Annotated in this window: 52 protein-coding genes and 1 pseudogene (2 of these 53 cut by a window edge); 13 read left to right on the forward strand and 40 right to left on the reverse strand. The window is 71.3% G+C overall.

Going from position 1 to position 57671, the window contains the following annotated elements; genetic code table 11:
- A protein-coding gene (locus tag BLS56_RS05540; RefSeq protein WP_091448859.1) for a hypothetical protein crosses the window boundary here: on the reverse strand, positions 1-749 show its 5' portion. Its footprint begins 466 nt before the window's first position; 749 of the gene's 1215 nt are visible here — the first part of the coding sequence; it begins with the start codon at positions 747-749; its stop codon lies off the left edge, out of view.
- A gap of 175 nt (positions 750-924) precedes the next feature.
- Here BLS56_RS05540 and BLS56_RS05545 point away from each other — a divergent pair, with 175 nt between their 5' ends.
- Positions 925-1437, forward strand: a complete 513-nt coding sequence (locus BLS56_RS05545) for an ATP-binding protein (protein ID WP_175482687.1) — start codon at positions 925-927, stop codon at positions 1435-1437.
- A gap of 337 nt (positions 1438-1774) precedes the next feature.
- A complete protein-coding gene (locus BLS56_RS05550) occupies positions 1775-2041 on the forward strand; it encodes a hypothetical protein (protein WP_091448861.1) in 267 nt (88 codons plus the stop codon).
- Between the two features lie 167 nt (positions 2042-2208).
- Here BLS56_RS05550 and BLS56_RS05555 read toward each other — a convergent pair whose 3' ends face one another.
- From BLS56_RS05555 to uraD, 9 genes are all read right to left on the reverse strand, one after another.
- The gene (locus tag BLS56_RS05555) at positions 2209-4314 is read right to left on the reverse strand and encodes an EAL domain-containing protein (RefSeq protein ID WP_091448862.1); all 2106 of its coding nucleotides are present in this window, start codon (positions 4312-4314) and stop codon (positions 2209-2211) included.
- Between the two features lie 194 nt (positions 4315-4508).
- Entirely contained in the window at positions 4509-5315 is an 807-nt protein-coding gene (locus BLS56_RS05560; RefSeq protein WP_091448863.1) for an SAM-dependent methyltransferase, read from the reverse strand.
- A 99-nt stretch (positions 5316-5414) separates the two neighbouring features.
- Complete coding sequence (gene pucD / locus BLS56_RS05565; protein WP_091448864.1) at positions 5415-7736, reverse strand: xanthine dehydrogenase subunit D; 2322 nt, start codon at positions 7734-7736, stop codon at positions 5415-5417.
- On the reverse strand, positions 7733-9097 hold the full coding sequence (locus BLS56_RS05570; protein ID WP_091448865.1) for an 8-oxoguanine deaminase: 1365 nt from the start codon (positions 9095-9097) through the stop codon (positions 7733-7735). The genes pucD and BLS56_RS05570 overlap by 4 nt, the downstream gene beginning before the upstream one ends.
- The gene (locus BLS56_RS05575) at positions 9094-9576 is read right to left on the reverse strand and encodes a (2Fe-2S)-binding protein (RefSeq protein WP_091448866.1); all 483 of its coding nucleotides are present in this window, start codon (positions 9574-9576) and stop codon (positions 9094-9096) included. The genes BLS56_RS05570 and BLS56_RS05575 overlap by 4 nt, the downstream gene beginning before the upstream one ends.
- The gene (locus tag BLS56_RS05580; RefSeq protein WP_091448867.1) at positions 9567-10481 is read right to left on the reverse strand and encodes an FAD binding domain-containing protein; all 915 of its coding nucleotides are present in this window, start codon (positions 10479-10481) and stop codon (positions 9567-9569) included. The genes BLS56_RS05575 and BLS56_RS05580 overlap by 10 nt, the downstream gene beginning before the upstream one ends.
- Positions 10482-10532: 51 nt before the next feature.
- The gene (gene pucL, locus BLS56_RS05585) at positions 10533-11396 is read right to left on the reverse strand and encodes a factor-independent urate hydroxylase (protein WP_228771406.1); all 864 of its coding nucleotides are present in this window, start codon (positions 11394-11396) and stop codon (positions 10533-10535) included.
- 1 nt (position 11397) lies between these two features.
- A complete protein-coding gene (uraH, locus tag BLS56_RS05590) occupies positions 11398-11712 on the reverse strand; it encodes a hydroxyisourate hydrolase (protein ID WP_228771407.1) in 315 nt (104 codons plus the stop codon).
- Positions 11709-12203, reverse strand: coding sequence for a 2-oxo-4-hydroxy-4-carboxy-5-ureidoimidazoline decarboxylase (uraD, locus tag BLS56_RS05595; protein WP_091448868.1), 495 nt, complete (start codon positions 12201-12203; stop codon positions 11709-11711). The genes uraH and uraD overlap by 4 nt, the downstream gene beginning before the upstream one ends.
- Before the next feature lie 132 nt (positions 12204-12335).
- On the opposite strand from uraD, the gene BLS56_RS05600 reads away from it, so the two are divergent.
- On the forward strand, positions 12336-13835 hold the full coding sequence (locus BLS56_RS05600; protein WP_091448869.1) for a helix-turn-helix domain-containing protein: 1500 nt from the start codon (positions 12336-12338) through the stop codon (positions 13833-13835).
- Between the two features lie 6 nt (positions 13836-13841).
- On the opposite strand, the gene BLS56_RS05605 is transcribed toward BLS56_RS05600, so the two are convergent.
- The 3 genes from BLS56_RS05605 to BLS56_RS05615 form a co-directional block, all read right to left on the reverse strand.
- Positions 13842-14843, reverse strand: a complete 1002-nt coding sequence (locus tag BLS56_RS05605; RefSeq protein ID WP_091448870.1) for a YVTN family beta-propeller repeat protein — start codon at positions 14841-14843, stop codon at positions 13842-13844.
- A gap of 193 nt (positions 14844-15036) precedes the next feature.
- Positions 15037-17202, reverse strand: coding sequence for a 3-hydroxyacyl-CoA dehydrogenase NAD-binding domain-containing protein (locus BLS56_RS05610; protein WP_091448871.1), 2166 nt, complete (start codon positions 17200-17202; stop codon positions 15037-15039).
- A gap of 19 nt (positions 17203-17221) precedes the next feature.
- On the reverse strand, positions 17222-18436 hold the full coding sequence (locus BLS56_RS05615) for an acetyl-CoA C-acetyltransferase (protein WP_091448872.1): 1215 nt from the start codon (positions 18434-18436) through the stop codon (positions 17222-17224).
- 142 nt (positions 18437-18578) lie between these two features.
- Between BLS56_RS05615 and BLS56_RS05620 the strand changes: the two genes are divergently transcribed.
- On the forward strand, positions 18579-19781 hold the full coding sequence (locus tag BLS56_RS05620; protein ID WP_091448873.1) for a TetR/AcrR family transcriptional regulator: 1203 nt from the start codon (positions 18579-18581) through the stop codon (positions 19779-19781).
- Between the two features lie 30 nt (positions 19782-19811).
- Here the strand turns inward: BLS56_RS05620 and BLS56_RS05625 are convergent, their stop codons facing one another.
- The 16 genes and pseudogenes from BLS56_RS05625 to BLS56_RS05695 form a co-directional block, all read right to left on the reverse strand.
- Positions 19812-20612, reverse strand: coding sequence for a hypothetical protein (locus tag BLS56_RS05625; RefSeq protein WP_091448874.1), 801 nt, complete (start codon positions 20610-20612; stop codon positions 19812-19814).
- 17 nt (positions 20613-20629) lie between these two features.
- Positions 20630-21121, reverse strand: a complete 492-nt coding sequence (locus tag BLS56_RS05630; RefSeq protein ID WP_091448875.1) for a hypothetical protein — start codon at positions 21119-21121, stop codon at positions 20630-20632.
- 1 nt (position 21122) lies between these two features.
- Complete coding sequence (locus BLS56_RS05635) at positions 21123-22043, reverse strand: hypothetical protein (RefSeq protein ID WP_091448876.1); 921 nt, start codon at positions 22041-22043, stop codon at positions 21123-21125.
- Positions 22044-22047: 4 nt separating this feature from the next.
- Positions 22048-22422, reverse strand: a complete 375-nt coding sequence (locus tag BLS56_RS05640; protein ID WP_091448877.1) for a hypothetical protein — start codon at positions 22420-22422, stop codon at positions 22048-22050.
- 103 nt (positions 22423-22525) lie between these two features.
- Positions 22526-22840, reverse strand: coding sequence for a hypothetical protein (locus tag BLS56_RS32090; RefSeq protein ID WP_228771409.1), 315 nt, complete (start codon positions 22838-22840; stop codon positions 22526-22528).
- 100 nt (positions 22841-22940) lie between these two features.
- Positions 22941-24042, reverse strand: a pseudogene (locus BLS56_RS32980) (LLM class flavin-dependent oxidoreductase).
- A gap of 35 nt (positions 24043-24077) precedes the next feature.
- Entirely contained in the window at positions 24078-24257 is a 180-nt protein-coding gene (locus BLS56_RS05650) for an FAD/NAD(P)-binding protein (RefSeq protein WP_091448878.1), read from the reverse strand.
- 144 nt (positions 24258-24401) lie between these two features.
- On the reverse strand, positions 24402-25178 hold the full coding sequence (locus BLS56_RS05655; RefSeq protein WP_175482688.1) for an IclR family transcriptional regulator: 777 nt from the start codon (positions 25176-25178) through the stop codon (positions 24402-24404).
- 26 nt (positions 25179-25204) lie between these two features.
- The gene (locus BLS56_RS05660; RefSeq protein ID WP_091448880.1) at positions 25205-25597 is read right to left on the reverse strand and encodes a rhodanese-like domain-containing protein; all 393 of its coding nucleotides are present in this window, start codon (positions 25595-25597) and stop codon (positions 25205-25207) included.
- A 154-nt stretch (positions 25598-25751) separates the two neighbouring features.
- Positions 25752-26363, reverse strand: a complete 612-nt coding sequence (locus BLS56_RS05665) for a TetR/AcrR family transcriptional regulator (RefSeq protein WP_091448881.1) — start codon at positions 26361-26363, stop codon at positions 25752-25754.
- A 12-nt stretch (positions 26364-26375) separates the two neighbouring features.
- Positions 26376-27545, reverse strand: a complete 1170-nt coding sequence (locus BLS56_RS05670; protein WP_091448882.1) for an acyl-CoA dehydrogenase family protein — start codon at positions 27543-27545, stop codon at positions 26376-26378.
- Positions 27542-29509 carry an acetyl/propionyl/methylcrotonyl-CoA carboxylase subunit alpha gene (locus BLS56_RS05675; protein ID WP_091448883.1) on the reverse strand — a complete coding sequence of 656 codons (1968 nt, stop codon included), beginning with the start codon at positions 29507-29509 and terminating at the stop codon, positions 27542-27544. Before BLS56_RS05675 ends, BLS56_RS05670 begins: the two co-directional genes overlap by 4 nt.
- Positions 29510-29514: 5 nt before the next feature.
- Complete coding sequence (locus BLS56_RS05680; protein WP_175482689.1) at positions 29515-31113, reverse strand: acyl-CoA carboxylase subunit beta; 1599 nt, start codon at positions 31111-31113, stop codon at positions 29515-29517.
- Positions 31114-31126: 13 nt separating this feature from the next.
- Positions 31127-32314: an acyl-CoA dehydrogenase family protein gene (locus tag BLS56_RS05685; RefSeq protein ID WP_091448884.1), complete on the reverse strand. Its 1188-nt coding sequence runs from the start codon at positions 32312-32314 to the stop codon at positions 31127-31129.
- Complete coding sequence (locus tag BLS56_RS05690) at positions 32269-33867, reverse strand: acyclic terpene utilization AtuA family protein (protein ID WP_228771455.1); 1599 nt, start codon at positions 33865-33867, stop codon at positions 32269-32271. The genes BLS56_RS05685 and BLS56_RS05690 overlap by 46 nt, the downstream gene beginning before the upstream one ends.
- A 56-nt stretch (positions 33868-33923) precedes the next feature.
- Positions 33924-34712, reverse strand: coding sequence for a TIGR03084 family metal-binding protein (locus BLS56_RS05695; protein WP_091448886.1), 789 nt, complete (start codon positions 34710-34712; stop codon positions 33924-33926).
- 78 nt (positions 34713-34790) lie between these two features.
- On the opposite strand from BLS56_RS05695, the gene BLS56_RS05700 reads away from it, so the two are divergent.
- Both BLS56_RS05700 and BLS56_RS05705 read left to right on the forward strand, forming a co-directional pair.
- A complete protein-coding gene (locus BLS56_RS05700) occupies positions 34791-35291 on the forward strand; it encodes a GNAT family N-acetyltransferase (protein WP_091448887.1) in 501 nt (166 codons plus the stop codon).
- Positions 35292-35363: 72 nt separating this feature from the next.
- Positions 35364-36599: a hypothetical protein gene (locus tag BLS56_RS05705; protein WP_091448888.1), complete on the forward strand. Its 1236-nt coding sequence runs from the start codon at positions 35364-35366 to the stop codon at positions 36597-36599.
- On the opposite strand, the gene BLS56_RS05710 is transcribed toward BLS56_RS05705, so the two are convergent.
- The 7 genes from BLS56_RS05710 to BLS56_RS05740 all read right to left on the reverse strand — a co-directional run bounded on the left by BLS56_RS05710 (position 36596) and on the right by BLS56_RS05740 (position 46712).
- Entirely contained in the window at positions 36596-37981 is a 1386-nt protein-coding gene (locus tag BLS56_RS05710) for a glutamine synthetase (protein WP_228771411.1), read from the reverse strand. The two genes, BLS56_RS05705 and BLS56_RS05710, sit on opposite strands and share 4 nt — an antisense overlap.
- Positions 37978-39726, reverse strand: a complete 1749-nt coding sequence (locus BLS56_RS05715; RefSeq protein ID WP_091449253.1) for an IucA/IucC family protein — start codon at positions 39724-39726, stop codon at positions 37978-37980. The genes BLS56_RS05710 and BLS56_RS05715 overlap by 4 nt, the downstream gene beginning before the upstream one ends.
- A gap of 41 nt (positions 39727-39767) precedes the next feature.
- Positions 39768-41066 carry a lysine N(6)-hydroxylase/L-ornithine N(5)-oxygenase family protein gene (locus BLS56_RS05720; RefSeq protein WP_091448889.1) on the reverse strand — a complete coding sequence of 433 codons (1299 nt, stop codon included), beginning with the start codon at positions 41064-41066 and terminating at the stop codon, positions 39768-39770.
- Positions 41063-42568 (reverse strand): pyridoxal phosphate-dependent decarboxylase family protein, encoded by a 1506-nt coding sequence (locus tag BLS56_RS05725; protein WP_456049121.1) that lies wholly within the window; start codon positions 42566-42568, stop codon positions 41063-41065. Before BLS56_RS05725 ends, BLS56_RS05720 begins: the two co-directional genes overlap by 4 nt.
- Positions 42569-42661: 93 nt before the next feature.
- Entirely contained in the window at positions 42662-43615 is a 954-nt protein-coding gene (locus tag BLS56_RS05730) for an LLM class F420-dependent oxidoreductase (protein WP_091449254.1), read from the reverse strand.
- Between the two features lie 121 nt (positions 43616-43736).
- Entirely contained in the window at positions 43737-45839 is a 2103-nt protein-coding gene (locus BLS56_RS05735; protein ID WP_091448891.1) for a S9 family peptidase, read from the reverse strand.
- A 108-nt stretch (positions 45840-45947) separates the two neighbouring features.
- A complete protein-coding gene (locus BLS56_RS05740; protein WP_228771412.1) occupies positions 45948-46712 on the reverse strand; it encodes a hypothetical protein in 765 nt (254 codons plus the stop codon).
- 220 nt (positions 46713-46932) lie between these two features.
- Here BLS56_RS05740 and BLS56_RS05745 point away from each other — a divergent pair, with 220 nt between their 5' ends.
- Positions 46933-47775, forward strand: a complete 843-nt coding sequence (locus tag BLS56_RS05745; RefSeq protein WP_091448892.1) for a S1C family serine protease — start codon at positions 46933-46935, stop codon at positions 47773-47775.
- 66 nt (positions 47776-47841) lie between these two features.
- Here BLS56_RS05745 and BLS56_RS05750 read toward each other — a convergent pair whose 3' ends face one another.
- Entirely contained in the window at positions 47842-49323 is a 1482-nt protein-coding gene (locus BLS56_RS05750) for a CoA-acylating methylmalonate-semialdehyde dehydrogenase (protein WP_091448893.1), read from the reverse strand.
- The gene (locus tag BLS56_RS05755) at positions 49320-50618 is read right to left on the reverse strand and encodes an aspartate aminotransferase family protein (protein WP_091448894.1); all 1299 of its coding nucleotides are present in this window, start codon (positions 50616-50618) and stop codon (positions 49320-49322) included. Before BLS56_RS05755 ends, BLS56_RS05750 begins: the two co-directional genes overlap by 4 nt.
- A gap of 96 nt (positions 50619-50714) precedes the next feature.
- On the opposite strand from BLS56_RS05755, the gene BLS56_RS05760 reads away from it, so the two are divergent.
- Both BLS56_RS05760 and BLS56_RS05765 read left to right on the forward strand, forming a co-directional pair.
- The gene (locus tag BLS56_RS05760; RefSeq protein WP_091448895.1) at positions 50715-52319 is read left to right on the forward strand and encodes a PucR family transcriptional regulator; all 1605 of its coding nucleotides are present in this window, start codon (positions 50715-50717) and stop codon (positions 52317-52319) included.
- Positions 52320-52347: 28 nt separating this feature from the next.
- On the forward strand, positions 52348-53271 hold the full coding sequence (locus BLS56_RS05765) for an aldo/keto reductase (protein WP_091448896.1): 924 nt from the start codon (positions 52348-52350) through the stop codon (positions 53269-53271).
- Here BLS56_RS05765 and BLS56_RS05770 read toward each other — a convergent pair.
- Complete coding sequence (locus BLS56_RS05770; RefSeq protein WP_091448897.1) at positions 53268-53879, reverse strand: TetR/AcrR family transcriptional regulator; 612 nt, start codon at positions 53877-53879, stop codon at positions 53268-53270. The genes BLS56_RS05765 and BLS56_RS05770 overlap by 4 nt on opposite strands.
- Positions 53880-54002: 123 nt before the next feature.
- On the opposite strand from BLS56_RS05770, the gene BLS56_RS05775 reads away from it, so the two are divergent.
- The gene (locus tag BLS56_RS05775; protein ID WP_091449255.1) at positions 54003-54611 is read left to right on the forward strand and encodes a flavodoxin family protein; all 609 of its coding nucleotides are present in this window, start codon (positions 54003-54005) and stop codon (positions 54609-54611) included.
- Positions 54608-55633: an NAD(P)H-dependent flavin oxidoreductase gene (locus BLS56_RS05780; RefSeq protein WP_091448898.1), complete on the forward strand. Its 1026-nt coding sequence runs from the start codon at positions 54608-54610 to the stop codon at positions 55631-55633. The genes BLS56_RS05775 and BLS56_RS05780 overlap by 4 nt, the downstream gene beginning before the upstream one ends.
- Before the next feature lie 10 nt (positions 55634-55643).
- Here BLS56_RS05780 and BLS56_RS05785 read toward each other — a convergent pair whose 3' ends face one another.
- The gene (locus BLS56_RS05785; protein WP_091448899.1) at positions 55644-56546 is read right to left on the reverse strand and encodes a DUF3558 domain-containing protein; all 903 of its coding nucleotides are present in this window, start codon (positions 56544-56546) and stop codon (positions 55644-55646) included.
- Positions 56547-56821: 275 nt separating this feature from the next.
- Here BLS56_RS05785 and BLS56_RS30430 point away from each other — a divergent pair, with 275 nt between their 5' ends.
- Both BLS56_RS30430 and BLS56_RS05790 read left to right on the forward strand, forming a co-directional pair.
- Positions 56822-57154, forward strand: coding sequence for a cytosine permease (locus BLS56_RS30430; RefSeq protein WP_139190532.1), 333 nt, complete (start codon positions 56822-56824; stop codon positions 57152-57154).
- Positions 57147-57671: the 5' portion of a nitrilase-related carbon-nitrogen hydrolase gene (locus tag BLS56_RS05790; RefSeq protein WP_091448900.1), read on the forward strand. Its footprint extends 318 nt past the window's final position; 525 of the gene's 843 nt are visible here — the first part of the coding sequence; the start codon lies at positions 57147-57149; its stop codon lies off the right edge, out of view. The genes BLS56_RS30430 and BLS56_RS05790 overlap by 8 nt, the downstream gene beginning before the upstream one ends.

Genomic DNA, 57671 nt, shown 5'->3' on the forward strand with positions numbered 1-57671 from the left:
GTCGGCGGGTCGCCGACCAGCGCCGCATCGGGCAGCTGCGCCAGCACCCGTCCGACAAGCTCCCCGTCGTCCCCCAACTCGGAAAGCGAAACGGACCCCCGCTGCCACAGCCGGTCGATGCCCGCCTGCACCGCCGCGACGAGCACCGGCTCCGCGACCGCTGAATCCTCAGGGGCGATCAGCACCAGCGTGCCGTCGACCTTGAGCATGAGGTCGTTTCCGCCGATGGCCGCCCCACCGTTCGCCACCTCCAACGCAGCGAGAACGTCGCGGGCGTCCGGCCCGACTCGCGGGCTCACCACCGCAGCGGCCAACTCGGCAGCCTCGTGCGCCCCGTAGCCAGGCACCTGCAGCCGAATCCGGATGCGCTTGCGGTTGTTGCTGTCGCCTGTCGCGCCTGCCGATCGCCCGACCCGGCTTTGCGGGCTGGTCAACTGCTTGCGCACGTCCTCGGCATCGGTGGTCGGCGTGAGCTGGATCGGCTCGGTGATCAAGGCGCGCTCGCTCTCGGACAGGCCGGCCCGGTGCACTTGCCGTGAGTCGACCACCGCTGAGGTGATCACCGCTCGCAGCCTGGCGAGGCGACTGATCAGGAGCCGCAGCGTCTCGACGTAGTCCTTGTTGCGCGGGTGCGGGCTTCCTTTGACCTTCCCTCCCGCGCTCTCCAGCACGAGGGCGAGTTGATCGCCTTCCCGTTCAAAGGCAAACTCGGCGATCAGTTCACGGCCGTTGTCGGTGAAAGCGCGCACGAGAGTCAGAACTACACCATCGAGGGACCCTGCGAGACACTTTCGAGGACGCAGAGGGTGACTTGTTCGGTCCGGTCGTATACAAGGAGTAAGAGGGTAGACCTCGGGTGTCACCACTGACGGGTGACATGGCACCATCTGCGCACGCGCGGGCGGCAGCGGGAAGGAAGTACCCATGAACGACCGGACCGAACAGATGGACGACCTCCAGTTGGTCGCCCTGCCTAGCGCGGTGGGGTGCACGGAGATGTTCGTGCGGTTCTCGCTGACCGAGTGGGCGCTGCGGCCGATGCGGGAGGCTGCCTCCGAGGTGGCGCGGGCGATGGCGGAGGCTGTCGTGGCCGCGGCTGACCCGGCGGGGCCGGGGATGATGATCGCGCGGGTGCGGCTGTCCGGGGGCGACCTGATCATGGAGATCGAGTCGCCGCGGGAGGTTCGGGCGCCCGCGGCTCCGCCGGGGGGGCACACGGGTGTGGTGGACCTGGGGGCGGGGCGGTGCCTGTTGTGGGCGAGCCTGCCGCTGCCGGGAGGTATGGAGGCCTCGGCCGTGCCGTTGCCGCGGCGGCAGCGGCGGCCGTCGCAGGCCGCGGCGATCGAGGCGGCGCGGGAGCCGGTGGACACCGACCCCGACGTGATGCAGCGGATTCTGTACGGGCTGGCGAGCAGGCACGACCGGCACCAGCGGTAGCCGAAAGGACCACCCACGCGACACCACCATTCGGGGTGACCCATGGGGGTGAATGCGGCGACGTTCCGGTATCTGAGATGCGGTGTGCCGCCTCTTCCTGGTAGACACCAAGGAGGGGTTCACGGTGGACGGAAGCGGCGTTTCAGCAGGTCATAGCCGGTTCGCCCGGGTGAGCACGCAGCGGGAACCGCTACCCGTCCGGGGGTCGGTAGCGGATTTCAGCGGGGCGTTGGCCGCCCGAAAGTCACGCTTTGTAACGTGCCCGGGGTCGCACTCCGATGGACCCCATGAAGATGAAAAGACTCCACACCAGAAGACACCACCGCAGGGGGGAACCATGAAGGCCACCAGCACACCCTATGAACTGAACTATCGCGTCCTGGCGATGCTCCGCGCCGTCGACGCGGGGCGCGCGCAGATCAGCTGCGGCAGTGAGCCGGACCTCTACATCGACGGCGTGCCGTGCTGCGACCAGTTCGCCGCGCACACCCTCACCCACGACGGTCTGATCACCGGCGACCAGGGCCGGTTCGGCCAGCTGGTGCCCGCGCGGCTCACGGTGGCGGGGGCCGCCGCGCTGGCCTCGTTCGCCGTCGCCGCCTGAGGCGCCCCACATACCCGACGGCCTTCCGGATCAACCGGGGGGCCGTCGAGCTGTCCAGACCGCTTCACCCACGCCACCCGGTTCACGCAGGCCTGTTCACACCACTCGGTTCACGAAGGCCGGTTCACGCCAGCTTGTTCACGCAGTCCGGTTCACACCGCTCGTGTTCACACCGCTGGAAACTCGCCGAACACCGGGCCGGAGGCGCGGTCGGCGCCTGCCTCGGTCCACCACTCGACCTGTGCCGCGGTCTCCATGCCCGCGACCATCACCGAGACCCCGGTGTCCCGCACCATCGGGACCAGGTCCCGGATCGCCCGGGTGAACAGCGCCTCCGGCCGGGGCTCCACAAGCCGGGCCACCACCAGGTCGGCCATCCGCACGGTCTGGATCGGCAGGTCCTCCACGCACGCCAGGTCGCCTCTGGTTCGGCCGAAGCCGGTCAGCACGGACCGGACGCCGAGTTCGACGAGCACGCCGAGGTTGTCCTCGGCCTGGCTGTCCGCCATGCACAGGGAGTCGACCGGCATTCCGATTTCCAGTTCCTCCGCGCTCAGGCCGGATTCCGCCAGCGCCCGCCGGACGGCCGCGATCAGGTCCGGGTCGGCTGACTGCTCGGCGGTCAGCTCCACGTAGAGCCGGGGCGCGGCGCCGGTGCGCTCGCGCAGCGCGACGAGGCGTTCGGCGGCGTGCTGCAGCAGCCAGTGGCCCAGGGGGACGCCGAGGCCGGTGTCGAGCAGCACTTCGTGGCAGCGGCGGTGGTCGATCACGCCCTGCGTGGGGTGCGTCCACCGCAGCAACGCTCGGGCGGCCATCGCTTCCCGGCGGTCGGTCAGCACTACCGGCTCGAACTCCACGTCGAGTTCGCCGTTCTCCCACGCCCCGGGAATCGACGCGGCCAGCCGGTAGTGCTCGCGGAAACGGCGGTTCTGCTCCGGGTCGACCAGGCACCACTGGCGGCGGCCCGCGGCCTTGAGTCTTCGGACCGCGATGTCGGTGGCCCGCAGCAGGTCGCCGGGCTCGGTGTCGGGCGCGGGCAGCCGGACCACCGCGATGGTCGCGGACGCCGCGATGCCGTCGCCGCCGACGTAGGTCGGCTCGGACAGCACCTCGTTGATCGCGGTCGCGACCGCGCCGACGTCGGTGTCGGGCCCGTGGTGCAGCAGGATGGCGAACTCGTCGCCCGCGATCCTGGCGACGACGCCGGGGTGCGCCGCGCCCGCGTGCTCGGCCACGACCATGGACAGGCAGGCGGCGACGTGGCGCAGCAGGTGGTCGCCCGCCTCGCGGCCGATGCCGTCGTTGACGACGGCGAAGTCGTCAAGTCCGAGGTGGAACACCGACAGGTCCGCGCCCGCGCCCAGCGCCTCTTCCAGCCTGGTGACGAACGACTGCCGGTTCCGCAGCCCGGTGAGCGGGTCGTGCGTGCCCTGGTGGCTGATCTGGTGCTCGAGCAGGTGCAGGTCGGAGATGTCCTGGACCATGGTCACGTGGTGGTCGGGCTGGCCGTCGCGGTCGCGCAGCACCGACACCGCGATCCGCACCCACACGGTCTCGCCGTCGGCGCGGACGAGCCGGGTGCGCTCGTGCAGCTGGTCTCGGCCCGGGTGCTTGGCGGTGAGCAGGTCGCTGTATCGGGACCGCAGGTAATCGCGTTCGTCCGGGTGGAACAGGTCGTCGAGGCGTTTGCGGAACAGCGTGCCGGGGTCGTGGCCGAGCATGTCCTCCAGCGCCTTGTTGGCGCGGGCGACGCCGCCGCCGGGATCGCTGATCACCATGCCCAGCGAGGACGTCGCGAACACCTCGCTGAACCGCGCCTCGCTGGCCCGCAGGTCGCGCTCGACGTTCTCCTTGGCGCGCATCAGGGCGCCGCGCAGGTCTTCCTGCTCGAAGAACAGCCGGTCCCGGGTCGCCTCGGCGAATCCGGCCGCGATGGCGGCGAACACCGGCAGCAGCGACGACTCCACCGAACCGTCCACATCGGACTGGTCAGCGCGCTCGGCCAGCCGGGGCAGCTCCGGCGCGAGCAGGTCGATGGAGGCCCGCACGCACACCGGGTTGTGGAAGCCCGCCTCGACAAGCCGTTTGCCCACCGCCGCTGCGGACGCCGGGTCGGCGTCCGCGCGCAGGCACCCGGCCAGGGCGCCGAGCAGGTCGGCGAGGTCGCGTTCGATGGCGTCCCGGGACCGCGGCACGTAGACCACCTGGGTCAGCGCCGCTGCCCATCTTCTGGCCAGGTCGGCCCATCTGTTGGCCAGTTCAGCGCGGTCCACGCGGACCGTCCGGACGGCACGTCATCGAGTGTCCTTGTCGGTGGGATCGGTACCGAGGGGAAGGAGTACCAGGGAGGTACCAGGGAAGTACCAGGGAAGTACCAGGGAAGTACCACTGTGCACCCGCTTCGGCACTGAGCGCTACCCCGATGATCCACCTCTCGCGGAACCCTTCTACTCCGATCAGGTGGGTTTCACGGTTTCCGGGCCACGCCCGCGTAGAGGTTCGACCGTTCGGCGTTGTCGCCGACGTCCTCCGGCCGCTCCGGCCGCCACTGCGGGGTGTAGACGAGGCCGGGCTCGACCAGGTCGAAGCCGTCGAACATCCGCATGATCTCCGCGCGGGCGCGCGGGAAGATCGGGTCCTGGCTGTTCTTGAACACCTCCACCGCCCCGGCCATCCCGGCGGGTGCGTTGTCCCAGGTGAACGCGGACAGCGCGAGGTAGCTGCCGGGTGCCATGGCGTCGCGGTAACTGGCGGCGAGCGCCCACGGGTCGTCCGCGTCGGGGATGAACTGCACGACGCCGACCATGAGCAGCCCCAGCGGCCGGTCCAGGTCGAGCAGGTCGCGCACGCGCGGGGAGTTCAGGATCTTCTCCGGGTCGCGCATGTCGGCTTGCAGGATCGTCGCGTTCGGCTCGTCCGCCAGCATCAACTCGCTGTGCGCCACGGCCACCGGCTCGTAGTCGACGTAGACGACGCGGATGTCCGGGTCGGCCGAGTGGGCGATCTCGTGCACGTTGCCCACGGTGGGGATGCCCGAGCCGAGGTCGAGGAACTGGGTGATGCCCGCGTCGACCAGATGCAGCACCGCGCGCCGGAGGAAGGCGCGGTTGAGCCGGGCCATGTCCCGGGCGGGGACGACGGTCACCAGCTTCTCGGCCAGCGCGCGGTCGCCGGAGAAGTTGTGCCCACCGCCGAGCAGGTAGTCGTAGACGCGGGCGGCGCTCGGCAATGCGGTGTTCACGCCTTCGGGAACCCAACTGGAAGAGTCGGTCACGGGAACGGCACCTCGGAGATCAGCGACGCGGGGACAAGGTGCGCTGAGGCTACTGGCCAACCATGACGTCCAAACGGGTTATATCGCCGGACGGCACTACTACGAAGAGTGACCACCGTCCTCGACAGTGGTGAACACCACGTGCTCCGGGCGTATCGGTATCCGGGTCAGCGCCGCGCCGGTCGCCGCGCGGACGGCGGCGACGATGGCCGGGGTGGCCGAGATCGTCGGCGGCTCCCCCACCCCGCGCAGGCCGTAGGGGGCGTGCGGGTCGGCGAGTTCGAGCACGTCGATCGGCATCGGCGGCATGTCCAGGATGGTGGGGATCAGGTAGTCGGTGAACGACGGGTTCACCACCTTCCCTCCGACGACCTGGATCTCCTCCATCACCGCGAGCCCGAGGCCCTGGGCGGACCCGCCCTGGATCTGCCCGACGACGGCCTGCGGGTTCAGCGCCCGGCCCACGTCCTGCGCGCACGCGAGTTCCACGACCCGCACCAGGCCCAGCTCGGTGTCGACGTCGACCACCGCCCGGTGCGCGGCGAAGGCGTACTGGACGTGCGCGTTGCCCTGCCCGGTCGCCGGGTCGAGCGGCTGGGTCGGCCGGTGCCGCCACTCGACGGTGTGCTCGACCACCCGGTCGCCGAGCAGCGCGGCCACGTCGGCGACGGCCTCGCCGGTGGACGCGATGACCTTTCCGCCGTTCAGGTAAAGCTCGCCGCCTGCGGGGAGCACGTCCGCCGCGATTGCGAGCACCTCAGCGCGGACCGCCTCGCAGGCGGCTTTTACCGCGCCGCCGGTTACATAGCTCTGTCTGGACGCGGAGCTTGATCCGGCGCTGCCGACAGCGGTATCCGCGGGCAGGATGGTCACCTGGTGCACGCCGAGCTCGGTACGCGCGATCTGGGCTTGCAGCGTCACCAGCCCCTGCCCCACCTCGGCGGCGGCGGTGTGCACGGAGACGACTGGCTCGCCGCCGATCACCTCCAGCCGCACCCGGGCGGTGGAGTAGTCGTCGAAGCCCTCGGAGAACGCGACGTTCTTGATGCCCACTCCGTATCCGACGCCGCGCCGCACCCCCTCGCCCCGGGTGGTGTTCGAGACCCCGCCGGGCAGCTCACGCGGGTCCGCGACCCCTTCGGCGTCCCCGACCGGCGCGGGCATCGGCTTGTCGCGCACCAGCCGCAGCAGCTCGGCGACCGGGGCGGCGGAGTCGATGACCTGGCCGGTGGGCATCGTGGAGCCCTCGCGCACGGCGTTGCGGACGCGCAGGTCCACCGGGTCCATGCCGAGCGCGGCGGCGAGCTTGTCCATCTGCGACTCATAGCCGAAGCACGCCTGCACCGCGCCGAACCCGCGCATCGCCCCGCACGGCGGGTTGTTGGTGTAGAGGCCGAACGCGTCGACGTGCGCGTTGGGCACCTCGTACGGGCCGACGCCGAGGGTGGCGGCGTTGCCGACGACCGCGCTGGTGGTGGAGGCGTACGCGCCGCCGTCGAGCAGGATGCGGGCGCGCACGTAGACCAGCCTGCCGTCTTCCGTCGCGCCGTGCTCGTACCGCATCACCGCGGGATGGCGGTGGACGTGGCCGAAGAACGACTCTTCGCGGCCGTAGACGAACTTGACCGGCTTACCGGTGTGCATGGCCAACATGCACGCGTGCACCTGCATCGACAGGTCTTCCCGGGCCCCGAACGCGCCGCCGACGCCCGCCAGCGTGATCCGCACCTTCTCCTGCGGCACCCCCAGGGACTCGGCGATCTGCCGCTGGTCGACGTGCAGCCACTGGGTGGCGACGTAGAGGTCGACCCCGCCGTCCTCGGCAGGCACGGCCATGCCGGACTCCGGGCCGAGGAACGCCTGGTCCTGCATCCCCACGGTGTACTCGCCGGTGACCACGACGGGCGCGGCAGGCTCCGGGTCGCCGCGCCTGATCCGGACGTGGCGCACCAGGTTCCCGTCCGGGTGCAGCGCGGGCGTCCCGTCGGCCAGGGCGGTCTCGGGGTCGGTGACCGGGTCGAGGACGTCGTAGTCGACCTCGATCAGCGCGGCGGCGCGGCGCGCGGTCTCCGGGTGGTCGGCGGCCACGACCGCGACCGGCTCCCCCTGGTAGCGCACGACGTCCTCGGCGAGCACCGGCTGGTCGGCGTGCTCAAGGCCGAACCGGTTGCGGCCGGGCACGTCGTCGTGGGTGAGGACCGCGTGGACGCCGGGCAGCGCGAGGGCCTTCCCGATCCGCACGGCGGTGATCCGGGCGTGCGGGTGCGGGCTGCGCAGGGTCGCGCCCCACAGCATGTCCTCGGCCCACAGGTCCGACGAGTACGCGAACTCGCCTTTGACCTTGAGCGCGCCATCCGGCCGGATCGGGCTGCCGCCGATCCCGGCAGTCGTGTCCGCGCGTTCGGTGGACGACCGTGTCATCGGGTCAGCCCCGCTTTCCTGGCCAAGACAGCGCTAACGGCAGCCAAATCACGCGCCACGTCGGAGTCGGTCACGCGTACCGGCTCGTCGTCCTCGATCACCGCGCGCCCGCCCGCCAGCAGCAGCTTCAGCGGCGGCAGGGAGCCGAACACGAGCGCGGCCACCGGGTCGGCGATCCCGGCGTGCTCGACCCCGGTCAGCCGCCACAGCGCGAGGTCGGCGAGCTTCCCCGGCTCCAGCGACCCCAGTTCGTCCTGCCTGCCCAGGCACGCCGCCCCGCCCATGGTGGCCAGCCGGAGCGCGGCCCGGGCGTCGAGGGCGGCCGCGCCGCCGCGCAGGCGGGCGAGGTAAGTGGCCTGCCGCAGTTCGACGCCGAGGCCGCCGTCCTCGTTGGACGCCGCGCCGTCCGCCCCCAGGCCGACGGGGGCACCCGCGGCCACCAGGTCGGCGACCCGGGCGATGCCCGCGCCGAGGCGGGCGTTGGAGGTCGGGCAGTGCGCGACCCCGGTCCGGGTGGCCCCGAGGGCGCGCACGGCGCCGTCGGACAGGTGCACCGCGTGCGCGAGCCACACGTCCGGCCCGAGCCAGCCCAGTGTCTCGACGTACTCGACGGGGGTGCGGCCGAACTCGGCCACGCACTGCTTTTCCTCGTCCAGGGTCTCCGCGAGGTGGGTGTGCAGCCGGACGCCCGCCGCGCGGGCAAGCTCGGCGGCGCCCGCCATCAATTCGGAGGTCACCGAGAACGGCGAGCACGGCCCCACCGCGACGCGGACGAACGCGGCGCGGTCGGGGTCGTGCCAGCGGTCGATCGCGGCCTGGGTGCCCGCGAGCGCGGAGTCGGTGTCCTCGACCAGCGAGTCCGGCGGCAGCCCGCCAGCGGACTCACCGCGGTCCATCGACCCGCGCACGGCGTGCAGCCGCACCCCCACCGCCTTGGCCGCGTCGATCGTCGCACCGAGCAAGTCGCCGCCGCCCTCGGGGAACACATAGTGATGGTCGGCGGCTGTCGTGCACCCAGTCCGAGCCAGCCGGTAGAGCCCTGCGGTGGCGGCGGCCCGGGTGATGTCCTCGTCCAGCCGCGCCCACACCGGGTACAGCTCGATGAGCCAGTGGAACAGGTCGCACTGCTGCGCCAGGCCGCGCGTGGCCCACTGGTAGAGGTGGTGGTGAGTGTTGACCAGGCCCGGGGTAAGCAGGCAGCCGCGGCCGTCTACCCGTCGATCGGCAAGCAGCCCCGCGGGCGCGGGACCGGCCCCGACCGAGTCGATGAGCCCGTCCGCGACGACCAGGTGCCCCTCGGCGTGCTCGGTGCCCGCGGCGTCCACCGTGGCGATGGCCGCGCCCTCGATGACAGTCCTCATGCGGTGCCTCCCGACGCGCCCATCCGCTCGGCGGCGAGCCGCACGGCGTCGAGGATCTTCTCGTAGCCTGTGCAGCGGCACAGGTTCCCGGCCAGCGACTCGCGGATCTCCAGGTCGGACGGGCGCGGGTTGCGGCGCACCAGGTCGTGCGCGGCGACGATCAGCCCGGGGGTGCAGAAGCCGCACTGCACCGCGCCCGCCTCGACGAACGCCTGCTGCATCGGGTCGAGCCGGTCGCCGTCGGCGAGCCCTTCGACCGTGCGGACAGACCGGCCCTCGGCCTGTCCTGCCGCGACCAGACAGGCGCATACCGCCACGTCGTCCAGATAGACCGTGCACGAGCCGCACTCGCCCTGTTCGCAGGCGTTCTTGGAGCCCGGCAGTCCTAACCGCTCGCGCAGCACGTAGAGCAGGCTTTCGCCTTCCCACACCGTGTCCGCGACCCGCTGCTCGCCGTTGACCTCGATGTTCACGCGCATCGCGACCAGCTTCCCGTCCGGTAGTCGTCCCAGGCCCAGGTGAGCGTGCGGCGGGCGAGCACGGCCAGCGCGTGCCTGCGGTATTCCGCCGTGCCGCGCACGTCGTCAATCGGTTTCGCCGCCGCCGCGACCAGTTCACCGAACCGGCGGAGCACGCTGTCGGGCAGTGGTCCCGGCGCCTCCCACCGGCCCTCCAGTTCGGCGGCGGCGAACAGCTGGGCGTCCTCGGCGCGCAGCGGCGTCGGCCCCGCCGAGCCGATCCCGGTGCCCACCGCCCCGGTCTCCGGGTGCAGCGCCAGGCTGAACGAGCACACCGCGATCACCATCGCGTTGCGCGTGCCCACCTTCGAGAACTGCTGTGGGCCGGTGGCCACCGGCAGGTGGACCGCCACGACCAGTTCGTCCGCCGCGAGGGCGGACCGCTTGGGCCCATGGAAGAACTCGGCCGCCGGAATCCGTCTGCTCCCCCGCGTCGACGCCGCCTCGACAGCCGCGCCCGCAGCCAGCAGCGGCGGATGCGCGTCGCCAGCGGGGGACGCCGAGCCCAGGTTTCCGCCGACCGTGCCCCGGTTGCGGATCTGCGGAGACCCGACCGTGCGCGCGGCCATCGCGAGGCCGGGCAACCGCCCGCCGAGTTCGCCGATGATCCGGCTGTAGGGCACGCAGGCGCCGAGCCGGACGGTGTCGCCTCCTGGGTCGCCTCCTGGGTCGCCGCCAGAGCCGCCGTCGGTGTCCCACTCCGCGAGTTCCGCGACCCCGGTCAGGTCGAGCAGCGCGCTGGGGCGGCGCTTGTCGAAGTTCAACTCCACCATCAGGTCCGTCCCGCCCGCGATCGGCGTGGCGTCCGGATGGGCCGCCTTGGCTTCCAGTGCCTCGGTGAGCGAGGCCGGTCGCAGAAACTCCATAGGTACTCCTACCCCAGTCCTCTTACGCCTAGTCCTCCTACCGTCGCCCTCTTACCACCAAGCAAGGCCGGGATCGGGCGCGTCGGCGCGACATACCGTGCCCTCGATTAGCCCGTACGGTCGGTCCGCGGCGAAAAAGACCTCGCCCGGGTTGTCCAGACCGAAGGGCGCGAGATCCACAAGGAAGTGGTGCTTGTTCGGCAGCGCCAACCGGATCTCCACCAGGTCGTCGTCGCCACTGAGGACGCGCTCGCCCATGGCGTGCAGGGTCTGCTGCAGCGACTTGCTGTAGGTGTCCGCGAACGCGGTGAGCAGCCGCTCCCTGGCCCACTCGAACGAGTCCGCCCAGTCCCGGGGCTCGGCGTCGCGGTGCCGCCACCGCGCGGTGACCGAGGTGCCGAGGATGCGGTCGGCCATCTCGGGCAGTGTGGTGTACCGGTCGCGGGGGAAACCGCGGAACTCGGAGCCGGTGGTGTTGAGGACGGTCACGTCCGCCACCCCGGACACCACGGTCGCGGTCTCGCCGTCGTAGGTGACCGTGACCGTGCGGGTTCCCGCGGCCTGGGCGAAGGAGTGGCCGGTCGCCGGGATTCGGTCCCAGGAGTACTGCTCGATCGCGATCCGCGCCCGGGTGACCGTGGCCGCGGTGTCCACGAAGTGGCGGGCCAGCCGCAGCGCGAAGTCCTCGATCTGCCCGACCCCGTCGCGGGCGAACGCGTAGATGGTGTTCCTCTGCGAGTCGGTCGGCAGGACGCCGCTGTTGTCACCGGTGAGGTGGGTGGCGGCGAAATCACCGGCCAGGGTCGTGGTCACGTTCAGATCGGTGACGACGTGCGTGTCGCCGCCGCGGTCGACCCGCACGAGCCGCGTCTCCGCCTTGCCGTACTGGTTGTCGCCGAGCTGGATCTCCGTCAAGTCAACTCCCCCGGTAAGTGCTGTAGCCGAACGGACTGATCAGCAACGGGACGTGATAGTGCCCGTCAGTGACCCGGAAAGCGACAACGACTTCCGGGTAGAAGGCGTCTTGGCCGAGATAAGAGCCTGTGTCAAAGACGAACCGGTGCTCGCCAGGCTCCGCGGACCATCCCGAGATCCGACCGTCGCCGTCGGTCCGCGCCCGCTCGACCGGGCGCCACTCGCCGTCGCGGCGCTCGTCGTGCCGGACGGCGACGCCCGCGGCAGGCACGCCCCGGCTGGTGTCGAGGATGTGCGTGGACAGGGTCGCGGTCACCGGTCCACCAGCTTTCGCAGCCGCAGCCCGACGATCTTCGCCAGCTCGGCGCGGACGATCTCGCGCTCGACGGCGTCGTCATTGCCGAGCCGCGCCCGCAGCGCGGACAGCACGTCGCCAGCGGACAGCCCGGTCGCGCAAATGAGGAACACGTGCCCGAAGCGCTTCTCGTACCGGACGTTTCCGTCGACCAACTCAGCCCGCACCCGCTCGTCCACAACGGCCGCGGCGGACTGCTCGTCGCGCGACCACGCCGCCTCCCGATCAGCCCCGGTCACGCGCTCGCCGATGCGCGGGTGAGCGTCGATCGCCGCGCGCACGTCCGCCCAGTCCACACCGGCCAAGACCTCGGCGGACACGCGTTCCAGACTGTCGAGAGACGGGAAAGGCCCTTGCGCGGCAACCTCTGTCGCCCACCTCTTGGACGCGCAACAGGACAGCAGATCACCTACCGAGAGGACAACGGGCACGGACACTCCCCCATAAGACACCGGCTAGCACAGGCAGGCCACGGGCGAAAGCCACGAAAGAACAGCCCCGCCCCCGCCTCCCTCTTGTAGTTTCCTCCAACCGGTCTATCACGGTGCTCGCCGCACGGCGCGCACGCCACGGCGGAGGACTCAGTGAACCTGCGGATGCTGCTGGACCACCCGGACCTCGACCTCGACGTCCTGGTCCCGCCGGAGAACCCCGACCGTCCGATCCGGTACGTCTACACCACCGACCTGGTCGACCCCAGCCGCTACCTGTCCGGCGGTGAACTCGTGCTGACCGGGCTGGTGTGGTGGAGCGAGCCGGGACAGGCCGAGCCGTTCGTCGCCGCGCTGGCCGCGGCCGGGGTGGCGGCGCTGGGCGCTGGCGCGGCCGAGCACCACGAGATCCCCGACGACGTGGTGCGGGCGTGCGAGCGGCACGGGGTGCCGCTGTTCGGGGTGCCCGCGCACGTGTCGTTCGCGGCGCTGACGGAGTACGTGGTGCTGGGCGCGGCCCGGGTCCGCGCCCGCGCGGGCGTGGGGGTGCCGGATCTGCGCGCGGCGGTGGCCAACGCGTCGACGGCGCTGGACGCGGGCGTCTGGGTCTTGTCCCCTACCGGGCGGGTGGTAGCGGGCACCACCTCCGTCCCACCAATCGGCGTGCGACAGCTTCTTGCCCGCCGCTTCTTGGACGCGACACGACTACCGGTCACCGTGCGCGGCCCGGGACACCCGCCGCACACGGTCGCCGAGGGCTCGGTCACCGGGACCCGGGCGCTGGACTGGTTCCTCGCCGCGCCGGGCGACCAGGCGCGGTGGTCCTCCCACCAGCGGCACCTGATGGACATCCTGGCGGTCGCGGCGGCCAACGAGCAGTCCGCCACGGTCCCGGCCCGGCCCGACCTGTCCCTGCTCTCTTCTGAGGACCTGCGCGCCGCTGGTCTGGGCGATCCGGACGGCATGTGCGTGGTCAGCGCGTCCGCCGACCGCGCGACCCCGGACGTGGCCGCCGCCGTCCTGGCCGAACTCGCCGCGTCCCTGGGCGTCGTCTCGGTGCTCGGGAAGGCGACCGGCCCAGCCGATTCGGCGGCCTCGGCAGGCTCGGCCGGGGAGGTCCGCGCCGTCTGGGGCGTCGGCCGCAACCGCCGCGACCGGGTGCTGGACGAGCTGGTCGGCCTGGTGCGCCTGCTGGAGCCCGGCTTCGGCGACGTCCGCTTCGCGCTCGGCGTCGGCGGCTCGGTCGGCCCGGCAGGCCTGTCGGCGTCCCTCGACCAGGCCCGCAACGCGCGCCGGGTCGCCGAGCGGCGCGGCTGCCGCGCGGGCGTGCAGGACGGCGCCCGGCTCGGCGCGTTCCACACCCTGCTGGTCATGGTCCCCGACGACCAGCGCGCCGCGTTCCGGCGGTGGGTGCTCGGTCCGGTCACCGACTACGACGCCGAGCACCAGTCCGACCTGCTGCGCACGCTGCGGGTGTTCCTGGCCTGCTCTGGCTCGTGGACCAAGGCTGCCGAGCAGCTGCACGTCCACGTGAACACCCTGCGGTACCGGATCGGCCGGGTCGAGGAGCTGACCGGCCGGGATTTGTCGTCCCTGCCCGCGCAGGTGGACCTGCACCTGGCCCTGGAACTGGGCCCGGCAGCCGACACCTGAGCCTGATCAGTAGGTGATGGCGATGCCCTCGGGGTTCGAGCCGACCGGAACCGTGTTGACCACGGTGTTGGTGGCCGGGTCGATCATCGACATGGTGTTCGACGCGTTGTTGGTCACCAGGACGTAGCTGCCGTCGGGCATCGCGGCCACCCCCTCGGGCTGGTCGCCGACGGGGATGGTGGCCACGACGAAGTGGGTCTTGGTGTCGATGACCGACACCGTGTCGGACATCTGGTTGGCGACGTAGACCAGCCCGGACGGGGCCATCGCCACGCCGAGCGGGGCCTGCCCCACCGGGATCGTCCCGAGCGCCGCGGCCGTGTAGGTGTCGATGACGGTGACCGAGTCGTCGCCGGTGTTGGCCACGTACCCGAGCCCGGTGCTCGGGTTCAGGTCGATTCCGGAGGGGTACAGCCCGGCGGGGATGGTGTTGACCACGGTGTTGGTCCTGGTGTCGATCACCGTGACGCTCTTGCTGCCGTTGTTGGTCACGTACACGCAGATGCCCCCGTGCCCGACCACGGGCGTGTGCGGGAACATGCCGACCGGGATCGCCGTCATCAGGGTGTGCGTCGAAGTGTCGATGACGCTGAGGGTGTCGGAGCCGAAGTCGGCGACGTAGGCCCGGTTCACCACGGGCCGGGAGGCGACGCCGAAGGGGTTCGAGCCGACCGGGATGGTGTCGACGACGGTAAGGCTCCTGGCGTCGATCACCGACAGCGTGTTCGCCGCCTCGTTGGTGACATAGACCCGGTCACCGAAGTTGTTTACCGCAACGCCGACAGGCGTCTCTCCCACCGCCGGGACAATCCTGGACTGTCCCAACCGGGTGTCGTACGCGGTGACGTTGTCCGAGCCGCTGTTGGCCACGAACACCTGGACTCTCGCCGGATAGGGCAGCTCCGCCTGTCCCTGTCCGGCGGGGACGGCCAGTGGCGCAGTCGAGGCGACCAGCAGACCGGCGGCGCGGAACAAGGCGCGCCGGGGCAGCCGTGGTTCTGCGAGCATGACGATTCCTCCTGGTCAGGATTCCGTGAAACGGTAATGTCCTAACCAGACGCCTTCCCTCGGAAGTTCACAAGGAAGAGGCGTGACTCGTCCCCGGTAGGGTGAGGGGTATCCGTCCGCATTGGCCGGTCTGACGCCGAAGACCGCCCGCCGGGCGCGGCGGGCGGTCTCGACCAGCGTTCTCTGCAGGCGGTTACTCGAAGATCTCGCCCTTCTCGGCCTTCTCGACCAGGGACGCGGGCGGGGTGAACCGGTCGCCGTAGCGGGCCGCCAGCTCCTCCGCGCGCGCGACGAAGCCCTTCAGCCCGCCGGGGTAGCCGTTGATGTACTGGATGACGCCGCCGGTCCAGGGCGGGAAGCCGATGCCGAAGATGGAGCCGATGTTGGCGTCCGGCACGGTCCGCAGCACGCCTTCGTCAAAGCACTTGACGGTCTCCAGCGCCTCGGCGAACAGCATCCGCTCCCGCATGTCCACGAACGGGATGTCCGCGGAGCCGGAGCCGAACGCGTCCGTGAGCCCCGGCCACAGCCCGGTCCGCTTGCCCTCGTCGTCGTACTCGTAGAAGCCCGCCCCGGCCGAGCGGCCCTTGCGGTCGAACTCGTCGATGAGCCGGTCGAGCACGCCCTCGGCCGGGTGCGTCGGCCAGACGCCGCCCGCGGCCTCGATGGCGGCCTTGGTCTCGTCGCGGATCTTGCGCGGCAGCGTGAGAGTCAGCTCGTCCAGCAGCTGCAGCGGCGGGGCCGGGTACCCGGCCTGCGCGCCCGCCTGCTCGACCGACGCCGGGTGCGCGCCCTCGCCGACCATCGCCACGGCCTCGTTCATGAAGGTGCCGATGACCCGGCTGGTGAAGAAGCCGCGGCTGTCGTTGACCACGATCGGGGTCTTCTTGATCTGCAGCGCGTAGTCGAACGCCTTGGCCAGCGCCACGTCGCTGGTCTTCTCGCCGACGACGATCTCCAGCAGCGGCATCTTGTCGACCGGGGAGAAGAAGTGCAGGCCGATGAAGTCCTCCTGCCGCTTCACCCCCTCCGAGAGCTGGGTGATCGGCAGCGTCGAGGTGTTCGAGCCGAGCAGGGCGTCCGGGGCGACCAGGTCCTCGATCTCGCCGAAGACCTTCTTCTTCAGCTCCGGGCTCTCGAACACGGCCTCCACGACCAGGTCGACGCCCGCGACGTCGGCGGGGTCCGCGGTCGGGGTGATGCGCGCCAGCACCTCGGCGGCCTTGTCCTGGGTGAGCTTGCCCCGGGAGACGGCCTTGGCGAGGATCTTCTCCGAGTACGCCTTGCCCTTCTCGGCCGCCTCGATGGTGACGTCCTTGAGCACGACGTCGATGCCCGCGCGGGCGCTGGAGTAGGCGATGCCCGCGCCCATCATGCCCGCGCCGAGCACCGCGACCTTGCGGGCGGTGTGCTTCGGCTGGCCCGCGGGGCGGCTGTTGCCCTTGTTGATGGCCTGGAGGTGGAAGAAGAACGCCGTCGTCATGTTCTTCGCGACCTGGCCGACCGCCAGGTTCACGAAGTACTGCGTCTCGATCTTGGTCGCGGTGTCGAAGTCGACCTGCGCGCCCTCGACCGCGGCGGCCAGGATGTTGCGCGGGGCGGGCATCGGCGCGCCCTTGAGCTGCTTGCGCAGGTTCGCCGGGAACGCGGGCAGGTTCGCCGCGAACGCCGGGCTCGACGGGGTGCCGCCGGGGATCTTGTAGCCCTTGGCGTCCCAGGGCTGCTGGGCCGCCGGGTTGGCCTTGATCCACGCCTTCGCCGCCGCCACCAGCTCTTCCGGCGTCGAGACAAGCTCGTCCACCAGGCCCAGTTCCTTGGCCTTGGCAGGCTTGTGCCGCTGGCCCTGGAGCAGCACGTTGAGCAGCGCGCCCTGGATGCCGAGCAGCCGCACGGTGCGGGTCACGCCCCCCGCGCCGGGCAGCAGGCCGAGGGTGACTTCGGGCAGGCCGATCTCGCTGCCCTTGGCGTCGAGGGCGACGCGGTGGTGGCAGGCGAGCGCGATCTCGTAGCCGCCGCCGAGCGCGGCGCCGTTGACGGCCGCGACCACCGGCTTGCCCAGCGTCTCCAGGCGGCGCAGGTTCGCCTTCACGCCGTTGACGGACGCGGTCATGTCCGCCGCGTCGTCCGGGGTGGCCTTGATGAGCTGGTTGAGGTCGCCGCCCGCGAAGAAGGTCTTCTTCGCGGAGGTGATGACGACGCCGGTGATGCTGTCCTTCTCCGCTTCGAGCCGGTCGACGGTGGCCGCCAGCGACTCGCGGAACGTGTCGTTCATCGTGTTGGCGGACTGGCCGGGGTCGTCCATCGTCAGCGTGACGATGCCGTCCGAGTCGCTGTCCCACTTGATCATGTTTTCGGTCATCTCAGATCAGCTCTCCGGCTCAGACTCGCTCGATGATGGTCGCGACGCCCATGCCGCCGCCGATGCACAGGGTGACCAGGCCGCGCCGCGCGCCGCGGCGCTCAAGCTCGTCCACCACGGTCCCGGTGATCATCGCCCCGGTGGCGCCGAGCGGGTGGCCCATCGCGATCGCGCCGCCGTTGACGTTGATCTTCTCGTGCGGGATGTCGAGGTCCTTCATGAACTTCATGACGACCGCGGCGAACGCCTCGTTCAGCTCCCAGACGTCGATGTCGTCCGGGGTCAGGCCCGCCAGCGCGAGCGCCTTCCGCGCGGCCGGGGTCGGCCCGGTCAGCATGATGGTCGGCTCGGCGCCGGTCACCGCGGCCGAGACGATCCGGGCGCGGGGCGTGAGCCCGGCGGCGTTGCCAGCGGCCTCGTTGCCGATGAGGACAAGAGCGGCGCCGTCGACGATGCCGGAGGAGTTCGCGGCGGTGTGGACGTGGTCGATCTTCTCGACCCAGTGGTACTTCTGCAGCGCCACGGCGTCGAAGCCGCCCATCTCGCCGATCCCGGTGAACGACGGGTTGAGCTTGCCCAGTCCCGCCACGGTGGACTCGGGGCGCATGTGCTCGTCGTGGTTGAGCAGGACGACGCCGTTGCGGTCGCGCACCGGCACGACCGACTTGGCGAAGTACCCCGCCGACCAGGCGGCGGCGGCGCGGCGCTGCGACTCGACGGCGTAGGTGTCGACGTCCTCGCGGCTGAAGCCCTCGGTGGTGGCGATCAGGTCGGCGCTGATGCCCTGCGGGACGAAGTAGGAGTCGTAGTTGGTCTCCGGGTCGTTGAACCACGCGCCGCCGTCGGAGCCCATCGGCACCCGCGACATGGACTCGACGCCACCCGCGATCATGAGCTGGTTCCAGCCGGAGCGGACCTTCTCCGCTGCGGTGTTGACCGCCTCCAGCCCCGATGCGCAGAACCGGTCGATCTGCAGGCCCGCCACCGAGTCGGGCAGGCCCGCGGCGATGGCGGCGCTGCGCGGGATGACCGAGCCCTGGTCGCCGACGGGGGACACCACGCCGAGCACGATGTCATCGATCGTGGCCGGATCGAGATCGGGATGCCGGGCGGTGAGCTCGTTGATGAGCCCCACGACGAGCGAGATGGGCTTGACCCCGTGCAGCGAGCCGTTCTTCTTGCCGCGGCCACGCGGCGTGCGGATCGCCTCATAGATGAAGGCTTCGGTACTCACGCTCGTCCGGTCCTCTCCTGGGCTGACTGCTAATCGCCATTAACATCTTGCCCCGGATCCGCTGGTTGTCAACGCCTGGCCTCTCCCATACGGTTGTTATGGCAGTCTCACGGACTGCGAGTGACCGCGAGGAGGCCGCCGGGTGACAACCGAGATCAGCCGCGCCCGCAGGCCACGCAACCGCAAGGCCCAGCTCGCCGAGGCCGCCGCGGAGCTGTTCGGCAGGCGCGGCTACCACTCGGTCGGCGTCAACGACATCGCCGCGGCGGCGGGCATCACCGGCCCCGCCCTCTACCGGCACTTCCAGAACAAGCAGGACGTGCTGGGGTTCGTGCTGCTCACCGGGGTCGACAAGCTCGCGGAACGGGTCCACGACGCGGTCAGCGCGACCGAGGACGCCCCCGAGCGCGGCCTGCGCCCGCTGCTGCTGGCCGCGGCCGAGGTGTCGATCGAGCAGCGCGCGCTGACCGCTTTGTGGCGCTGGCAGGGCCGCCACCTGCACCCCGGCGACCAGAAGGAGATCCGGCGGCGGGCGGGCGCGCTGCTGGGCCAGTGGCTGACCGGCCTGCGCGGGCTGCGCCCGGAGTTGGACGCCGGGGAGGCCGACCTGCTGTGCTTCGCCGCCCTGAGCGTGTTCGGCAGCGTCGGCGACCACCACGCCACCCTCCCCCGCGACGAGTTCGCCCCCCTGCTCGCCCGACTCGGCGAGGCGGTCGTCCGAGCCCCCCTGCCCCCGCCCGAGCCGAGCGCTGCGCCCGCGTGGCGGGCGCGCCCGCAGGCGCAGCCCACCCGCCGCGAGGAACTGCTCTCGGCCGCCACCCGCCTGTTCCGCGAACGCGGCTTCCACGCGGTGAGCATGGAGGACATCGGCGCGGCGACGGGCATCGCGGGCCCGAGCATCTACCGGCACTTCGCCAGCAAGTCGGACATCCTGCTGGCCGCGAGCCGCCGCATGGCCGACAGGCTGACACTGGGCCTGGAAGACTCCCTCGCCGCCGCGTCCGACCCCGAAGACGCCCTGCGGCGCCTGGCCCGGTCCTATGTGGACACCGTGCTGCGCTCGGACGACCTGATCGCCGTGTACGCCAGCGAGCTGGCCAACCTCCCCGAACGCGACGGCAAGGAACTGCGCCGCCTGCAACGCGGCTACGTGGCCGAATGGGTCCGCCTCCTGCGGGAACTCACCCCCGCCCTGTCCGAACCGGCGGCCCGCATAGCGGTGCAGGCAGCGCTTACCGTCGTCAACGACATTCCGCGCACCCGTCGTTTCAGCGCCCGCCCCACTCTTTCGACAGAACTAACCGGACTGGCGGTAGCGGTGATAAGAGAAGCCGCCCGCGGTTAGGCCGCGACAGCCAAGCGCGCCGACAGACGCTCACCGGGAGGTCGGCGCTGGTTCGAAGGTGCGCGGGTTAGGGGGGTCCTGAATGTCGCAGTAGGGGTAAAGCTCGGTACGCGCGTCATCAGCGGCATCGGGGAGAAGCCCGCGCACGGTGACCCACTTTTCCACGCCGGGGCGCGTGCAGCCCGCCGAGAGACCCACGTACGTGTTAGTGCCGCCGATCAGGGTGCCGCTGCCGTCCCGGAACAACGCGATTGGGCTCCACCCCCGCATTGGGCGACAGTTGTCGGTTTTGGTCACGAAATGAAGCTGACTGGTATTCGGCGGTTTGTGGTTGCGGTGAACGGCGCCTCGATATTCTGCCGTTACCGGGGCATAATCGTCTCCGAGCGCATCGGAGGGAAGCCATTGGGCTGTTTCGGTGTTCACCCGGAATCCGGTCACGGTGCTTTCCGCTGCTACCGGAGTGGCCGGATAGACGGTTTCACCGACCCCAATACGCTGGTGCGGCATGATGATCGGAATAAGGTCGTCTTCGGCACCGTACCCGACTATGCCTTGGTTGTCGGCGTCTAGAAGAGTGAAGGTGATTTTGGTGTGGTAGGCGATGCTGTCGCTGGTGTTTTCCAGCATGGCGCCGACGCTGGCCCCTCGCCATTCGTTCGCAGGGTAGGAGAAGCCCTGCTCCACTACCCGGAGGCCGCCTGCTTCCGGTGTCGCCAGCCCCACGTCCGGCGCGATCGACTCCGGAATGTCACATGAACTGAACCAGCCATTCGACCAAGAGACGACAACCGTCGTGCCGACAACAAGCACGACCGCGAGCAGGATCACCCGCCATCTTTTGCGTTTCACGTGAAATACCTGATTTTCAGCTCTCGGATCTTCGTCTGGTAGTCGTCGGCCAAGGCGTGCACGGCCTCGGAAACCCGCCCCGAGAACTCGTGCTCATCCAACTCACGCACCGTGCCGGGGACTATGCGCACCTCGACGTTCTGCATTCCGACGGCCGAGATGGTGACACGGCCGTCCCGGGACGCTCCGCTGGATTCCAACTCGGACCGGGCCGCGAGGAAGTCGTGGTCGTTCTGGGACTCGGCCCCCATCGCGTTCAGGAACGAATCGCTGAGTTCCGCCCGGTACTTTCGGACCCATTGGGCGTAAAGCAGCCTCGCCATGCTGACGAGTTGGCGTTCGAGGTTGCGTTCGGAGGTCCATTCGTAGACGCTCTCGCCGAAGGATACCGACACGTCCTTGCGGTTGCGGAGGTCGGCGTAGATCTCCGAGCCCGGCGCCTGAACCCGCAACCGGAGGCTGTCCAGTCGGTCGGCCAGTGAGTCCATGTCAGCTCACCTCGCCCATTTGGTCCGGCCCGGTCAAGGGCTTGCCCCGCCCATCCGCCAACTCGGGCCGATTGGCGACGAAGGATGCCCGGTACTGGCCGACGAGGTCACCGGCCGCGCGCAGGGCCGGGGCGATGCCAGGCGTGTCTTTGTGACCAATGGTCTCCACTTCTTGAACTGAGTCAGCCAGGGCGCGAAGCGCCTCTTTCATGGCGTTGGTGATCTGGACAGCGGTCTCACCGGCGTACTGCTTGTCGGTCTCCGGAGGCGGGGTCGCGGCGATCACCTGGGCCGTCGCGCCGACCGCGGTGAACGCGAGCGGGGCCGCTGTGCCCCCGCTGACCAGGGTCGCAGCGACCGCCGAGACTGAGGCGACCACAGTGAAGCCGACAGTCCAGGCGTTCTTGTCGCAGCACGCCGCGTTGTCCAGCGCGTCCATCGTCGTGTGCGCGATCTTGTCGACATCGTCGCGGGCCTTGGCCCACATCGACTTGTGCGCCTCCAACGCGGCTTTGAGGACACTCACAAGTATGAACTGGTTTTCGACGATCGGCGGGAAGGTGTCCAGGAAGTTCTGCTTGAACGCCACCGCCGCCTTCCCGGTCCAGTCCTCCAGGTAGTCGCTAGCCGTGGTCATGTTGGCCAGCGCCACGTTCGCGAGGTAGATCTCGCCGTTGGCAGGCTCTTTGACGTGGCCGGTGGACAGCTTCTGCAAGACGACTTGCAGATCGTGGATGAGCGGGTCGTAGGCCGCGGGGTTGGGCATCTCGGCGAACGGACGGAACAGATCAGGAATGTCGCGGTAGTAGCCTTCCACCCCGCCGCGGGCGTATTCCGGGTCGGCCTCCTTGTTCGTGACCGCCCGTTTGACCGCTTTCTGCTGGATGGCGGCGGCGTGGGTCATCAACTCATCGAAGCTCATGTGCTCACCGCTGGTCCGGCACGGGTTCGCCCACCGTCTGGCGCAGCCGGTCCAACTCCACCTTGGCGGCGTGGTCGGTCTCGGCGTACTGGTTCACCGCCTGGGCCAGCGCCTCGCCGGTGTCCGTGAGACTGGATTCGGTGTCGGACAGGAACTTGGCCGCGTCCGCGTGCAACGCGACCCACGCCGCGTGGACCGGGCCCAGCGACCCACCGCCGAACAGGTCCGGCCGCCGCAGCACACCGTCCAAATTGGACAGCACCGCCCCCAGCTTGCTCGCCGCCTCGCGGTACTCCGCTGCCACCGACGGCAGGTTGTCCTTGGCGACGACCAGCAGCTTGTACAGATCCGCTCCGAACTCTTCCCCGTGCTCCCCCATAGATCCCCTCCGCAGTCGGGCGCTCGGCTCGCACTGTGCCAGGTCGGTGGCCTTCGCCGCCCACCGAACAAACAGCGTCACCCGTTTGCACCAGCGCCAGGGGTCAGTGGCGGAGCGTTTCGACGGAATCCAGGCCGAGGTGGTCGCGCATGTCGTGCCGGTGTAGTCCGTGCGGAAAGCGCGCGTTCCTGCAACAACGGGACGACGGTGCCCACGAGATCGTCAAACCTGCCGGGACAATGTGCGGGACCAGGATGAAGCCGTCCGCCGCGTCGCGCTGTACGAGGTCGTCGATGGTGTCGGCGACGGTTTGGGGGGAGCCGACGAAGGTTTGGCGGGCGGTGACCTCGATGGCGAGGTCGCGGATCGACAGGTTTTCCGCCTCGGCGAGTTCCCGCCAGCCGCGCACGGTTTCCACCGGGTTTCCGTACATCCGGACGCTGCCCGGCCACGGGCCACGGTGGGCTCCCCGACGATCGGGTCGACGTCGGGCAGCGGCCCGTCGGGGTCGTAGGCGCTCAGGTCGCGGTTCCAGACCTGTTCCAGACCTGTTCCAGCAGGACCAGCGCGGTCGCGCCGCTGACCTGCTGGCGGCGCACCTCGTAGGCCCGGTCCGCCGCCTCGGCGTCGGTGTCGCCCAGCACGAACGTGGCGGCGGGCATCACCACAAGCTGGTCAGGCCTGCGGCCGTAGCGCGGCAGCCGGGACTTCACGTCGGCGTGGAATGCCTGGCCCGCTTCCAAAGTCGTGTGTCGGCTGAAGATGGCGTCGGCGGTGGCGGCGGCGAACTCCCGGCCCTCGTCGGAGTCGCCCGCCTGGAAGATCACCGGCCTGCCGCGGGACGGCGAACCGTCCGGAGATGTCGAAGTGCTCGTCGTGCACCGAGAACGCGCCCGCGGTGGGGGCGGCCAAGAACCTGCCGCTCTCCTTGTCGGCCAGAACCGCCCCGGCGTCCCAGGAATCGAACAAAGTGCTTGCGGCGTCCAGGAAACTCCGGGCGCGCGAGTAGCGCTGGTCCTCCGTTAGGAATCCGCCGCGCCGGAAGTTCTCGCCGGTGAAGGCGTCCCAGGAGGTGACGACGTTCCCCGCGGCGCGACCGGCCGAAAGGTGGTCGAGGGTGGTGAACCGGCGGGCGACCTCGTAGGGCTCGGTGAAGGTCGAGTTGATGGTGCCCGCGAGGCCGAGCCGGTCGGTGACCGCGGCGAGCGCGGCCGGCACGGTGAAGGTGTCCGGCCTGCCCACGACGTCGAGGTCGTGGAGTCGCCCGTTCTGCTCCCGCAGGCGAAGTCCCTCGGCCAGGAACCGGACGCGGTCGGGGTGACCGGTGAACAGCTCGGTGTAGTAGCCCCAGCCGATGTCCTTGGCCATGAGCGGCCAGACGTCGCGGCGGAAGTCCAACGGCTCAGAACGGGAAACCAGGGCTCTTATCTCGTCTTGCCCGAAGAAGCGCGGGAGTTTGGCGCGTTCCCCGCGCAGCGGATACTCAGGTTTGGCGCGGTAAGGCACGCCTCTACGCGAACCGACAAACAGCCTCGGTTCCTTACCTGAGGGCCGGTAGACGAGCCTTCCGCTCGGACCGGTCTCGTAACGTCCGCCACGGCCCTCGGTAAGCAGGATCATGAGGTCGATGAACGCGAGACCGAAGCCCCGCACGATCACGTCTTCGCCCGGCGCGAGCGCGGACACACCCGGCCCGGCCCCGCCGGGTACGGGTCGATCAGGTGGACTACCAGGTCACCGGGAAACTCGGCGGCGTTGGCCGAGAGGCGTTCGAGGAGCCCGATGCCGGACGGGCCCGCGCCGATCACCGCGAGGGACCGTGCTTCCGCGGCCATGGCGCCCTCCCCAGCAGCCTGCTTTCCGACGTCGCAACTCTCTCTTCGACGTTAGGCAGCCTTGGGCGGCGGCGGTGGCGCGTCCACTCCGCAGGCTCTTATACTGGTCAGTCTGGTTAGGACAGACAAGTAAATCCCGCAGTCTCAACGGTTCTGCAACAAGGGCGCAATCTTGGCCGCGGTAAGCGCCGACAATTCGACCACATGCTCGAAGCGGTCTTCGGTCAGCCGGACGGCTGGCCCTTGCACCGCGATCGCCGCCAAGACCCGCTCACCGGAATCGCGCACCGGAACGGCGACGGCGCGGACACCGGGGACGCGTTCCTCGTCGTTGAGCGCCCAGCCGCGGTCGCGGACGGCGCGGAGTTCGGCGTGCAGCGCGTCCGGGGAGGTGATGGTGTTCCGGGTGAGGCGGGCGAGGTCGCCGAGGTGGTCGATGGTCGCGGCCAGGTCGTCGTCGCCCGCGATCAGGCACTTGCCCATGGCCGAGGTGTGCAGCGGCACCCGGGTGCCGCGGGCCTGGTCGAACCGCAGCGGCTGGCTGGAGGCGACGTCGAGCACCACCTGCACCTCGCGTCCCGCGCGGATGCCGAGGTTTACCGACTCGCCGGTAGCGGCGGCGAGTTCCTGCAACACCGGCAGCACCTGGTCGTAGCCAAGCTGCTCGGCGGCCCGCATCCCCAGCACGAGCAGCGCGGGGCCAAGCTGGTAACGGTCACCCCGGGGCGCCCGCATGAGCAGGCCGCCGTCGGTGAGCGCGCGGGTAAGACGGTGTGTGGTGCTTACCGACAGTCCGGTAAGCCGGGCGATCTCGCTGACGCCCTTGGTGACCTCGCCGGTCTCGAAGCACCGCAGCACGGCCAGCGCGCGCTCGATCGCCTGGGCGCCCGTCCGGCCGTTCTGCTCCCGCAGGTCAGACACCGGCGGATTCTGACACACCTGCCAGCTCAGGTGATGCCGGGCAGGCCGCCGTCGGTGACCGGGAGCCCCTCGGCGTCCCAGGCGCGGAAGCCGCCGATCAGGTCGATCGCGTTGCGCAGGCCCAGGTCGCGCAGGTCGCGCACGGCGAGGCTGGACGCGTAGCCCTCGTTGCAGTAGACGATGACCACGCTGTCCTCGGTGATCTCCTTGATGCGGTCCGGGCATTTCGGGTCGAGCCGCCATTCCAGGACTATCCGCTCGACCGGTAGCGCGCCCAGGATCTCACCCTCGGCCAGCCGGTTGTAGTACGGGCGGATGTCCACCATGAGGGCACCCTCCCGTTGCAGCCGGTAAGCCTTGACCGGATCGACCCGGTCGATCCGCGAACGCGCCTCGGCCAGCACGGCTTCGATGGACATCACACCTCCGGAGCGCCCCGCTGTTGTCGCTGTCATTTGCTGTCGTCACTATCGCCGCTGTCTTGGCTACCTACTGATGGTGGCACGCTCCGCACCGTCACACCGCGCTTTCCACTTTGTGGAATGCCATGCCAACGTTGGATCAGCGCTGGAGTCAGCCGGGGGCGTCGTTCACGATGGCGGCCAGGGTCGACGCCCACTGGTCCAAGACGCGGCGGCGACGCTTGCCGTCGTCGGTCAGCAGGTTGGCCAGGCCAAGGCCACGGGCCATGTCCAGGGTCGCCTGCACCAGTTCCCGCACGCCAGGGCGGGTCTCGTCGACGCCGAGCGCGGCCACCGTGAGCCGGTGGGCCTCCCGGCCGAGCTGCGCCTCCAGCGGGACGACCTGGGCGCGCAGCTGGTCGTCCGACGACGCGGCGACCCAGAGTTGCAGCGCGGCGCGGAACAGCTTGCTGGAGTACATCTCGCCGATGGCGTGCACGACGTACTCGATGCGGTCGCGGCCCGGCGGCAGGTTCGGCAGGCCGTCGCGCATGTGCGCCAGCCGCTCCTCGGTGACGTACTCGATGGCGGCGGTGAACAGGTCCTCGCGGGTCGGGAAGTGGTGCTGCGCCGCGCCCCGGGACACGCCCGCGCGCTCGGCGACCACGGAGACCGTGCTGCCCGACCAGCCGACGTCGGCGAGGCAGTCGACCGCCGCGGCCAGCAGCCGGGCCCGGGTGGCCCGGCTGCGGTCCTGACGGGGCTCGCGGACCGCCTCGCTCACTTCATCTCACCTCTAATACGACTTGGGCAGCCCCAGGCTGAACTGGGCCACGAAGTTCAGGATCATCTCGCGGCTCACCGGGGCGATCCGGGTCAGCCGGGACGCCGCGACGAGGGCACCGAGACCGTACTCGCTCGCCAGGCCGTTGCCGCCATGTGTCTGGACAGCGGCGTCGACGGCCTTGACCACGGCCTCGCCCGCGGCGTACTTGGCCATGTTCGCCGCCTCGCCCGCGGCCATGTCGTCGCCGCCGTCGTAGAGGGCGGCGGCCTTCTGGGTCATCAGCTTGGCCAGCTCCAACTCGATCTTGGCCTGCGCCAGCGGGTGCGCGACGGCCTGGTGCGCGCCGATCGGCTCCTTCCACACCGTGCGGGTCTTGGCGTAGTCGACGGCTTTCTCCAGCGCGAACCGGCCCATGCCCACGGCGAAGGACGCGGCGAGGATGCGCTCGGGGTTCAGGCCCGCGAACAGCTGCATGAGCGCGGCGTCCTCGGAGCCGACGAGCGCGTCGGCGGGCAGCCGCACGTCGTCGATGAACAGGGAGAACTGGTAGTCGGCCGAGACGATGTCCATCTCGATGCGCTGGTAAGCGAAGCCGGGGGCGTCGGTGGGGACGATGAACAGCGCGGGCTTGAGCTTGCCGGTCTTGGCGTCCTCGGTGCGGCTGACGACGAGCACGGCCTGCGACTCGTCCACACAGGAGATGAAGACCTTGCGGCCGTTGAGGACCCAGGTGTCGCCGTCCCCGTCGTTCACGCGCCGTGCGGTGGTGGTCAGCCGGTGCGCGTTGGACCCGGCGTCCGGCTCGGTGATGGCGAAGGCCATCCGGACGGTGCCGTCGGCGAACCCGGGCAGCCAGCGCCGCCGCTGCTCGTCGGTGCCGTAGCGGGCGATGATCGTCGCGCAGATCGCGGGCGAGACGACCATCTGCAGCAGGCCGGTGCCCGCGGCGCCCAGTTCCTCGCAGACCGCGGCGAGGTCGCCGATGCCGCCCCCGCCGCCGCCGAACTCTTCGGGGACGTTCACGCCGAGGTAGCCGAGCCTGCCCGCCTCGTCCCACAGCTCGGTGGTGTGGCCGCCGGACTTCGCGGCCTTGAGCGTGTACTCGTGGCCGTACTTGCGGCCCAGTTCGGCGACGGCCTTGCGCAGCGCCTGGCGCTCTTCGGACTCGGTGAAGCTCATGACTCCTCCTCGGCTTGCACTGCGTGCACGATGGCGAGCACCCGGCCCACATCCACTTGGTCTCCCGCGGCGACCGGCAACCGCGCGACCACGCCGTCGGCGGGCGCGTCGACGCGGTGCTCCATCTTCATGGCCTCCAGCCACAGCAGCGGCTGGCCCGCGGCCACCCGCTCCCCCGCCGCGACCGCGACCCGCACGACCGTGCCGGGCATCGGGGCGAGCAGCGAGCCCGCCGCCACCTGCGCCGCCGGGTCCGGGAACCGTTCAGCGACAGCGAGTTCGACCGTGCCCCACGGTGAGTCCACACAGGACACTCGGGGGTAGCGGGACACCGCGAAGCGGCGCAGCACGCCCTCGACTTCCAGCAGCACCGCGCCCGGGTCGGCCGACACCAGCCGCACCCCGTCGAAACCCTCGGCTTCCAGGCCCGCCCGGCTGACCCGGTAGCGGATCTCGTGGTCGCCGAACGTCTTCACCTGCGGCTGCGACACGACATTGCGCCAGCCGCCGGGAACGCGGCCGAGAACCCGCGCCGAAGCCCGGTTCGCCTCGGCGTCGGCCAAAGCGGCGGCCAACGCGGACAGCGCCTCGGTCTCCTTGTCCACCAGGGGTTCGGCGAGCACGGGCAGGCCGTGCCGGTCGAAGAACGCGGTGTCGGTGTCGCCCGCGCGGAACGCCGGGTGCCGCAGCACCCGGACCAGCAGGTCGCGGTTGGTGCGGACACCGTGGATTCGGGCCCGGGTCAGCGCGCCAGCCAGGGCGCGGGCGGCTGTGGCGCGTTCGGGCGCCCAGGCGATGACCTTGGCCAGCATCGGGTCGTAGTGCACGCCGACGACCGAGCCGGACTCGACGCCGGAGTCCAGCCGCAACCCCGAATCACCAGCGCATCCGAACGTCGCGGTGACGCCGGGGACCTCGAACCGGTGCAGCGTGCCGCTTTGCGGGCGCCAATCGTGCGCGGGGTCCTCGGCGTAGATGCGGACCTCGATGGCGTGGCCCCGGCTCGCGGGCGGCTCGGCGGGCAGCGCCGCGCCCTCTGCGACGGAAAGCTGCGACCGCACCAAATCCAGACCCGTGACGCACTCGGTGACCGGGTGCTCGACTTGCAGGCGGGTGTTCATCTCCAGGAAGTAGAACCGGCCCGACTCGTCGGCCAGGAACTCCACCGTGCCCGCGCCCTCGTAGCCGATCGCGGCGGCGGCCACGCGGGCGGCGGCGAACAGCCGCTCCCGCATCCCTTCGGTGCGCTCGACCAGCGGCGACGGGGCCTCTTCCACGACTTTCTGGTGCCTGCGCTGGATCGAGCACTCCCGCTCGCCGACCGCCCAGACCGTGCCGTGCCGGTCGGCCATGACCTGGACCTCGATGTGCCGCCCGGTCTCCAGATACGGCTCGCAGAACACGGTGGGGTCGCCGAACGCCGACGCCGCCTCGGACCGCGCCGCCGCCAACTCGCCTTCCAGGTCTTCGAGTCCGCGCACCACGCGCATCCCACGTCCGCCGCCGCCCGCCGAGGCCTTGACCAGCACCGGCAGATCAGCCTCGGTCACATTGTCTATTTGGGATAGAACGGGAACACCGGCCTCGGCCATCAGCCGCTTCGACTCGATCTTGGAGCCCATCCGCTCGATCGCCTCGGCTGGCGGGCCGACCCAGGTGAGCCCGGCATCGATCACCGCGCGGGCGAAGTCCGCGTTCTCCGACAGGAAGCCGTAGCCGGGGTGAACGGCGTCGGCACCCGCGTCCAGCGCGGCCCGGATCAGGAGATCCGGCCGTAGATAGGTCTCGGCGGGGGTGTTTCCGGGCAGGCGGACGGCGGTGTCGGCCTCGCGCACGTGCGGGGAGTCCGCGTCGGCGTCGGAGAACACCGCCACGGTGGCGATGCCGAGGTCGCGGGCCGTGCGGAACACCCGCCGGGCGATCTCGGCGCGGTTGGCGACCAGCACGCTCTGGATCTGGCTCATGTCACTCACATCCGGAAGACGCCGAAGCCGGTGGCGCCCTCGATCGGTCCACTGTGGATGGCGGACAGGGAGATGCCGAGCACCGTGCGGGTGTCGCGCGGGTCGATGATGCCGTCGTCGTAGACCATGCCGGACAGGAACATCGGCAGCGACTCGGCTTCGATCTGGCCCTCGACCATCGCGCGCATGGCGGCGTCGTGCTCCTCGTTGTAGACCTGCCCCCGGCTCTGGGCGCCCTGCCGCATGACGATCGAGAGCACCCCGGCGAGCTGGGCCGGGCCCATGACCGCGGATTTCGCGCTGGGCCAGGCGAACAGGAAGCGCGGGTCGTAGGCGCGGCCGCACATGCCGTAGTGGCCCGCGCCGTAGGAGGCGCCCATGAGCACGGAGATGTGCGGGACCGTCGAGTTGGACACCGCGTTGATCATCATCGCGCCGTGCTTGATGATGCCGCCCTGCTCGTACTCCTTGCCCACCATGTAGCCGGTGGTGTTGTGCAGGAACAGCAGCGGCGTGTTCGTCTGGTTGGCGAGCTGGATGAACTGGGTGGCCTTCTGCGACTCCTCACTGAACAGCACGCCGCGCGCGTTGGCGAGAATGCCGACCGGGTAGCCGTGGATCTGCGCCCAGCCGGTGACGAGACTGCTGCCGTAGAGCGGTTTGAACTCGTCGAAGTCGGACCCGTCCACCACCCGGGCGATGACCTCGCGCGGGTCGAACGGGACTTTGAGGTCGCTGGGCACGATCCCGAGCAGGTCCTCTGGGTCGTGCTCCGGCTCGGCGTAATCGGCTTGCGGCGCGGGCCCCTGCTTCTTCCAGTTGAGCCGGGCCACGACGCGCCTGCCTAGCCGGATCGCGTCCCGCTCGTCCACGGCGAGGTAGTCGGCGAGCCCGGACACTCGGGCGTGCATCTCTGCCCCGCCAAGGGATTCGTCGTCGGATTCCTCACCGGTCGCCATCTTCACCAGGGGCGGGCCGCCGAGGAAGACCTTCGCGCGCTCCTTGACCATCACCACGTGGTCGGACATGCCGGGCAGGTACGCGCCGCCCGCCGTGGAGTTGCCGAAGACGACCGCGACCGTGGGCACACCCGCCGCCGAGGCCCGGGTGAGGTCGCGGAACGTGCGCCCGCCGGGGATGAAGATCTCCTTCTGCGTCGGCAGGTCCGCGCCGCCGGACTCGACCAGGTTGATGGTCGGCAGCCGGTTCTGCGCGGCGATGTCGGCGGCGCGGAAGCCCTTCTTCATGCCCCACGGGTTGATCGCCCCGCCCTTGACCGTGGGGTCGCTGGCGTTCACCAGGCACTCGACGCCCTCCACGACGCCGATGCCGGTGACCAGGCTGCCGCCGACCTGGTAGTCGGTGCCCCACGCGGTCAGCGGGGACAGCTCAAGGAACGGCGAGTCCGGGTCGAGCAGCAGTTCGACCCGTTCACGGGCAAGCAGTTTGCCCCGATCGCGGTGCCTGCTGACGTATTTCTCGCCGCCCCCGGCCACCGCCTTGGCGTGCTCGGCGTCCAGCTCGGCGAGCTTGTCGAGCATGGCCTCGCGGTTGGCCTGGAAGTCAGGGCTGCCCGCGTCCACAGCGGACCGAAGGACGGTCATGGCGTCTGTCCGTTCACGAGGTGTACCCCAATCGCTTGGCCGCGAGGCCGGTCATGATCTCGTTCGTGCCGCCGCCTATGCCGAGAATGCGCATGTCGCGGTAGTGCCGCTCCACTTCGGACTCCCGCATGTACCCGAGGCCGCCGTGCAGCTGCACCGCCTGGTGCGCCACCCATTCGCCCGCCTCGACGGCGGTGTTCTTGGCGAAGCAGACCTGGGCGATGACGTCCTCGCCGGCGAGGTGGCGCAGGGCGACGTCACGCGTGTACGCGCGGGCGACGTCGATCTTGCGGGCCATCTCGGTCAGCGTCGTCTGCACGGACTGCCGGGAGATCAGCGGCCGCCCGAAAGTCTCCCGCAGGCGGCACCACGCCAGGGTGAGGTCCAGCGCGCGCTGCGCCGCCGCGTACGCCTGCACGGCCAGGGTCAGCCGCTCGGCGACGAAGTTCATCGCGATCTGGATGAACCCGGTGTTCTCCTGCCCCACCAGGTTCGCCACCGGCACCCGGCAGTCCGCGAAGGAGAGCTCGGCGGTGTCGGAGCAGTGCCAGCCCATCTTCTCCAGCCGCCGGGTCACTGTGAACCCGGGCGTGCCCTTCTCGACGACCAGCAGGGAGATCCCGTGCGCGCCCGCGTCCCCGGTCCGCACGGCCGTGGTGACGAAGTCGGCCCGCACGCCTGAGGTGATGAACGTCTTGGCGCCGTTGACGACGAACTCGTCACCGTCCCGCTTCGCCGTGGCGCGCAGGCCCGCGACGTCCGATCCGCCGTCCGGCTCGGTGATCGCCAGCGCCCCGATCAGCTCGCCAGCCAGGGTCGGCCGCACCCACCGGTCGATCTGCGCGGGATCACCGGCGGCGGCGAGGTGCGGAACCGCGATGCCGCAGGTCATCAGGGACGCGATCAGCCCGCCGGACGCGCCCGCGTAGTGCATTTCCTCCACCACGACCATCGCGTCGACCAGGTCGCCGCCCTCGCCGCCGACGGCCTCGGGGAAGCCGACGCCGAGCAGGCCGAGAGCGGCGGCGGAGCGGTGCAGCGAGCGCGGCAGCTCGCCCGCGCGCTCCCAGTCGTCCAGGTGCGGCAGGACTTCCGCGGCTATGAACGCGCGCACAGTAGCCCGCAACTCGCGGCGCTCGGGGGTGTCGAACGGGCTCACAGGAAGGCCTCCGGGATGTGGGCGTGCCGGGCGCGCAGCCATTCGCCGAGCGCCTTGGCCTGCGGGTCGAACCGGGTCGCCGCCGCGACGCCCTGGCCGAGCAGGCCGCGCACGACGAAGTTGACCGCGTTCAGGTTCGGCAGCGGATGCCGCTCGATGTCGAGGTCTTTCGTCTCGGGCAGCAGTTCGCGCAACCGGTCGACGGTGATTTCGCTTACCAGCCAGTCGAACGCTTCCGGCAGGCGCGCCCAGACGCCGAGGTTCGCGTCGCCGCCCTTGTCCCCGGACCGGGCGCCGAGCACCGCGCCGAGCGGCGCCCACCGCACCGGCCCGGAAACCTGCCGCGGCTCCACCTCGATCCACCGGGGCGGCACCGGGGCCGCGTCCGGCCACGGGATGGCCCGGCGTTCGCCGTCCGGCAGCACGGCGACGTGCTCGACGGCTGACCGTTCGACGTATTCCGGCCTATAGACGCCCACCGGTGTGCCGTCCGCGGGCGGCGCGGTGAGGGTGAACCCGGGGTAGCTGCCGAGCGCGAGTTCCACGGTGGCGCGGGAGAAGGCCTTGGCCCGCGCCGGGTCCGTGGTCTTGACCGTGGCGTGCAGCAGGGCGCTGGCGGCTTCCTCGGTGTCGGCGTCCTCGTGGTCGGTGCGCGCCAGTGTCCAGGTGAGACCATCCGCGCCGATCACGCTTTCCAGTTGGCGGCGGGCAAGAGCCGCCTTGGCGTCGATGTCGAGTCCACACAGGACGAAGGTCGCGCTGTTCCGGAAGCCAGCCAGGGTGTTGACGCACACCTTGACCGTCTCCGGCGGCGGCCCGCCGCGCACGCCGCTGATCCGCACCCGGTCGGCCCCGTCGTCGGCGAGTGCGATCGTGTCGAACCGGGTGGTGACGTCCGGCCCCAGGTAGTCGGGGCCTTGGATCTCGTAGAGCAGTTGCGCCGTCACGGTTTCCCGCGTCACCGCGCCGCCAGTGCCCGCGTGCTTGGTGATCACCGCGGACCCGTCCGCGTGCACTTCGGCGATCGGGAAACCGGGGTGGCCGAGGTCGGCGATCTCGGTGAAGAAGGAGAAGTTGCCGCCCGTGGCCTGCGTCCCGCACTCGATGACGTGGCCCGCGACGGTCGCGCCCGCGAGCGCGTCGTAATCCGTTGTGTGCCAACCAAAGTGCGCCGCGGCAGGCCCGACCACAAGCGAGGCGTCGGTGACCCGCCCGGTCACCACGACATCGGCCCCCGCCCTGAGACATTCCGCGATTCCCCACGCCCCCAGGTAGGCGTTGGCGGTGAGCGCGCCGTCGAACCCGAGCGGCAGCAGGTCGTCCCCCTCGACGTGGGCCACCCGCACATCCAGCCCAAGCCGCTCGGCAAGCCCGCGCACCGCGTCGGCGAGCCCAGCCGGATTGAGCCCACCAGCATTGGCGACGATCTTGACGCCCTTGTCGACAGCGACGCCGAGGGAGTTCTCCAACTGACGCAGGAACGTCTTGGCGTAGCCGCCGCCGGGGTCCTTGAGCCGCTGCCTGCCGAGGATGAGCATGGTCAACTCGGCGAGGTAGTCGCCGGTGAGGACGTCCAGGTCGCCCCCGGTCAGCATCTCGTGGACCGCGCTGAGCCGGTCCCCGTAGAACCCGGAGGCGTTGCCGATGCGGATCACGCCCGCTCCCGCCCGCCGCCGGGCGCCCCGGCAAACGCTTGCGCGATGCCCAGCCACTCCTCCGCGTCCGCGCCATCGGCCACCAGGCCGGTGTCCGCGCGGTGAATCCGCTGGGTGACCAGCAGGCAGAAGTCGAGCGCCGGACCGGCGACCCGCTGCCCGGCGTCCTCGGGCCCCCAGGTCCACAGTCCCCCGTCCGGCGCGGCCAACTCGACCCGGAACGGGTCGACCGGCGGCGTCTTACCGTTGACCAGGAAAGCGAAGTCCCGCGTGCGCACCCCCAGATGGGCGACATGCCGAAGCCGCGCCGTCGCCACCCGCGACACCCCCAGCGCCGCCGCGACGTCCCCCGCGTGCGCCCAGGTCTCCATCAGCCGCGCCGTCGCCATGGACACCGCGCTCATCGGCGGCCCGTACCAGGGCAGCTTCACCCCTGCCGGGACCTCGGCCAGCGCCGCGGCCAACCCGTCCCGCGACCGCCGCCACCGCCCGAGCAGTTCCGCGGGCGGCAGCGCGGCCCCCTCAGCGGCACCGTCATCCACGAACCGCTGCGGATTCCCCGCCGCCAGCGCCCGCGCCATCTCCGCCCGAAACCCCTCGGCGTCGGTCACCGCCAACAGCGCCCGCTCGTCAGTCCAGGCCAGATGCGCGATCTGATGCGCCACCGTCCACCCCACCGCGGGCGTCGGCCTCCCCCACCCCGCGTCGGGGAGATCAGCCACCCACGAGTCCAACTCCGCGCCCTCGGCCCGCAGATCCGCGAGCAGCGCTGTCAGGTCGATCACGGGTCAACCGTCGCACGGGCTGGGCAACTTTTCAAGCATTCGTGCTTGATTGTTTTTCGGCACTGCCACACTTCCCCGGTGAGCATCGATCTGGCACCCGTGCACGAACCGGACAAGCCGGTCCTCGCGAACCTGCTGCAGTTCTACCTGCACGACTTCGCCGAGATCCGGGCAGGCGAGCTGACACCGCACGGCACGTTCGTCTACCGCTACCTCGACAGCTACTTCACCGAACCCGCCCGCGAGGCCTACCTCATCACCGTCGCGGGCGCCCTCGCGGGCTTCGCCATGGCCCGTGGCGATGTCGACCCGGGCTGCTGGAATGTCGCCGAGTTCTTCGTCGCGCGTGGGCGCCGCCGCTCCGGTGTCGGCCGCGGCGCCGCCCGGCGGCTCTTCTCCCGACACCCGGGTGAGTGGACGCTGTCCGTCGACCACGACAACGCCCCGGCCATGCGGTTCTGGCAGCAGACCGTCGCCGGGGTGGCCGAAGGCCCGGTGATCCGGACCGACCAGCACCCGCCCGAGGTCGACCACGCCAGCACCCGGCTCCGGTTTCGGGTGCGCCAACCCCGCGACTAGGGGCAACGGGAAGGCCAGACCACTGCCCTTCCGTCCCTTCCGGTGACCAGCGCGAGTCGGCAGTCTGCCCTCATGTTCAAGCAGGACGGGGCCGAGCACGAGCAGCGAGCGCCGCGTCGCGCGGTGAAGGCAGAGCCCGAGGCGGACCCGGTGTCCCCGACCGCGTTGCTCGGGCTGCAACGCACCGCCGGAAACGCGACGGTGGCGCGGATGCTCGCCGACCAGCCGCAGGTCCAGCGCTATGTCGTCGTGCACCCCGGGGAGGCGGCCTATCCCGTCCAGGGCACCCAGTCGGCGCAGGAGGCGAGTGCGGACTTCTTCCCGGCCCAGGAGCGGATCGGCGACAGCTACGTCGACGCGGGCGGCGAGATCAACCTGCGCTACCGGGGGGCAGTGCCGCTGCGGATCTCGGCCAAGCGAGATCTCGCCATCGAGGACAGCGGGTCGGCTGACACCCAGATCCAGGCGAAGGCGTTCTTCGCCACCGAGCGGCGCATCGCCGAGGCCAACGCCAACCTCAAGGGCCTGGTCACGCTGGCCAAGGCCGCGAGCGGCAACTTCCTGGAACTGCGCAGGACGAGCAGGTTCCTCAAGATCAAAACCGGTGAGGATGAGGTGATCCTCTGGCAGGTGGAGCCGGTGGTCACCCATGACACCTTCCTGGAAGGCCGGGTGGTGGAGCGCGGACTCGACGTCCGCCTGGCCCAGCGGTGCAACGAGATCGCCACCTCGGTCTCGGGCAGGCGCGGGCTTCCCGAGACCGGTGTGGAGCGGTACTTCGCCGCCATCGCCGACGTCCTCGGCGAGTTGACCGACACCTCCAGCCGCGATCGCAAGCGGACGCTGGCGCAGGCGCGGAACGCGGTGCAGAGCACCCGGTGGGATGACCCGGCCCACCGGGACCGCACCGACGAGTACACCGAGGTGCTGGCCGGGATGATCCAGGAGACCATGGCCCTGCGCGACACCCCGGGCTACACCGCCGCGGTCCGCCGCTTCAAGCTCGACGAGTTCACCCCGCCACCGCAGATCGGGGACGTGCTGATGATCAAGGCCCTGCGGGAGGACTCCACCTCCGGGTCACTGGACTTCCACTTCGGCGCGGTGGTGGCCCGCAGCGGCGGCGACTACATCACCATGGAGAACTTCGCCCGCCACGCCGCCAACGACACCCTCAGCAGCGGCGACCCGCAGTGGTACTTCCAGATGTACGGCACCGAGGACCCGGCGCAGAGCTGGCACCGGGAGTGGGACTGGGCGGGCCGGTTCCAGAACCGCCTCGTGCTCAGCATCCTCATCGGCGGCTAACTCCGCAGGTCGCCCCGAGCCCGGTGCCAGGGGGTGACGGTGTCCAGGGCGGTGTCCAGTTCCTCGCCGAGCATGGCCGCGCGGTGTTCGACGGCGGCCTCGCCGAGCAGGGGGACGGCCAGCTTCGACGTGGTCAGCCGGTGCAGGGCTTCCCACGGGGTTCTGGCGAGGTCGCCGACCAGTTTTCCTTCCGCGGGCAGGGAAAGGCGGTCGTCGACGCCGGAGAGGCCAGCGGCCAGCAGGGCGGCGACGACCAGGTGCGGCTGGGCGTCCGCGCCCGCGAAGCGGGCTTCCATGCGCAGGGACGGGCCGTGGCCCGCGAGGCGCACCGCGGCGGTGCGGTCGTCAGTGGCCCAGCGCAGCGTGCGGGGCGAGAACGGGGCCGTGCGCAGGCGCACGTAGGAGTTCCAGGTGGGGGCCCAGAACGCGGTCAGGTCGGGGGCGGCGCGCAGGACGCCCGCGAGGAAGTGGCCGAACAGGGTGGACGGCTCGGTCGGGTGCGCGCCCGCGACCAGCGGGAGGCCCGCGGGGTCGGCCAGGGACAGGTGGATGTGGCAGGAGCTGCCCGCGCCGGACCGCTCGGCGGCGAGGTATCCCGCGCGGACGCCCGCGGCGGCGGCGGCCTGGCGAACGGCGAGTTGGTGCAGCATGGCGTCGTCGCAGGCGGCCAGGGCGTCACGGTGGCGCAGCACGATCTCGTACTGGCCGGGGTGGCATTCGCCGCGGGCGGACTCCAGGCCCAACCCGAGGGTGTCGACGGCGCGGTTGACCTGGTCGAGCACGGCGGTCAGCGGGGACAGGGCGCCGACGGCGTAGTCCAAGCCCGCGGTGGTGAGCGGGGCGCCGTCGGGGGTGGTGAAGGTGACCTCGTGCTCCACCCCGACCGACGGGACCAGGCCGACTTTCTCCGCCGCGGCGAGTTGGTCGCGCAGGGTGGTGCGCGGCGCCTCCGGGACGGGGCGGCCGTCCGGCCACTCGACGTCGCAGACCACCAGCCACGTGGCGGGGTCGGCCGGGGACGGGGCGAGGGTGGCCAGGTCGGGGCGCAGGCGCAGATCGCCGTAGCCGCCGAGGAACTGGTCTATCGCGGGAGCGTTGACCGCCTCCCGCTCCGGACTCCAGCCGAACACATAGGAGCAGAGGCCGTAGCCGGACGAAAGCACAGTGTCCACAAAGAACTCCGCGCTCAACTCGACCGCCGCGAACCGGGCGTGCGGATCAGGCACCAGACAAACGATCCGCCGCACACTGCCCGCGGCGACCGCGGCGCGCAGCGCCCCCGACAGCGCGGTGGCCGCCTGCGCGCGGGCGGCAAGAGTGCGCGCCCCAACCGGGCGGCGATGGTCGATCCCGCCCGACAGCGCCGAGTTCGGCGCGGTCACCAGGCGCCGTCCGGATCCGGGCCTGCCAGTGGGTTGGCTGCGCGGCCGAAGCGGACGTCGAACTCGTCGTCGCGGTCGATCTTGTCGAAGCCCTGGCCTGCGAGGTGTTCCCGGTTGAGGCAGACGCGCTCGACGTCGGGGGCGAACAGGCGGCAGGCGTCGAACCGGGCCGCTGTCTCGGGGTGGGTGTCGCGGTACGCGCCGACGATCTCGCGGACCAGCGCCCACAAGCGGGGGCGCGGGTAGTCGAGTTCGTCTTGCAGGATCTCGGCCAGGAAACGGAGTTGCCCGGCGAACACGGAGCTGAACAGGGACTGGGCGAGCAGGTGCGCGGGCCAGCGCAGCATGTCCGCCTTCGCCGCCGGGCCGAGCAGGTCGTAGGCGGCGACGGGCTCGTCGAGCAGGTCGACGCCCTGGGCGAAGTCCTTGATCGCCACCCGGTGCGGGACGCCGCGGGTGTCGGTGACCAGGATGAGGTTCTGGCCGTGCGGGCAGAATCCGACGCCGTGCGCGAGCAGCCAGTGCAGCAGCGGGGTGAGCAGCAGGTCCAGCGTGCGGCGCAGCCAGTCCTCGGTGTCCATTCCGGACCCGCGGATCAGCCGGGCGATCACCGATTCCCCGTCCGGGCCGCGATAGGGCAGCGCGGCGAAGGAGATCGCCCGCTCCTGCGGCATGACCCGGGTGCGGATCGGCTCCCGCCACAGCGCGCCCAGCGTCTCGTGGAACCGGTACGGCAGCTCTTCGATCGCGCCGAACAGCGGGTGCAGCACGGACACGCTGGCGACCTCGCCGAGCAGGTCGAACCGGTACCGGTCGCGCAGCAGCTCGTCGTCCTCGTGCACCGCCCGCAGCCACGTGGTGACCTCCGGCGCGGCGAGCGTCGCCGCCGACGCCAGGCCCCGGTAGACGAGGGTGTTGCGCACCGACACCGCGGTCTTCACGTCGAACCGGGTCGGGTGCGAGGCGTTGGCCAGCGTCCGCACTGTCTGGTGTGGACGGTAGCGGTCGGTGCTGTAGCCGACCGGGACAACGGTTCCCTTGGCGAGTTCGGCGGCGTAGAGGGTGCCGACGATCTCATCGAGCTGCCACGGGTGCACCGGCATCAGCACGTAACTGTCCGGATCGGACAGATGCGACCGAAACTCGGCGACCTTGGTCGCGCCCAGTTCCTCGGCGAGCAGCCGTTCCTCCGACAGCGTTGCCACACAACGGAACTGCGCGTAGTCCCGGTGCACGGCCAGCCACGGCAGCGCGAATCCCGCACCGGCTTCGGGCGCGTAGCGGGCGCGGTCGCTCGCGGAGAAGCCGACCCGGCCCTTGTTCAGCACCAGGCGGGGATGCCCGGTGAGGCAGCCGTCCGCGGCGTCGTAGTCCACGGCGACCAGTTCGGCCGCGGTCGGCGGGTCCGCCAGCCGCGCCGCCTCGTTGGCCACCGTCGCGGTCAGCTCGGCGAGCACGTCGGCCAGGCGCAGGCCGGTCAGGCCGAGTTCCTTGCGCGCGTCGACCACGAGCGTGCGCGGGTCGTCGGCTGGCTCGCCGTCGCGGGTCGCCGTGCCCGCGCGCACCGCCCACGACTCGAACGCCCCGCGCCGCGCCGCGAACCGGTACACCGCGCCGCCGACCAGCTCCAGCCGCCACGGCTGGTATCCGTCAGCCGCGCCAGCACCGTCGGACTCAGCACCGCTTGAATCAGCACCGTCTGGTTCCGGCCGCAGCAGGCCCTCGTAGCTCAGCTCGCCCAGCATCTTGTGCACCACCAGCGCACCCGCGTCCCGCCACGCAGCCGTCACGTCGCCCTCCGTCCCTGCTCCGCCAAACCGAACGTGGTGAACGCGGTGCGCTCGGCGAGCGGGTGGACCACCCGGCCGCACACCGCGTTGAGGATCGTCGCCGAGCGCCACGCCGCCAGCCCCAGGTCCGGCGCCCCCACGCCGTGGGTGTGCCGTTCGGCGTTCTGGACGAACACCGACCCGGTGATCTCCGGCCGCAGCCGGACCCGGAAGTCCGCGTCGACCGCGGCCCGCCCGGACCCGTCCCGTTCCCCGGCCAGCGGGCCGAGCAGGACGTCGAGGTCGCGCTCGGCGTAGCCGGTCGCGCAGACCACCGCGTCGGTGCGCAGCGCGGCGGTGGCCCCCTGCTGCTCATGCCGGACGGTCAGCTCGACACCGTTTCCCGCCCGCTCGGCCGCGACCACGGCCACCCCAGGGGTGAGAGTCACGTCCGGCCAGCCGCCGCCGACGGTCCGCTGGTAGAGCTCGTCGTGGATCGCGCCGATCGTCTCGGCGCTGATTCCCTTGTACAGCTGCCATTGCGCGGGCACCAGCGCGTCGCGGGTCGCCTCGGGCAGGCCGTGGAAGAACCGGGTGTAGTCGGGGGTGAACTGCTCAAGCCCGAGTTTCGAGTACTCCATCGGCGCGAACGCGGGCGTCCGCGCGATCCACCGCAGCCCACCCGCCCTGCGGCGCAACAGATCCAGGAAGACCTCCGCGCCGGACTGCCCGGACCCGACGACGGTCACATCCGGCAGCGCCAGCAATTCATCCCGCGCGCCAAGGTAATCCGCCGAGTGCAGCACGGTCGCCGACCCGCGTTCCTTGAGCCGCCGCAACGGTTCCGGCAGCACCGGCTCGGTGCCGACGCCGAACACCACGGCCCGGCTGAGCACGGTGCCCGACGGCAGCACGTCCACCTCGAACGCGCCGTGCTCGGCCGACCAGCGCACTTTCTGGACGTCGTGGCCGAACCGGCACGACGGCAGCCGCTCGCTGGCCCAGCGGCAGTAGTCGTCGTACTCCGCGCGCGGGATGTGGAAGCGCTCGGCGAAGTAGAACGGGAACAGCCTGCCGCGCTCGCGCAGGTAGCTCAGGAACGACAGCGGGTGCGTCGGCTCGACCAGCGAGACCAGGTCGGCGAGAAACGGGACTTGCAGGTTCGCGCCGTCGATCAGCAGGCCGGGATGCCAGCGGAACTCCGGCCGCCGTTCGTAGAACCGCGCGCGCAACCCCTCGACCGACGACGCGAGCGCCGCGAGCGAGAGGTTGAACGGGCCGATGCCGACACCGACGAGGTCTAACGGAACGCTCACCGCGCCGCCAGTTCTTGCCGCGCGCGCAAAGCGATCAGGTCCAGCAAGGGCAGGTAGTCGCTTTCCTGGGCGTGCGGGTGCAGCAGGGTCAGCTTGAGCCACAGGCGGTCCCGGCCGTCCCAGCCCTCTTCGCTGAACGGGGCGAGGGTCGCCCGGCCCAGCACCGCCGCGCCGTCGTCGAGCAGGCCGCGGCGGACAGCGGCGACGAGCGCGTCGCCCGCGTCGGGGCCGAGTTCGGCTTCCAGCTCGTCGGCGGCCAGCGGCCGCAGGAGCACGGTCGACAGGGTCGGCTCGGCCCACAGCCGCAGGTCGGGGTGGGCGGTGACGGCGCTCGCGACCCGGGCGGCGGTGTCGCGGCAGCGGTCGACCAGTTCGCCAAGACCGGCGCGGCCGAGCGCGCGGACGGTGACGGCGATCTTGAACGCGTCCGGTCTGCGCGAGGTGCGCAGCGAGCGGCCGAGCAGGTCCGGCAGGCCCGCCTCGGTGTCGTCGTCGGCGTTGAGGTAGTCGGCGCGGACGTCGAGGACCCGCAGCAGATCCGCGTCCCGGCAGGCGAGCACCCCGGCCGCGATCGGCTGCCAGCCCAGCTTGTGCAGGTCCAAGGCGATGGAGTCGGCGCGGTCGAGGCCGGTGAGCGGACTCGGGCGCCGGTCGCTGAGCAGCAGGGCGCCGCCGTAGGCCGCGTCCACGTGCAGCCACGCGCCGACCGCGCGGGCGAGGTCGGCGATCTCCTCCAGCGGGTCGATGGCGCCGCTGTTGGTGGTGCCCGCGGTGGCCACGACGACGGCGGGCGCGGCGAGCCCGGACAGGACCTCGGCCAGCGCGGCGGGGTTCATCCGGTCGCCCACGCAGTCGACCGGGATGGGCGCGGGCAACCCGAGAATCCAGGCGGCGCGGGCGACGCTGTGATGGGAGTTGCGCCCGCAGACCGGCACGACCGGGCCGCGCGCGGCGGCGGCCTGCCGGGCGAGCAGCAGCCCGGACAGGTTGGACTCGGTGCCGCCGGTGGTCACCAGCGCGTCGGGCCGTTCGGCGTTCGGGTAGCAGAGCCGGGCGAGGCCCTCGGTCAGTCCCTGCTCGATGGCGGTGGCCGCGGGCGCCTGGTCCCAGGAGTCCATCGACGGGTTGAGCACGCTGGCCACCAGGTCCGCGGCGGCGGCGACGGCCAGCGGCGGGCAGTGCAGGTGCGCGGCGCACCACGGGTCGACCGGGTCGGCGGAACCGGCGGCGAGGACGGTGCTGAGTTCGGTGATCGCGGTCTCGGCGCCGACCCCGGCCGATGCCCACGGGTCCAGTCGCGCCACCGCCTCCCCGACCGCGGCGGGTCCGCCTGCGGGAACCGGCCCGCCGCGCGCCCGGACGCCTTCGACCAAGGCGTCGAGCGCGATGGACACCAGCTCGCGCACCGCGTTCGCCCCGGCGAGCGCCGCGGGCCCCGGGTCCCCGCCCAGCGCGGCGACCCGCATGGGCGCGTCCTGCGCGGCGCTCTGCGAAAACGTCATTCCCAGCCTTTCTTAGGGTTGCCTTACCTGCCGAGGATAGGCGTCCTCGGGCGCCCGCCCCCACCGGGTGACACCCTGGGGATCTTGCTGGGCCTACCGCTTCGGCGCCAGGGCACGGACCAGGTCGGCGGGGTCCGCGCCGGTGGGCAGGACCGCGATCGCCGGGGTGGTGAGCCCGGCGTCCACATAGGACTGTATCCGCTCGCGGCACGCCTCCGGCGAGCCGTGCACGATCAGGTCGTCCACCACGGTGTCCGGGATGGCGGCGTTCGCGCCCCTGCGGTCGCCCGCCGCCCACGCCTCGTGCATCGGGCGCAGCAGGTCGCCGCGGCCGAGCCAGTCGTGGAAGGCCGCGTAGACCGGCACGGTGAGATAGCTGCTGATCAACAGCCTGCCCAGGCCGCGGGCGGCCTCCGCGTCCTCGGTGGGGCAGACGAAGATCCGGGCGACCAGCTCGGCGTCGGGGCCGATCTCGGCGCGCACCTTGGGCACGTCGGCCGCGGCGAGCCAGTTGGTGATCGCCCCGTCCGCCTCGCGCGCGGCGAGCCGCAGCATCCCGGGGCGCAGCGCGGCGAGCATGATCTCCGGCGGGGCGGCGGGCGGGCGCTCCAGGCGGAACTTCGACACGGTGAAGGTGTCGTAGGTCTCGCTGACCTTCTCCCCGGCCAGCGCGGCACGCAGGAACCGCAGCGTGTCCCGGGTCCGCTTGAACGGCTCGGTGAACTCACCGCCGTTCCACCCCTCCACGATGGCGGGCGAGGACGTCCCGATGCCCAGCGCGAACCGCCCCGGCGCGAGCTCGGCGATCGTCGCGGCGCTCATCGCCAGCAGGCCGGGCCCACGGGTGAACACCGGCACGATCGCGGTGCCCAGCCGCAGCGTCGGCGCCCACTCTGCGACGAGGGCGAGCGGGGTGAAGGCATCCGTGCCCGCGGTCTCCGCCGTCCACACATCGGTGTAGCCGAGATCGGGCAACTCCCGGACCAACTCCCGGTGCGTGGCCAGGGGAACCCCGGTCAGCGGCAATGTGATGCCCCACCTGGACACACCCTGGCTCGACATGCGACCTCCCTGATCTCTGCTCCAGCGACCCTACCTGCGCCCGGACCGCGAAACCGAAGTGCGTTTCATAACTCGTCGGTGGCGCTACTCCTTTGACCGCGCCACATCACCCGTGCAGGCCGAGCGCGGTCTTGAGCCAGCGGACCTGGAGCAGCATGAAGTTCTCGGCCACGTCGTCCGCCTGCGGGGTCATGTGGGTCACGCCGGGCAGCGGGAGCAGGGCGTGCGGGCGGCCCGCCGCCGTCAGCGCGCTGGACAGCCGCAGCGAGTGGGCGACCACGACGTTGTCGTCGGCCAGGCCGTGGATGATCAGCAGCGGCCGGTCGAGCTTGGGCGCGTCGTCGATGAGCGAGTTGCGGTCGTAGACCTCCGGGCGCTCGTCGGGATGCCCGAGATAGCGCTCGGTGTAATGGGTGTCGTAGAGGCGCCAGTCGGTGACCGGGGCGCCCGCGATAGCGGCGTGGAACACCTCGGGGGCGCGGAGCACGGCCAGCGCCGCCAGATAGCCGCCGTAGGACCAGCCGCGGATGGCGACCCGGCCCAGGTCGAGGTCGGGGTGCTCGGCGGCGACCGCGCGCAGGGCGTCCACCTGGTCGGCGAGAGTCACCCCGGCGGGGTCGAACGCGATCTCGCGTTCCCAGTCCGGGCCGCGCCCAGGGGTGCCCCGGCCGTCGGCGATGAGGACCGCGAAGCCCTGGTCGGCGAGCCACTGCGGAAGCAGGTAGGCGTTGCGGGTGGACAGGACGCGCTGGGCGTGCGGGCCGCCGTACGGGTCGAGGAGCACGGGCAGCTTCCCGCTGCCGGGCACGTGCCCGCTCGGGTAGAGCAGCGCGGCCCGCAGGCCCCGCTCCCCCACGGAGAGCAGCCGCACGTCCGGGGTCAGCGGCGGCTCGACGGTCAGGCTCCGGACCTCGCCGACCTGCTCGCCGCCGCGCAGCACCGCGATCTTCGGGCCTGCCCAGTCCAGCGACCAGGACGTCAGCACCGTGATGTCGCCGCCCCGGGTCGCCGAGTGCACACCGTCCACAGTGGATAGCTTCCGGACCCCCGCGTCGTCCGCCGCGTACACGTGGACCTGCGTGGGGTCGTCCGCCGACGCGGTGAACAGCACGTCGTCGCCGACGTCGAGCACCGAGCGGACCTGGAGGCCGCCGCTGACCTCCGCGTCCCCGACGACGAGCCGGTTGGCGCCGTCGCGGGCGGTGATCCGGACCAGCCTGCCGTCCGTGGTCCACGCGGGCACGCCGGGGGCGATCTCGACCCAGGTGTCGTCGGTCTCGGTGTGCAGGACCTCGGTGGCCCCGGTGTCCGGGTCGAACGCGCGGATCTCCACCGTGCGCTGGTCACGCGACTGCACGGCGATCAGCGGCCTGCCGTTGCCGGACCAGTGCGCGGTGACCAGGTACGGCAGGTCGACCCCGTCCCAGTCCAGGTCGACCCGGCCGCCGTCGAGCCCCACCACGGCCAGGCTGACCTTCACATTCGGCGTGCCCGCGGCGGGATAGGCCACCGTGGTGGGCGCGGCGGCCGGGTTGGCCGGGTCGGCGATGTGCCAGCGGTGCACATCGCGGCTGTCGGTGAACGCGACCAGCAGCCGCGTGCCATCCGGCGACCACCAGTACCCGCGCGTGCGCCCCATTTCCTCTGCGGCGATGAACTCGGCCACCCCGCAGGCCCGCCCGTCACCGTCGGGCTCGGCCACCGCCCGGTCCGCCGAGCCGTCGACCCCGACCACCCGCAGCGCGTCCCCTGCCACGTAGGCGACGCGCGCCCCGGTCGGATCAGGCCGCGGATCGACGACCGGCGTCGCCGTGGCCAGCTCCCGCGCCTCCCCCGTCAGCGCGTCGGCCACGAACAACCGCCCCGACAACGCGAACGCCGCCACCCGCACGGCCGCGTCGGTCGCGACGCCCAGCACGCCGCCGCCCTGCTCCCGGGCCCGCTCCCGCCGCGCCCGCTCCTCGGCGGAAAGCTCCTCCGCGCCGCCGAGCAGCACCGCCGGGTCACCCAGCCGCGTCTCCTGCCCGGAGGCCAGATCCTGCTGCCACAGCACATGCGTCCGGTCCTCCCCGGACCCGGAACGCACGAACAACAGATGACTGCCATCCGGCGCGATCCGAAACTCCCGCGGCGAACCGAGGGTGAAGCGCTGGGTCCTGGCCTGCAGGCGCAGGAACGAGGTCTCGCTGGTCGGGGTCTGCGTGGTCACACCGACAACTTATCCGGGATCGCCGACTCCCGGCAGTTCGTGGCGGCGAGCCTGTGGATAACTCCGATCCGCCCAGGTCAACGGCCCCATGTCGGACCTGTCGCCGAGCTATTCCGGGTCCGACTCGGGTGCGGGCTCCAGCACGATCCCCGGGACGACGCCCGGCGGCGGCTCATGCGCGGGCTCCGGCCACGACCGCGGCGCCGGGCCGAACGCGCGCCGGGCGGCCCGGACGGCCAGGGCGGCGACGGTGGCGTTGGCGCCACCGCCGATCACCGCGCCGATGCCGAACGGGACCACCCGGCCGAGCACGACGATCCCTTGCTTGGTGCCGTACTTGGTGACGAAGTTCCGGCCCAGGACGCTGTTGATCTGGCGCAGGGTCGCCGTGGGCACTTTGCCGACGATCTGGCGGCCCCAGTGCTGACCGGTGCGCTCGGCGATCTTGCCGATGATGGTCTCGGAACCGGACTGGCCCAGCAGGATTCCCATGACGAGCGTCCGGCGGCGTTCGATCTCATCGAGCCGGACCCCGTGGACCTCGGCCACCGAGAGCACGAACAGGGTGCTCAACTCCAGCGAGGAAAAGAACTCGCCCGCCGACAGCGCCAGCGCGACTCCCGTGCCGACAGCGGGCGCGGCGGCCGTGGCCCCGACCGCGGCCCCCGTGCCCGCCAGGGCGCTGACATACATCCGCTCCAGCGTGCGGACGACCTCCGCAGGCGACGCCTGCGGGTTGCGCTGGCGGGCGCGGGCGATGTTCTTGCGAACCAGCGGCGCCTGCACGCCGATGGCCTTGTCCAACAGATCAAGGAGCGGCTGGCCCGGTCCGCCCGACGCCGGGACCGGTCCTTCGATGGCGTCAGAGGTCACACCAGGCTCCTTGGCTCGTCACGTCATCGGCCATTCTCGCGCTTGGAGGCCGCCCGGGAGCATAACGATCAAGCTCACCGGCAGCCAGAACCCCAGATTTGCCCCCTGGGTTGCGACAACTCACCTACCCCTGGCCTGCTCAGGAACTCATTAACTGATTCTTGGTCTATCCCAGGCTGCCTCACAGGTGGCTCTCAAGATCGGGTCGCACTCTTGAGGCATGAACTCCTACCCCCCTCCACAGCAGCAGCAAGTTCCCTACCCGCCCTACCCGACGCCGCCGCACAACAAAACCCGCCGCGGCCTGGTGGCGCTGGTGGCCGCTTCGGTGCTCGGCGCCGGGTTGGTCGGGGGCGTGGCAGGCGCGGCGCTCGGGTCCGACGACGCGCCCGCCGTTGGCACACGGAGCGCGTCCGCCGCGCCTGCCTCGGCCGACGCGCCGACCGACGTGAGCGCGATCGCGGCCAAGGTGCTGCCGAGTGTCGTGCAGGTCAACGTGCGGACGGCCACCGCGGAAGGTGTCGGTTCCGGGGTGGTCCTGTCCTCGGACGGCCGTATCCTGACCAACAACCACGTCGTCCAGGGCGCCCGCGAGATCCAGATCGTCTTCTCCGACGGCAAAACCGCCGCCGCCGAGGTCGTGGGCACCGACGCCAGCACGGATCTCGCGGTCGTGCGGGCCGAGGGAGTCCAAGGGCTCACGCCAGCCGAGCTGGGTGACTCGTCGCAGGTCCGGGTGGGTGACGAGGTCATCGCGGTCGGCTCGCCCGCCGGGTTGCAGGGGACGGTGACCACGGGCATCGTCAGCGCTCTCGACCGCGACGTGACGATCCCGTCGGGCCGGGGCTCACGTGGGGTGTCGTACCAGGCGATCCAGACCGACGCGTCGATCAACCAGGGCAACTCCGGCGGGCCGCTGTTCGACACCGCGGGCCGGGTGATCGGCGTCAACTCGGCGATCTACTCGCCGGTGTCCAGCCCGGACGGGGCCGCGGGCAGCGTCGGCATCGGGTTCAGCATCCCGGTCGACGCGGCCAAAGAGGTGATCGATCGCATCAGCTGACCTGTCGAGGGGGAGAGGGGAAGGGCCGTCCCACGCGGGACGGCCCTTTCCTCTTGGGGCACAGGCTCAGGTGTTGCGCGGGAAGCCCAGGTTCACCCCGCCGTGGGACGGGTCGAGCCAGCGGCTGGTGACGACCTTGGTCCGGGTGAAGAAGTGGACGCCGTCGGGACCGTAGGCGTGCGTGTCGCCGAACAGGGAGTCCTTCCAGCCGCCGAACGAGTAGTAGCCCACCGGGACGGGGATCGGGACGTTCACCCCGACCATGCCGACCTCGACCTCGTTCTGGAACCGCCGAGCCGCGCCGCCGTCGTTGGTGAAGATGGCCGTGCCATTGCCATACGCGTTGGTGTTGACCAGATCCAGCGCGTCCGAATAGGACGATGAACGCACGACAGACAGCACGGGCCCGAAGATCTCGTCGGTGTAGAGGGGCATGTCCGGGGTGACGTGATCGAACAGCGTCGGGCCGAGCCAGAACCCGCCCGGGGCGCCGTCGATCTCGTGGTCGCGGCCGTCGACTACCAGCTCAGCCGCCCCACCATGCACATAGGACAACACACGATCTCGGTGCGCCGCGGTGACCAGCGGGCCCATCTCGCAACCGCGACGGCGGCCGTCGCCCACCTTGAGTTTCGCTATGCGGTCGCGAATCCGGGCCACCAGCTCGTCGCCGACCGGGTCGACGGCGACGACCACCGACACCGCCATGCACCGCTCCCCCGCCGAGCCGAACCCGGCCGACACCGCCGCGTCAGCCGCCAGGTCGAGGTCGGCGTCGGGCAGCACGACCATGTGGTTCTTCGCGCCGCCCAGGGCTTGCACGCGCTTGCCGTGCCGCGTCCCGGTTTCGTAGACGTGGCGGGCGATCGGGGTCGAGCCGACGAAGGAGATCGCCCGCACGTCCGGGTGCTCCAACAGGCCGTCGACGGCCACCTTGTCGCCGTGCAGGACGTTGAGCACGCCGTCGGGCAGGCCCGCTTCGGCGAACAGCTCCGCGATGAACACCGACGCCGACGGGTCCTTCTCGCTCGGCTTGAGCACAACGCAGTTGCCGCACGCCACCGCGTTCGGGACGAACCACAGCGGCACCATCGCCGGGAAGTTGAACGGCGAGACCACCCCGACCACGCCGAGCGGCTGCCGGATCGAGTAGACGTCCACCCGGGCGCTGACGTTCTCGCTGTAGCCGCCCTTGAGCAGCGCGGGCACCCCGCAGGCGAACTCCACCGCCTCCAGCGCGCGCTGCACCTCGCCCGCCGCGTCGTCGGTCACCTTGCCGTGCTCGGCGGTGATGATGTCGACCAGGTCCGCCTTGCGGGCGTTGACAAGCTCGCGGAATCCGAACAGGACAGACGACCGCTTGGCCAGTGAGGCGTCGCGCCACGCGGGGAACGCCGCGCGGGCGGCGGCGACGGCCGCTTCGATCTCGGTGGGACCGGCGAAGCCGACCGTGGCCGCGACCTCGCCGGTGGCCGGGTTGAACACCTCGCCGGTCCGGGCGGCGGGCCCGGTCCATGGCTTGCCGTCGATCCAGTGCGTGATGCTCATCGGACCACCTCGATGGCGCGGGCGAGAATGTCGAGCGCCTCGTCGGCCTCGTCCTCGGTCAGCGTCATCGGCGGGGCGAGGCGGATGACGTTGTCGTGCAGCCCGCCTTTCCCGACCAGCAGCCCGAGCTCGCGGGTCTTCTCCAGCACCGTGACCGCCGCCTTCTGGTTGGGTTCCCTGCCGCCGGGCTCGACGAACTCGACGCCGATCATCAGTCCCTTGCCCCGCACATCCCCGATCACCGGGCTCCTGCTCGCGATCTCGCGCAGCCCCGCGACGAGCCGGCCGCCGAGCTTGGCGCAGTTGGCCTGCAAGTCGTTGTCCAGCAGGTAATCCAGCGCGGCGTTGGCCCCGGCGGCGGCCACCGGGTTGCCGCCGAAGGTGGAGATCGAGTTGGCCGTCAGGCAGTCCATGACGTCCCCGCGCGCGACCAGGCCGCCGATCGCCAGGCCGTTGCCCAGCCCCTTGGCGAAGGTCATGATGTCGGCGGTCACCCCGTGCGCGTCCATGCCCCAGAAGTGCTCGCCGGTGCGCCCCCAGCCCGTCTGCACCTCGTCTGACACCAGCAGGATGCCGTAGTCGTCCAACACCTCTTTGAACGCGCGGAAAAGGCCGTCCGGCGGGAAGCAGAAGCCGCCGACGCCCTGGATCGGCTCGGCGATCAGGCACGCCACGTCCCCGGACGTGGTGGTCCGCAGCACATCCCGCAGATCGTCTGCGCACGCGCGGATGTAGTCCACATCGGACAGATGGCCGAACGGGCTGCGGTAGCGGTAGCCGCCGTGCACGTGGCTGACCTTGACCGGCGAGAGTGAACTCGCCGACCAGCCCCGGTTCCCGGTGACGCCGAGCGCGCCGAACGCGCGGCCGTGGTAGGAGTTGCGCAGCGCCAGAACCTGGTTGCTGCGCCGGAACTGGGTGGCCAGCAGCAGCGCGGTCTCGTTGGCCTCGGTGCCGGAGTTGGTGAAGAACACCTTGGCGTCGGGGATGTCCGACAGCTTCGCGATCTTCTCGGCCAGCTCGACCTGCCCGCGGATCAGGTACAGCGTCGAGGTGTGCAGCACCCCGCTGTCGACCTGGCGGCGGATCGCGTCGCTGATCTCGGCGATGTCGTAGCCGATGGCGTTGGTGAGGATGCCCGCGAAGAAGTCCAGGTAAGTCTTTCCGGTCGCGTCGGTGACCCGCCTGGCTTCGGCGCGGACGATCTCGATCGGGTCGGCGTAGTAGAGGGCGAGCCAGGAGGGCAGCACGGCCCGGTGGCGGTCGATCAGCGGTGGGTGCTGGGTGTCGGCCATGGGCCGAGTGTGACCGGCCGGTGACTCGGACGCCATGGACAAGGTGTATCGGTGGAGCAGGTGCCACTTTGCAGTATGTATTCCTACACTGTGTAGATGTATCCGACGGTTTCCGAGGCGCTGGCCCTGCCGGTGGTCCGGCAGGGCGCCCCGCGGGTCGTCGCTGGCGCGGCCGGGCTGGCGAACCGGGTGCGCTGGGTGCACGCGGCCGAGGTCGCCGACATCGCCGCGCTGCTGCGCGGCGGCGAACTCGTGCTCACCACCGGCATCGCGCTGCCCGACGACGCCGAGGCGCTGACCCGGTACGTGGACGAGCTGGCGGGCGTCGGGGCGGCGGGGCTGGTCGTGGAACTGGTGCGGCACTGGAGCGACGCCGTGCCCGCCGCGCTGGCCGCCGCGGCCGAGCGGCAGGGGCTGCCGCTGATCACCTTGGCGCGGGAGACGCGGTTCGTCGCGGTGACCGAGGCCGTGGTGGGGCTGATCGTGGACGCGCAGGTGGCCGAGCTGCGCGCGGCCGAGCGGGTGCACGAGACGTTCACCGCGCTGACCGTGGCCGGGGCCGAGCCCGCCGAGGTGCTGCGGGAGGTGGCGCGGGCGTCCGGGCTGCCGGTCGTGCTGGAGACGCTGGGCCACGACGTGCTCGCCTACGACACCGCGGGAGCCCCCGGCGAGCTGCTGGGTGAGCTGCTGACCGACTGGGCGGCGCGCTCGCGGGCGGTGACCGTGGCCGAGCGGACCGCCTACCACGCCGACGCGGGCTGGCTGGTCACCGTCGTCGGGGCGCGCGGCAACGACTGGGGGCGGCTGGTGCTGCTGTGCCCGGCGCCGCCCGACCACCGGCAGGTGGTGGTCGTCGAGCGGGCCGCGTCGGCGCTGGCCGTGCACCGGCTGGCCGCCCGGGAGCGCGAGGGCCTGGAGCGGCACGCGCACCGGACGCTGCTGACCGAGCTGCTGGCGTCGCCGACCCCGCCCGCCGACCTGGTGGCGCGGGCGACCGGACTCGGTGTGCCGCTGGAGAACCGCAGGCTGGTCGGGGTGTCGCTGCGGCCTGCGGCGCAGGTCGCCGTCGCGCCCGCGATGGCCACCCAGGAGGTGCTGCGCGACCTGGCCGAGGCCACCGCGCTGGCCGCGCGCCGGGCCCGGGTCGCGGCGCTGGTCGGCATCGTGGACGACACCAGCGTCCGCGCGCTGCTGTCGCTGACCCCGCAGGCCGACGTCACCGGCATCCTCAACCGGCTTGCCCGGGAGATCCACCAGCCGGTGGTGCTCGCCATCGGCACCACGGTCGGCGCGGTGTCGCAGGCCCGGCGGAGCCTGGTCGAAGCAGCGCACGTGGCGCAGGCGGCGGCCCGGTCCACCTCGGCGAAGCCCTTTCACCGCCTGGAAGACGTGCGGCTGCGCGGGCTGCTGCACCTGCTGGCCGACGACGACCGGGTGACCGCGTTCGCCGACCGGGAACTGGGCGCGCTCATCGCCCGCGACGCCGCGCACGGCAGCCGGTTGCTCGACACCCTGCGCCACTACTGCGCGCACGGCGGCAACAAGTCGGCGGCAGCGGCGGCGGCGCACATGTCGCGGACGGCGTACTACCAGCGGTTGGCGCGGATCGAGCAGATTCTCCGGATTTCGCTGTCCGACCCCGAATCCGTGCTGTCCCTGCACGTCGCGCTGCTGGCGGTCGACGTGCGGCCACGGGCATAGGATGCGGCTGCAACGACCAAGGGGGACCATGCGCTACCGACTGCTGGGCCGGACCGGGCTGCGGATTTCCGAGCTTTTCCTCGGTGCGATGCGCTTCACCACGGTGGACGAGAGCCGCCGCGTGCTGGACCGGTACGCCGACGCGGGCGGCAATGTCATCGACACCGCGAACGCCTACCGCGACAGCGAAGCCATCGTCGGCGAGATCATCGCGGGCCGCCGCGACCGCTTCGTGCTGGCGACGAAGTACACCATGAGCCGGGACGGCTCCGACCCGAACGCGGCGGGCAACCACCGCAAGAACCTGGTGCTGTCGCTGGAATCCAGCCTCCGGCTGCTGCGCACGGACTACATCGACCTGTACTGGGCGCACATCTGGGACCCGCTCACGCCGATCGAGGAGACCATGCGCGCCCTCGACGACGCCGTGCGGGCCGGGAAGATCCTGCACGTCGGCATCTCCGACGCGCCCGCCTGGGTGACCGCCCGCGCCAACACCCTCGCCGAATGCCGGGACTGGACGCCGTTCGCGGCCGTGCAGGTGCCCTACAACCTCATCCAGCGCGACATCGAGCGCGAGATCCTGCCGATGGCCGAGGGCATGGGGCTGACCGTCGCCACGTGGAACGCGCTCGGCCACGGCTCCCTGACGCGCGAGCCGGGCCCCACCGCCGACGCGCTGCGGGCGGTCGCGGCCGAGCTGGGCGCGACGCCCGCGCAGGTGGCGATGGCGTGGATTCGCACCCGGTCCCGCGCGATACACCCGATCCTGGGCGCGCGGACCGACGAGCAGCTGGCCGACAGCCTGGGTGTCCTCGACCTCGCCCTGCCCGAGGACGCGGCCCGGCGGCTGGAGGCCACCGCCGAGTTCACCCCCGGCTTCCCAGCGGACTTCGTCGGCGCGACGGCGGCGGCCGTGTACGGGGAAGCGGGCGCCCGGGTCGACGCCTAACCGCTCTCCGCGCCGTCGATCCTGAGCAGCAGGGCGGTCTGCGGCCAGAGGTTGTCGAGCACGTCGGGGTCGTTGGCGAGCTTGGCGAACAGGACCATGCCCTCGATCTGGGCGACCACGGAGCGCGCCGTGGCGGGCGTGGCCGCGCCGGGCGGAATCGATCCCTCGGCTTCCGCGTCCCGCAGGGCGGCGGTGAGCAGGGCGATTTGCGCGTCGAACACCTCGGCGACCCGGGCGCGCACCACCTCGTCGGAATTGCTCAGCTCCAAGGCGAGATTGCCGAACAGGCAGCCCTGCACCGCGCCGATGTCGCGCTTGTCGGCCCGCTGACTGTCCACTTGGGCTCGGACGAGCCGCTCGATCCGCCGCACGGCGGGGAGATCGCCGCCGAGGCAGTCCAGCCAGGTCGCGCGCCGCCGCTGCCACTGCGCCTCGACGGCCTCGACCGTGAGCGCCTGCTTGGACTCGAAGAAGTGGTAGAAGCTGCCCTTGCGCACGTCGGCGCGCGCGCAGATCTCCGCGACGCCGAGCGCGGCGTAGCCCCGATCGCCCATCAGCGTGCCCGCCGCGTCGATCAGCCGGTCCCGGGCGGTGCTCGTCCGTCCCACGCGCCCAGTATACGGGCGGTCAACTATTCGGCCTTGCGGGGTAGTTGACCGGTCGTCTAGCGTTCATCGCGGCGGTCGGGTCACGGGCCCGCCGACCGGAGCGAGAGGGGTATTCCCATGTCCATGTCCAGTGAGGTCTCCGTCGCGGTCGCCTTCCACAGCGGGTTCGGGCACACGGCCCGCCAGGCCGCGGCCGTCGCGGCGGGCGTCGAGGCCGTGCCGGGCGCGCGGGCGGTCCTGCTCGACGTCACCGTCATCGACGACGCGCTCTGGGCCGCGTTGGCCGAGGCCGACGCGATCATCTTCGGCTCCCCCACCTACATGGGCAGCCAGTCCGCGGCGTTCCAGACCTTCGCCGAGGCCAGCGGCGGGGTCTGGACCGACCAGGGCTGGCAGGGCAAACTCGCCGCCGGATTCACCAACTCGGCGAGCGTCAACGGCGACAAACTCGCCGTGCTGACCTCGCTGTCGCTGTTCGCCGCCCAGCACGGCATGACCTGGGTGCCGCTGGGCCTGCCGCCGGGCTGGCTGTTCCGCGCCGACGGCTCGGCCGACGACCTCAACCGGCTCGGCTCGTTCCTCGGCGCGATGGCGCAGTCCCCATCGGACCTCGGCCCGGACGCCGCGCCCGCCGACGCCGACCTGCGCACCGCCGAGCACCTGGGCGCGCGGGTCGCGACGGCGGCCCTGGAGGTGGCGCACGGCAGGCGCGCGCTGGCGGGCGCGCGATGAGGGCGCTGTTCGGCATCGAGCACCCGATCGCGCAGGGTCCCTTCGGCGGCGGGCTGTCGTCGGTGGCGCTGGCCGCGGCGGTGTCGGAGGCGGGCGGGCTGGGCTCGTTCGGCGCGCACCTCCTCGGCCCGGAGCGGATCACCGCCCTGGTCGCCGATCTGCGGGCGGCCACGGCGAAGCCGTTCGCGGTGAACCTGTGGGTGCCCCACCCCGGCGAGGACACGGTCCCCGACGCGGCGGAGTTCGCCCGGCACGTCGACCGCGTCCGGCCCTACCTGACGGAGGTCGGCGCACCCGACCCCGACGGCGCAGGCCCGTTCCTGCCCGACTTCGACGCCCAACTCGCCGCCCTGCTGGCCGCGGCGCCCCCGGTGATCAGCTTCGTGATGGGCGTCCCGCCCGAAGCCGCGATCACCGAGGCCCGCGACCGCGGCATCGTCACCGTCGGCACCGCCACCACCGTCGACGAGGCCGTCGCCCTCGCCGCGGCGGGCGTGCACGCGGTCGTCGCCTCCGGCAGCGACGCGGGCGGCCACCGCGGCGCATTCCTGCGCCCGGTAGGGGAATCACTGGTGGGCACCTTCTCCCTGGTGCCCCAGGTCGCCGACGCGGTGCCGATCCCGGTGATCGCCGCGGGCGGCATAGCCGACGCCCGCGGCGTCGCGGCGGCGTTGGCCTTGGGCGCCGACGGCGTCCAGATCGGCACCGGCTTCCTGGCCACCAAGGAATCCGGCGCGTCCGCGGCGCACAAGGCGGCCCTGCACAGCGCGGCCGCCAGATCCACCACCCTGACCCGCCTGTTCACCGGCCGCCACGCCCGCACCATCGTCAACCGTATGACCCGGGAACTCGCCGACCAGGAGGACTCCGTGCCCGGGTACCCGGTGCAAAGCACGGTGATGGCGCCGATCCGCCAAGCGGGCGAGCCCGGCCTGATGAGCCTGTGGGCAGGCCAGGGCGCGCCCCTCACCCGACCGAGATCCGCGAAGGACTACGTCGAGTCGCTGCTGGCCGGGCTCTGAGGCGCCGGGATCAGGGGGCGAGACCACCCACGACGCTCTCGGCGACCTCGACGGCGCACGGGCACTGCGGGACGGAATCGTCGGCGCCGAGGTCGGCGCCGGTGTGCACCACAACCCCTTTTCCCTGCCCCAACCCGACAACGACCTCGCAGAGCCGCGCGCCGTCCGCACTCGGCGACCGCTTCACCGCGGGCTGACCGCGCACCGTGATCGGCTCGAACAACATCCACCAACGCTGGTCGCCGCCTGGGTGAGTCTTCTTCATGCTCTCGGCGTACGCCGCCGCGAGCGGGTCGCCAACCGCGTCGAACCGCACGCTGAGCAGGACAAACCCCGGGCTGCCAGGCCACACGCGGTACAGGCTGTCCTTCGCGAACCCGAATGGCTCCCCGGCTGAGGAAACACCGAGATCACGCAGCGATTCCACCGGGACAACGGCACACTGGTCCGCGACCGGCGGCGCCAGCGCACGGGTCACTACCGGCGCGCTGGTCGGCCGCGGAGTCTCCACGGTGCTGGTAGGCGTCGGTGATGGCGGAACCTGGTCCGCCGAGCACCCGGCCTTCACAACGACTATCGCGATCAGCGCGGGCAACGGAGCCAACAGTGGAACATCGTCGCCGTCAAACATCCGCTCCTGCTTCTCAATCCACGTCCGGAGCTGGTCCAGGCCGTCTTGGAACCACTCTCGAAGCCGATTTCTTCCTTTGCTGTAGGCATCGACCACCTTGGCCGCTTCACTGCCTTCAAGAGAAATCTCTTCCAGCTGCACAGTGATACTGACGAACGCCTGCAAACCTTGCGACGCGATCTCTTTGATCCCTTCGCAGCTGAACATGCCGGTGCCCGCCTTCACGAACTCACCGAGCAGACCGACCTCCGCCTCTCCTGCCGACCGGTGAGCTTTCGACATAGTTCACGCGTTTGGCGGAATGAGCGGGCAGCCGCACGGGAATCCAGAAAGTCGAATTCCCGCTTTTCTCGCCGAACGGACATCCCGCCTGGTCACGACTCACCCGCCGCCCTGCCCGCCTGACGCGGGCGGCGAACCACAGCCCGCACGCCCGCCGCAACGGGCACTGTGTGCGGCGTGCGGGGCAAGACTGAACACAGTGACACTGCCGGGTGAGTTCGGCTGCCCCAAGGATGCCGGAATGAAACTCTGATCCACGAGCAGCGGAGCAGGCGATGGCGCAACCGGCCCAGCGGACCAGTCAGACCGCCCAGCCAGACGGCCGGGTGCGCTACGGGGACGCCATGGGGAACCCGACGCCGCCCGCCGCGGTGGCGGGCGTGCTCGTGGCGGGGTACTGGTTGGTGGTGCGCACCGACCGCGACATCGCCCACCCCTACCGCGCGGGCGGCCGGTACTGGTTCGACGCCTGCCGGAATCACCGCGCCTTGGCGGCCACGGAGGTCGCGCGGTGCTGTCCCGACCGACGCCGTCCCGACCGAAGCTGTCCCGACCGATGCTGTCCCCGCGGGGGTCCCCGTGCACAAGGAGGAGAGGCACGTGTCTGAGATCATCCGCGCCGGACTGGTGCAGCAGCGCTGGACCGGCGACAAGGAGTCCATGACCGCCAACGCGGTCGACGCGATCGCCACGGCCGCGTCCCAGGGCGCGCAGGTCGTCTGTCTGCAAGAGCTGTTCTACGGCCCGTACTTCTGCCAGGTGCAGGACGCCGACTACTACGCCTACACCGAGGGCATCCCGGACGGGCCGACGACGCGGCTGATGTGCGAGGTGGCCGAGCGGCACGGCGTGGTGCTCATCGTGCCGATGTACGAGCAGGAGCAGCCCGGCGTCTACTTCAACACCGCCGCCGTGATCGACGCGGACGGCACCTACCTGGGCAAGCACCGCAAGAACCACATCCCCCAGGTGAAGGGGTTCTGGGAGAAGTTCTACTTCCGCCCGGGGAACCTGGGCTATCCGGTGTTCGACACCGCCGTGGGCCGCATCGGGGTCTACATCTGCTACGAGCGGCACTTCCCGGAAGGCTGGCGGGCGCTGGGCCTGGCGGGCGCGCGGATCGTG

The organism is Actinokineospora iranica, from assembly GCF_900101685.1.
Classification (GTDB): domain Bacteria; phylum Actinomycetota; class Actinomycetes; order Mycobacteriales; family Pseudonocardiaceae; genus Actinokineospora; species Actinokineospora iranica.

Coding starts and splice junctions, on each gene's coding strand:
- BLS56_RS05640 (WP_091448877.1), bottom strand. CDS start 22,422: ATGGGGGAGCACGGGGAAGAGTTCGGAGCGGATCTGTACAAGCTGCTG.
- BLS56_RS05675 (WP_091448883.1), bottom strand. CDS start 29,509: ATGAGCCAGATCCAGAGCGTGCTGGTCGCCAACCGCGCCGAGATCGCC.
- BLS56_RS05605 (WP_091448870.1), bottom strand. CDS start 14,843: ATGCTCGCAGAACCACGGCTGCCCCGGCGCGCCTTGTTCCGCGCCGCC.
- BLS56_RS30430 (WP_139190532.1), top strand. CDS start 56,822: ATGGCGCAACCGGCCCAGCGGACCAGTCAGACCGCCCAGCCAGACGGC.
- BLS56_RS05570 (WP_091448865.1), bottom strand. CDS start 9,097: ATGAGGACTGTCATCGAGGGCGCGGCCATCGCCACGGTGGACGCCGCG.
- BLS56_RS05765 (WP_091448896.1), top strand. CDS start 52,348: ATGCGCTACCGACTGCTGGGCCGGACCGGGCTGCGGATTTCCGAGCTT.
- BLS56_RS05725 (WP_456049121.1), bottom strand. CDS start 42,568: ATGACGTTTTCGCAGAGCGCCGCGCAGGACGCGCCCATGCGGGTCGCC.
- pucD (WP_091448864.1), bottom strand. CDS start 7,736: ATGACACGGTCGTCCACCGAACGCGCGGACACGACTGCCGGGATCGGC.
- BLS56_RS05685 (WP_091448884.1), bottom strand. CDS start 32,314: ATGGCTGCGCGCCCGGCACGCCCACATCCCGGAGGCCTTCCTGTGAGC.
- BLS56_RS05635 (WP_091448876.1), bottom strand. CDS start 22,043: ATGAGCTTCGATGAGTTGATGACCCACGCCGCCGCCATCCAGCAGAAA.
- BLS56_RS05690 (WP_228771455.1), bottom strand. CDS start 33,867: ATGCTGACCGGGGGCGACCTGGACGTCCTCACCGGCGACTACCTCGCC.
- BLS56_RS05715 (WP_091449253.1), bottom strand. CDS start 39,726: ATGCTGGGCGAGCTGAGCTACGAGGGCCTGCTGCGGCCGGAACCAGAC.
- BLS56_RS05755 (WP_091448894.1), bottom strand. CDS start 50,618: ATGGCCGACACCCAGCACCCACCGCTGATCGACCGCCACCGGGCCGTG.
- BLS56_RS05680 (WP_175482689.1), bottom strand. CDS start 31,113: ATGACCGTCCTTCGGTCCGCTGTGGACGCGGGCAGCCCTGACTTCCAG.
- BLS56_RS05610 (WP_091448871.1), bottom strand. CDS start 17,202: ATGACCGAAAACATGATCAAGTGGGACAGCGACTCGGACGGCATCGTC.
- BLS56_RS05545 (WP_175482687.1), top strand. CDS start 925: ATGAACGACCGGACCGAACAGATGGACGACCTCCAGTTGGTCGCCCTG.
- BLS56_RS05780 (WP_091448898.1), top strand. CDS start 54,608: ATGAGGGCGCTGTTCGGCATCGAGCACCCGATCGCGCAGGGTCCCTTC.
- BLS56_RS05760 (WP_091448895.1), top strand. CDS start 50,715: ATGTATCCGACGGTTTCCGAGGCGCTGGCCCTGCCGGTGGTCCGGCAG.
- BLS56_RS05705 (WP_091448888.1), top strand. CDS start 35,364: ATGTTCAAGCAGGACGGGGCCGAGCACGAGCAGCGAGCGCCGCGTCGC.
- BLS56_RS05660 (WP_091448880.1), bottom strand. CDS start 25,597: ATGTCCATCGAAGCCGTGCTGGCCGAGGCGCGTTCGCGGATCGACCGG.
- BLS56_RS05670 (WP_091448882.1), bottom strand. CDS start 27,545: ATGAGCTTCACCGAGTCCGAAGAGCGCCAGGCGCTGCGCAAGGCCGTC.
- BLS56_RS05650 (WP_091448878.1), bottom strand. CDS start 24,257: ATGGCCGCGGAAGCACGGTCCCTCGCGGTGATCGGCGCGGGCCCGTCC.
- BLS56_RS05550 (WP_091448861.1), top strand. CDS start 1,775: ATGAAGGCCACCAGCACACCCTATGAACTGAACTATCGCGTCCTGGCG.
- BLS56_RS05575 (WP_091448866.1), bottom strand. CDS start 9,576: ATGCGCGTGAACATCGAGGTCAACGGCGAGCAGCGGGTCGCGGACACG.
- BLS56_RS05580 (WP_091448867.1), bottom strand. CDS start 10,481: ATGGAGTTTCTGCGACCGGCCTCGCTCACCGAGGCACTGGAAGCCAAG.
- BLS56_RS05630 (WP_091448875.1), bottom strand. CDS start 21,121: ATGGACTCACTGGCCGACCGACTGGACAGCCTCCGGTTGCGGGTTCAG.
- BLS56_RS05750 (WP_091448893.1), bottom strand. CDS start 49,323: ATGAGCATCACGCACTGGATCGACGGCAAGCCATGGACCGGGCCCGCC.
- BLS56_RS05785 (WP_091448899.1), bottom strand. CDS start 56,546: ATGTCGAAAGCTCACCGGTCGGCAGGAGAGGCGGAGGTCGGTCTGCTC.
- BLS56_RS05775 (WP_091449255.1), top strand. CDS start 54,003: ATGTCCAGTGAGGTCTCCGTCGCGGTCGCCTTCCACAGCGGGTTCGGG.
- BLS56_RS05745 (WP_091448892.1), top strand. CDS start 46,933: ATGAACTCCTACCCCCCTCCACAGCAGCAGCAAGTTCCCTACCCGCCC.